This window comes from Borreliella bavariensis PBi (assembly GCF_000196215.1).
GTDB classification, from domain to species: domain Bacteria; phylum Spirochaetota; class Spirochaetia; order Borreliales; family Borreliaceae; genus Borreliella; species Borreliella garinii.
In genome coordinates this window covers 173,014-230,684 of the sequence record NC_006156.1, presented here as the reverse complement: position 1 = coordinate 230,684, position 57,671 = coordinate 173,014, and the positions used below count along the sequence as shown (strand labels likewise).

Here is a 57,671-nt window from a genome sequence, read left to right as displayed (position 1 = left end):
GGCTATTTGAGCTAATATCTTTAAAATTGATCTTGGTTAATTTTTTTGTACATCCGTTAAAAATCATTAATGTAGATATTAACACAAAAGTTGATTTTATTGTTCTTGGGTTTAGCATATGATGGTTTCTCCCTGCAATATTTATTCTAATCCTGCTATAAGATATTATATAATAACCTTGATATGAATTAATATTATTTATAATTTTGTTTAAAAATTTTACTTAAGACATACCTTAGGAGATGAGATGCTTGATCTTAAATTTATTAGAGATAATCTTGATCTTGTTAAGAAAAGTATTAAAGCAAGAGGCCTTGTTTTAGATATTGATAAATTAGTTTATCTTGATGATAAGAGAAAAAAAATAATTACCCAAATTGGTGAGCTTAATGCAAAAAGAAATGAAAATTCCTCTAAAATGCGAGAAAATCTTGATAATGTTTTTAAAAGCTCTTTAATGGAAACCGGGAAAATTTTAAAAAAACAGCTTATTGATTTAGAAGAAGAGCTTAAAAAAATATCTTTTGATTTTGATCTTGAAAATAAGCGAGTGCCTAATATTTTGTCACCCGATGTGCCTATTGGCAATAGTGAGGAAGACAATTTTGAGATAAAAAAAGTGGGTGTTGTTCCAAAATTTGACTTTAAGCCAAAAGACCATTTAGAGCTTGGCAGAGATTTAGATCTTTTAGATTTTGACAGAGCACGTGAGGTTAGTGGGAGTAAATTTTATTATCTTAAAAATGAAGCAGTTTTTTTAGAAATTGCTCTAATTAATTTTTCTTTAAATAAATTAAGAGAAAAAGGTTTTGATGTTTTTATTACCCCTGATGTTGCAAGAGAGTTTATAGTTGATGGGATTGGTTTCAATCCTCGTGGGGACGAAAGCAATATTTACAAGATTGAAAGTACAGATAAATACCTTGTAGGCACTTCTGAAATTACGCTTGGTGGTTATTATTATAATAAAATAATAGATCTCACTTTGCCAATAAAAATGGCAGGATTTTCACATTGTTTCCGAAAAGAAGCTGGAGCATATGGGCAGCTTTCAAAAGGTCTTTATAGAGTTCATCAGTTTAGTAAGGTGGAGATGTTTTGTTTTTGTAAGGCAGAAGAATCTCAGGTTATTCATGACGAATTTTTAAGTATTCAAGAGCAAATTTTTACTGAGCTTGAGATTCCTTACAGAGTTTTGAATATTTGTTCTTTTGATCTTGGCTCGCCAGCTTATAAAAAATATGATATTGAAGCATGGATGCCTGGAAGAGATGGTAAGGGTAGCTATGGAGAGGTTACCTCAACGTCAAATTGTACAGATTATCAGTCAAGAAGACTTAAGATTAGATATAAAGATCAAGATGGGCAAAATAAATTTGCGCACATGGTAAATGGAACAGCAATAGCTACAACTAGAGTTATTATTTCTATACTTGAAAATTTTCAAGATGAAAAGGGAGGAGTTAGAATTCCTAAAAGTTTGGTTAAGTATACAGGTTTTGGTTACATTCCTTTTAAGAATTAGAATTTAGTATTTTTTCTGGCAATGTTTCCATAGCTTTTAGCAATATTTCATGTTTTTTTAAGTTTTTTGGAAATGGTGCTGTTAAATTTTGTCTAAATTTTCTAGCTCCTTCTTTAGAAAATGTTATTCCCATAAGATGTTTACATAATATATTTATTGACAAATAATTTTCGTATTCTTTAATGTATTCTACCATTTTCATCAATATATCTTTTCTTGTGGGAATTTTATCAGTTTCGCCTAGGAATTCTCTTGAGGCGTTTGCAATAAAGTATGGATTTTCAAAAGCACTTCTTCCTATCATGACAGAATCAACAAAAGATAAGTGTTTTTTTATTTGCTCTGAGTTATTGATTCCTCCGTTTGTCTCAATAAACAAATTTTTATTCTCTTTTTTTAGATTATATACAAATTCATGTCTTAATTTTGGGATATTTCTATTATTTTTAGGAGAAAATCCTTTTAATATTGCAACTCTCGCATGTACAATAAAATTTTTGATACCAAAATCTGAGATTATTTTAATAAAGTTTTTTACCTCAGAGTAACTTTCATTTTTGTAATCACTATTTAAAAGCCTTATGCCTAATCTATGTTTAATTGAAATAGGCTTATTTGTGTTTTCTTTCATTGTTTTTAAAATTTCACCCACTTGATTTGCATTGCTCATTAGACAAGCCCCACAATTTGCATTTTGAATTTTTAGAGATGGACATCCAACATTAAGGTTGTATTCATCAAAATTGAAATGTTTTTCAAGGATTTGAATGGCTTTAAGAGCGTCAAATTTACAGTTTGTTGCTATTTGAATTGCAATTGGAGATTCTAAGGGTGTTTGTTTTACAACTTTTTTTACATCACCCATAATTATTGATTTTGCAGAAATCATTGGGGTATATAATGTAACTTTTTTTGATAAAAGTCTTATTAAATATCTGAAATGCTCGTCTGTAATGTTTACCATTGGAGCTATTGATATTTTCCGATTCATTAACATTACATAATATGTTAGAATAAACGAGCTAATTTAACAATTATTTGTTCTTATTTTTAGGAGGAATTGTTATATGGTTGGAAGAAAAGATTTATTTTGTTTACACCTTTTCCTAGCATTGTCAATTATAATTTCTTATAGAATAAAAAATGTTAGCACTAAGAATGGTAGTTATATTACATTTAAGGGTATAAGCAAAAAAGAAATCCTTTTAACATCTTCGAGTTGGAATTTACAATATGATTTGAATGGTGATATGGGTAATGGCAGCATCAAAGTGAATAATTTTTATCTAAGATAAAAATTATCTTAGATAAAAAACTTTTTTATTAAATGTTGATTTGATGAAGATCATATGAAAATAGGATTTATGAATTTTGATGAGTAGAGTTATAAAAACTCTAATTATAGGTACAATATGTATGTTTCTTTAATTGCCAATACAATCGATTTTGATAAAATCAATTATATAAATTCCAAAATGCTATTAGATTTAATCAGAAATGTAGAATTATTAGTTTTGGAATTTGCAAAATATTCTGATTTTAAATTAGGTAAAATTTAAAATGCAAATCAAGAATACTTTGAATTTTTTTTTAGTTGATGGAAGCTTTGGCAACCAAAAGCTTTACCCTCAAAAAATATTAAGGATTGTTGCAACCATTTCTTATTATTTAGATTAATATGTATTAAAGGAAATTAAATGGAGTTTTTATATTCTGATGAAGAGAATTATTTAAAAAATAGATTTTTTGATTTTTTTAATATGAATATAGATAAAGATAAATATACAAGTATTGGAATTTGTGGTGGTAGAAGTATAGGCACCTTTTTAAGTGTTTTTCTTGAACAAAATTCTTCTTTTAGAAGATCACATTTCTTTTTAGTTGATGAACGGTGTGTTCCATTGAATAACGAAAATAGCAATTATAATCTTTTAAATAAAATTTTTTTTTCTAAAATGGTTGATAAAAATTTAATAAGCATTTCCAAATTTCATGCTTTTGTTTATAACGAAATAGACGAAACCACAGCTATTTATGACTATAATATTGAATTTAATTCTAGGTTTAATATTTTTGATTTTATTTTAGTTTCTGTTGGAGAGGATGGCCACATTGCATCGCTTTTTCCTTCAAGAAAACTTTTGTTTTCAGATTTAGAAGGTTATCAGTATGAATACAATTCTCCCAAATTTCCTAGTAAAAGAATAAGCTTGACGCCAAAATCTTTGTTTAATGCAAAAGCTATTGTTTTGTTATTTATGGGCGTTGACAAAAAGCGTGCTTTAGAAAATTTTTTAGGTTTTAATAGTTCTATTAATGAATGTCCAGCTAGACTTCTAAAAGAGCATCCCAATTTATTAGTTCTTACAAACATTAAAAGAGATGAAAATTATGCAGGATCCTAGGCTGTCCAAGTATAAAAATACTAAAAATTTAAGTAAAAAAACTGTTGAAGAAATTGATACTTTGAGTTTAAATAAAAACTTTTCCGATTCAGAGATTCAAGGTTCTATGCTTAGATCTTGGATAAGTCTTATTAAGGGTAATAAAAATAAAGCACCTGTTGAGTCTAAATCCGATAATATTAATAATTTAAAGCCAGGGTTTATTCGCAAAGAGAGTAAGGTTATAAAGATTGCAAAATATTTTTTGGCTATTGGGCTTGAAAAATCTGCAAAGATTATGTCTGAGCTTGATGATTCGGACATAATCTTAATTACCAGAGAAATTTCAAAGATTAGCTATATTGCTCCAGAAGAAAAAGATCACATTATTAAAGAATTTGAAGAGTTGATAAGAAATGAAAAAAGATATGTTAAGGTTGATGATAACTTTGCTTATGAATTATTAAATAAAACTTTAGGAAAATCTAAAGCAAAATTAATTTATAAAAAAGTTACTGGCAATGATATTTTTATTCCTTTTGATTATTTATCTCAAATTGAGCATGAACAACTTTGGGCATTAGTTAAAGATGAGAATATTAAAACGCTTGTCATATTGTATAATTATTTAAATAAAGATCAAAAAAAGTATGTTTTTTCAATGCTAGAAGAAGAAGGTAGAAGAGAGTTTGTAAAAGATCTTGCTAAACCAAGGCAATTGAGCATGGAGACAATAGAGGCAATTTCGAATAAGCTTAAGGACAGATTTAAGATGCAAGGGAGGCTTAAGACAGATAAACTTGATGGATCTAAGATACTTGTTGATATTTTAAGCTATATGGATTCTAATGAAGAGAAAAGTCTGCTTAATAAGATTAATATGCGAGATTTAAATCCTGTTGTGGATAGTGAAATTCGAGAAAAAATATTTGATATCAATGTAATATTGAGAATCATGGATAATGATTTGCATAATATTTTAAGAGAGTTTACAGATAAAGAGATTGCAATTATTATTAAAGATAAAACCGATGAGGTTAGAGATAAAATGCTTTCAAATGTTTCAAAAAGGCGTAAAGAAATTATTTTAGACGAAGAAGCTTTTTTAGGGAAAATAAGTAAAAAGGATTTAAAAGCTATGACATCATCTTTTGTTAATTATATTAAAAGTTTAACTTTAAAAGGTGATTTAGTAATATATAGAAAAAATGAGGAATTTATTTAATGACACTTGATAAGTTGCGTAAAAAATATATTGATTTTTTTAAATCAAAAAAACATTTTGAAATAATGGGTAAATCATTGGTTCCTGAAAATGATCCTACAGTTCTTTTCAATACAGCCGGCATGCAGCCTCTTATTCCTTATCTTCTTGGAGAAGTACATCCATCAGGAGACATGCTTGTTAATGTTCAAAAATGTTTGAGAACAGGCGACATTGATGAGGTTGGAGATTTAAGTCATTTAACTTTTTTTGAAATGCTTGGGAATTGGTCTCTTGGAGCTTATTTTAAAGAGTATTCTGTAAAGTGTAGTTTTGAATTTTTGACGTCTTCTGATTATTTAAATATTCCAAAAGACAGTCTTTATGTGAGCGTCTTTGAAGGCGATCAAAAGATTCCTTGTGATACAGAGACCGCTAAAGTTTGGGAAAGCTTAGGCATTCCTAAAGATAGAATATATTATCTTTCTAAGGCCCATAATTTTTGGGGGCCTGTTGGATCCAAAGGACCTTGTGGACCAGATACTGAAATATATGTGGATACTGGAAAGATTAAGTGTTCTCTTGATTGCAATATTACGTGTTCTTGTGGCAAGTATTTTGAAATTTGGAACAATGTTTTTATGCAATACAATAAAGATGAAAATGGTAATTACATAGAATTGGATCGAAAATGTGTTGATACGGGAATGGGGCTTGAGAGGACAATTGCTTTTTTGCAAGGCAAATCTTCAGTTTATGATACAGATGCATTTATACCTATAATAAAGAGAATAGAGGTTATTTCTGGTAAAATTTATGGACAAAAAGAAGACGATGATAGATGTATTAGAATAATTTCTGATCATGTTAAAGCGGCTTGCTTTATTCTTGCTGACAGCTCTGTTGTTTCCCCCTCCAATTTGGGTCAAGGATATGTTTTAAGAAGACTAATAAGACGATCGATTAGATATGCAAAAAAGCTTGGAATAAAATCCCATTTTTTAGCTGATCTTGTTGATTCTATAGAGACTATTTATGGATCTTTTTATAATGAGTTAACAGAAAAAAAAGATTTTATCAAAAAGGAATTGAGCACAGAAGAAGAAAAGTTTTTTAAAACTTTATTTCAAGGTGAGCAAGAATTTATTAAAATAACGAGGAATTTACCTTCTAAGACTATTCCTGGTGACATTGCTTTTAAACTCTACGATACTTATGGTTTTCCATATGAAGTAACAGAAGAGCTTGCTTTTGAATATGGCTTTAATATTGATAAGGTGGGTTTTGATGAATATTTTAAAAAGCATCAAAAGACTTCAAAGAAAGGGGGTGACAAAGTCTTTAAAGGGGGGCTTGCTGATTATACTTATGAGACTACTAGGTTACATACAGCTACCCATTTGCTTCACAAGGCACTTCAATTAGTGCTAGGTGATCATGTTAGGCAAAAAGGAAGCAATATTACTGCTGAGCGATTAAGGTTTGATTTTGTTCATTCTGAAAAGATGACAGATGATGAGATAAAAAAAGTTGAAGAGATTGTTAATTTGCAGATAAAAAATTCTTTATCTGTAAAAAAATCTATAATGGAATTAAGCGAAGCTCAAAAAAAAGGCGCTATGGCTCTTTTTGGAGAAAAATATGACAATTTGGTGAGCGTTTATGAGATAGATGGATTTTCACTTGAAGTTTGTGGAGGTCCTCATGTAGAGAATACCAATGAACTTGGTACTTTTAAAATACAAAAAGAACAATCCTCATCTTCGGGTATAAGAAGAATAAAAGCTATTTTGATTGATAAGTAAAATTATTTGTTGATTTATTTTAATAGGAGGCTTTATGATAAAATCAATTTTGGATTATTTGTTGACTTTACATCCTGTATTATTAGGACTTTTAGGTTCTACTTTCACCTGGTTTACTACAGCTTTTGGAGCAGGGGCAGTTTTTTTCTTTAGAAAGGTAGATAATAAAATAATGGATGCTATGCTTGGTTTCTCAGCAGGTATTATGATAGCGGCTAGTTTTTTTTCGCTTATTCAGCCAGCTATAGAAAGAGCTGAAGAGCTCGGATACATTACTTGGATACCAGCGGTTTTTGGATTTCTTGTTGGAGCATTTTTTATATATATTGTAGATGTATTTGTTCCAGATCTTGACAAGCTTACTTTTATTGATGAAGATTTAACTAAACATGGAAAAAAAGATTTTTTACTATTTACTGCTGTTACTTTGCACAATTTTCCAGAAGGATTAGCTGTTGGAGTTGCTTTTGGAGCCTTGGCGTCTAATCCAGATATTCAAACTTTAGTTGGAGCTATGCTTCTTACGCTTGGTATTGGTATTCAAAATATTCCTGAAGGAGCAGCTATTTCTCTTCCCTTAAGAAGAGGTAATGTTGCTTTGATAAAATGCTTTAATTATGGTCAAATGTCAGGATTGGTGGAAATTGTAGGAGGTCTTATGGGTGCTTATGCGGTGTATTCTTTTACTCGAATTTTACCCTTTGCTTTGGCTTTTTCAGCAGGAGCTATGATTTATGTGTCCATTGAGCAATTAATACCTGAAGCTAAGAGAAAAGATATTGACAATAAAGTGCCAAGTATATTTGGTGTTATTGGTTTTACATTAATGATGTTTCTTGATGTTTCATTAGGTTAAAATTATCCAAATTTACCACTGATATATTCTTCAGTTTTAGTATTTTTAGGATTAAAGAATAGTTCATCAGTTGGACTTTCTTCTTCAATGCATCCATTAAGGAAAAATGCGGTTTTATCAGATATTCTTCCTGCTTGTTGCATGTTGTGAGTTACAATGATTATTGTGTAACTTTCTTTTAAGTTTATTATAAGCTCTTCAATTTTGCCTGTTGATATTGGATCGAGTGCGGAGGTAGGCTCATCCATTAGTATTACATTTGGCTCTATTGCAAGAGTTCTTGCAATGCAGAGTCTTTGTTGTTGACCTCCTGACAGACTTAAGGCATTTGTATTAAGTTTGTCTTTGACCTCGTCCCAGAGTGCAGATTTTTTTAGTGATTGTTCTACTATTTCATCTAGCTTTTTTTTATCTTTTGTTCCGTGAATTTTAGGGCCATAGCTTATATTGTCGTAAATAGACATTAAAAATGGGTTAGGAGTTTGGAATACCATTCCTATTTTTCTTCTAAGCTCTAGGATATCGAAATTATTTGAATAAATGTTCTTCCCCTCATATATTACATTACCTTCTATTTTAATGCCTTCAACAAGGTCATTCATTCTGTTGAGAGTTCTTAAGAATGTTGATTTGCCACAGCCAGATGGGCCTATTAAAGCGGTAATACTATTTTTTAGTATTTTAATATTTATTTCGTTCAAAGCCTTAAAGTCTGTATAAAATAGACTTAGATTTTCTGTTTCTATTATAATTTCATTTTTTGGTTTTTCTTTTTCTTTTACCACTTATTTAATCCTATATAATTTGTTTATTAAAAATTTTGATGTTAAATTTATTATGAGCACCATTATTACAAGTATTGAAGCTGTTCCAAATCCTTTGTCCAGGTGTCCTTCTTGAAATAACATCAGTAAGTGCACAGTTAATGTTCTTGATGGTTCATTTAAATTTGTTGCAAGCCCCAAGTTTGTTCCCATTGTAAAAAGCAATACAGCTGTTTCTCCTAAAGCTCTTCCTATTGCAAGAACTATTCCTGTTAGTATGCCAGGAATAGCTGCTGGAACCATAATTTTAATTATAGTTTCTGTTTTGTTTGCCCCTAAGGCAAATGAAGCATATTTGTATGATTTTGGGATTGTTTTAAATGTTTCTTCGGTTGTTTTAACAATCATTGGTAATATCATTAGGGAGCTTGTTATTGCTCCTGAAAGTATTCCCATTCCAAAAATTGGCACAAAAAATATTAGTCCAAAAAGTCCAAAAATTATTGCAGGAATTGAAGACAGAATGTCAACACTCATAGATAGTATTTTGTAAAATATTTTGTTAGAAGTGTATTCTGCAAGCATTATGCCAGTTCCTATTCCAATGCATATTGAAATAGCAGTTGTTAGTAATATTACATAAAAAGTATTTAATATTAAGTAAGAAATTCCACCATATGCACCAGAATCTCTTGGAATAGATAATATGAAATTTAAATTTAAAGGACTACTTTTGTCAAAGTAGTGCATCTTAATAAAGGGCGCTTTAATATTTTGAAAATAATGCCAAGGGACAATTGCTAGTGCGCCTTCTATTTTTTCTATAGTTTGTATTATTTTTTCTTTTTGATCAAGATATTTTATTATTTTTAATTTAATATCCTTTGATATTAAATTAACCCATGTTTCTTTACCTTTAATAAGTTTTTCAACCTCATCAACACCTAGTGTATTGATTATTTCATTTTCATTTTTTGTTAAAGTTTTTTTACTTATTAGGACAGACATAATTTTTATTTTTAAAGCTTTAATATTGGGATATAACTTAAAATCTAGAGATTCGAATTCTTCTTTTGTTAAATAACTTATAGAGCCTATTGTGCTGTTTATGGTTTTAATTACTTTCTTGATAGATGGTTCGATTTTTATGTATCTTTTATTAAATTCATTGTTTTTGATTAGTGTTCTTAGAATAGCTTTGTTAGATGGACTGTTAAGTGAATTGGCAATAGGTATAATATCTATTCCTTGATCTGAAATGCTTCCCCAGTGTGAAATTTTATTATTATATATGTTGTAAATGTCTTCTGTTGAGATTTTATCTATATTGATATTTTTGTTAATAATAAAAGCAATTTGTATTTCTTTGTTGTCTTCTGTTTTAAATGGCACAAATCTTTGAGTTTTGTTTAAAAATAAAGTTTGTTTTTTTTTGAAATAAAACAAAGAGTTGTACAATATATACGCTATTAGAAAAATTAATAGTGCTGTTAAAAAATATGCAATAAAATTGATTATAAAGAAATAGAACTTGTTAATCAATTTGTTTATTTGAGTTTTGGTCACTTTTTCTTTAACCCTTTATTTGAAGATAGTATAAAATTTTTGAGTAAATTTGTAATTATTGAAAATAGCAATAATACTAGAGCTGTAGAGAAGAGAGCTTCTCTGTGGGTACCTGAGGCGTATCCCATGTCCATAGCAATATTTACAGTTAGCGTTCTAATGGGCGAAAATACATTTTTTATAAAAAGAGGAGAGCCTCCTCCAACCATTAATACTGCTACTGTTTCTCCAATAGCTCTTCCTATTGATAATATTGTTCCTGCTAAAATGCCTCGACTAGCTGATGGTATTATTATCTTATATATTGTTTGCCAGTCTGTTGCTGCTAATGCAAGAGATGCAAATTTATAAGATTTGGGAACAGCTTTAAGTGATGAATAGCAAACGCTAATTATTGTGGGAACTATCATTATGCTTAATATGAGTGATGAGCTTATTAAATTGTATCCCAGATTGTCTTCTCTTTGAAAAATGTTTTTTATTAAAGTAGCAATAAATGTGCTTCCAAAAAATCCATAAACTACACTAGGGATTCCTGCTAAAAGCTCTATTACTGTTTGTAAAAATTGTCGATAAAATCCTTTTGCTTTTTCAAGTAAATATATTGCAAATCCCAATCCAATTGGTAAAGCTATTAAAATAGAAAAAAGTGTAGTTAAAAAGGAATTAATAATGAATGCTAAGATACCATAAGATTTTTGTAGATTATTGGTAGGATCCCAATTCGTGCTAAATAAAAAGTTGAAAATTTTAATTTTGCTATTAATAAACGGCGCTATTCCGGTTTTTAATATAAACACACCTAAAAAAAATATTGATAGGGAGCTTATTATTGCGGATATAAGAATAAAAGATTTGAAAATAATTCCAACTATCTTTCTTTTTGCCTTTAAGCTTAGATGCATTTTTTAAAAGAATCCCTTAAAGCTCATGTTAGTGTTAAATTGTATTACTTGACTTAATATTAAGTCAAGTAATTTCCCCTTTAATTTAATTATGTTTTTATCCCTAAAAAACCTTGTTCTTCAACGATATCTTGTCCGGTTGAGCTTGTCATAAAATCAATAAATTGAGTTATGCTTTTATCCTCGTATTTGTTATTTGTAACTATTATTAAATTCCTTTTAATGGTGTATTTATTATTATTTATTGTTTCTTTTGTAGGGTATGTGCTGTTGACAGAAAGTATATTTAAGCCCTTTTCTATTGAATTTTTCGCATATCCAAGACCTATATACCCTATTGAGTATGGAGTAAGGCTTGTTTTTTCAATTACTTCTCCATTAGATTTTACCACTATTCCGTCTTGTCTAAATTGAGATTCTTCGTGAGTTTTAAATATTTTATTAAGAAGTAGATCTTTTATAGACGAATAAGAACCAGAGGAAGAGTCTCGATTAATAAAGTTGATTTTAGCATCAGGGCCTCCCACTTGTTTCCAATTTTGAATTTTTCCATTTAGTATTTTAGCTAGATTTTCTTCTGTAATGTTTGTAATTTTTATTTCAGGGCTTGTGATAAAAATTAAAGCATCATAAGCAAATACAGTTTCTTTTGCTCCTTGTTCAATTTCCTCTTTTGTTAAATCCCTTGATGATATTGCTATTTTATATATTTTGTTAAATAGCCCATTTATGCCAACACTACTTCCTTGTGCATCGTATGTTACTTTAGTATTATTTATTTTATTATATTTTAAAATCATTTCGTCTAGTATCGGACTTACAGTTGTAGATCCCCCAATTGATACAATTTTTTCATTGTCTTGATTTTTACAGTTGCATAATAAACTTACTGATAACATAAAAATTAAGATAACAAATTTTTTCATCAAGTAAACTCCTTTGTTTAAGTATATAATAGCATTAATTTAAAATAAGTCAATTATAAATTAACTTTATTGATTAAGTTATAATTGGGGAATAATAGCAAATATTTTAATTTTTTGGTATAAATTACTACTAGATTTATATGTTAAGTTTTGAGAGGTATTTAAATGGCGGTAGTAAAATCTAGTGAGATTGAAAAAGGTTCCTTTTTACTTATTAAAGGAACTCCTCATATTGTTCTTGAAAGAGAATTTTCAAAAACAGGTAGAGGAGGGGCAATAGTAAGGCTAAAGCTTAAGAACTTAAAAAACAAATTTGTCATTAGAGAAACTTTAAAAGGGGCAGATACCGCAGAAGCGATTGAAATTTATGAGGTTAGTGCCCAGTATTTATACAAAGATAAAGATGTTTTGGTTTTTATGGATTTAGAAACTTATGATCAAGTCAGTTTGGACTTAAAGGAAAGTGCCAATTTCCAAGATAAGGTGCCTTTTTTGCAGGAGTCGGAAACCTATGCTCTTATAATGTTTGACAATGTGGTTATTGATATTAAGTTAGCTCCAAAGATTGCTTTTGAAGTTGTAGAGGTTGAGGCGGCTGTTAAAGGTGATACTGTAACAAATGCAATGAAAAATATTACTCTTAATACAGGGCTTGTAGTAAAAGCGCCGCTTTTTATTAACGTTGGAGATAAAGTTTTAGTTAATTCTGAAACTAAAGAGTATGCAGAGCGGATTAAAAGTTAAATTAATATTGGTTTTTTGTTGGGTTGGTTGGTCTTGTGAAATAAATTATCCAGAGATAAAAGAAGTTGATTATAAGGTAAATTATTATTTTACCGAGAATCGGTTAGATTATTCTATGAGTTTTGATTTTGCAATTAAAGTTCTAAAATCAAAAGATGTTTTTAAATTATCAATAGAGAATAAGAACACCCGTGAGTTTATTCAGGTAATTAATAGCAATCATAGCTCTTTTTTTATTGACTCTATTCTTGGCAAGGATATTCTATATTGTAGGGATTTGAGGTTTATTTTTTTTGATGAAACTTTTGAAGATTTTACCTCATGTATTCGTCTTTTTGATAAGGGCATGAGGGTGTACAGTAGAGAGCTTGTCATTTCTTTAGGTATGTCAAAATATGATTTAGATGATGTTCCCAATTATGTATATAAGTTTAAAGATATGGCAATGTTAAATAAGTTAACCAATTCTAAGGTATTTTTTGTTAAAACTTTTAAAGATAAGGTATATTCTGTTTCTTCAGTTGTTAGAATTGATTCAATAGATGCTTTAGAGGTTGATAAAACATTGGATAATTACATAAGTTTTTATTATGTAGAAAAAAATTCAAATCTTTTTTTTAAGGTCAATTTGAAAGATCAAATTGGGCCCACCAGGACTTGAACCTGGGACCTACCGATTATGAGTCGGGTGCTCTAACCAACTGAGCTATGGGCCCTAAGCTTTAATTTATTATATTTATTTTTTATTCATTGTCAAGTTCATTTTGAATAACTTCTATTTTAGAAGTTAATACATCTAATTTATTGTTAATTTTATCTTTTTCTTTTGTTAGGACTTGCATTTTTTTTTGAATGTTTTTTATTTCTTCCTGTTTTGTTATTTTAATTAAATCATTACTTAAGTTTAATATTTTTTGGTTTGTTTTTTCTATTTTTTGGATTGCTGTGCTGATTGTATTGGTTTTGGCTTGAATTTTTTCTTTTTTTGTGGTTTCAATAAATTCTTCAGCTATTTTTTTTAAAATATTTTCTTTGTTTTTTACAATAGCATTGATTTCGTTTTTTATTTGATTCTTTTTGTATATTTTTTCTTTTTTACTTCTATATATTATTTGTTTTATTTCTTCTTTTATGTTTTTTATATTTGTTTTGATTTCATTTATTATTTTAAATTCTTTAATAATTACATTGTTTAATTTTTTATTTAATGAAAATTCATTTATTATGCTTTCAAAGTTTTCAGAAAGGTAATATTTTATGAATACTTGTTTTTCAAATTCTTTTGATATTTTACATACATTTATCATATTTATAATATTGTTTATTGCTGAGTTGATTTTAAGTATTATCCTTTTTAAAGGATTTTTTGTTTTATCACTTACTAATTCTATTTTTTTATATTTTTCAAGTTTCAATTTAGAAAAATCCATATTGTATTTTGATATTAATTCTAGATTTTGAGGATAAATTTCGATTATTGTTTTAACAATTTCTTTAAGTTTTTTTTTATATGATTTGTTAAAAGATTTATATTCTGTTTTAAGAATATAAATCTTTTTGTTTAAATTTTTTAATATGTTTTCATTTTCTTCCGATTTGCTTAAATTGCTTTTCATTTGGCACAATTCTTTTTCTGCTAATTTTAGATTAGGATAGTGGTTTAAGTTTTTTAATTCTACTATATTATTATTTTTTAATATTTTTCCAAGTTCAATTAAACTTTTTTCTTTTTCTACCTTTATCAAGCTGATTTCGGATTTGATTTTTTTTATCATGGGAACTCTGATTTCATTTTATGCTCTGGCAACTTTTTTTTCAAGCTCAAATTTAGATATTTTGTAATAAATTTTTCGTCCGTGAGGACAATGTTTTATTTCTAGTTTGAAAAACTCATCTATTAAAAATTTGCTAAATTCAAGGCTTAATATGTCATTTGTTTTAACAGCCTTTCTACAGGCAATATTTGCATATAAATCAGATTCAAGAGAATTTATTGTTCTACTTTTTCTTGATTGAAAAAAATTAATAAGAGTATTTTCATATTGATTGCAAATATTAGGAATAGATTCAAGTTGATATTTTTTAGGGCCTATTTTAGAGATTATAATGTCCATTTTTTTGTATTCTTCGATTTCACTATCTATAATTTCTTCTATGTTTTTATCAACTATTGTGAATTCAATTGGTATTAGAAGCTTTTGAACAGTTTTTTTTGAATTTCTAAGTTTTTCATATATTATTTTTTCATGAACTGCGTGTTGGTCTATGAAGTAAATTTCATTTACTTTTTCAACGATCAAAAATTCAGAGAATATTTGCCCGATATAGTTAAATTTTATTTCTTCTTTTTCATTTTTGTTTGGTGGTTCTTCAAATTCTAAAAATTTGTCAGAGAAAATGTTTGTAATATTTTCCTTAAATGATGGTCTGTTTTGTATAATTGAATTATATCTTCTAAGGCCAATATCGTTTTGTATTATGTTTTTGCTTAGATCGTTTACAGTATGTTCTGTTTCTAAATTTTTGTTTTGTATTATATCATATGTGTTAGTTTTATTAAGGTTTTTTGGTTGGTTTATCATTTCTATTAAATTATCATCATCTGTTAATTGTCTTTTTATTACTATTTCGTTGTAGCTATTTATGTCTTTATCAAAAAAATTATTAATATTGTCAGAGATTAACTTAAATAAAAATGGAAGATTAAAAAATCTTACTTCTTTTTTTTGAGGATGGACATTAAAGTCAATATATTCAGGGTTTATTTCTAAAAATAAATAACATATTGGGAAGTTGCCAGGAGAAATTATTCTACTGTGTCCATTAGTTATTGCTTCTAAGAGATCTTTTTGATCAATAGGTCTTCTGTTAACAAATGTTTTAATATGTCTTTTACTTTTTTTAGAAAAATTAGCTGGTGCTAAAAATAATTCTATTTTTATATTTTCATGTTCTTTTTTTAAGACCTTAAATTTATTATTTTCTATTACATTTCCATATACATTTTGCACTCTATCAATTAACGATTCTTTAAAGTAAATTTTTCTTAGTTTTTGATTCAAATTAATTTCGAAATTGATTTCGGGATGGGTTATTATTTTTTCTTCTAAAACTTTTAGACACATTTTTGTTTCAATTGGTTCTTGCTTTAAAAATCTTTTTCTTGCCGGAAAGTTGTGAAATATTTTTGTAACATTAACTATTGTTCCGTTTATGGCAGGTTGTTTTTTAAAGCATTTTTCAATTCCATTTTCTACTTCTATTTGATAGCTTTCATTACCAGTTGTTGAGCTTGTTATTGAAATGTTGGAGCAAATTGCAATACTAGAGAGAGCTTCTCCTCTAAATCCTAGAGTTTCTATTTTTCTCAAATCTTCTTCTGAGGAGATCTTTGAAGTAGTGTGTGGTAAATAGCATATTTTTAAATCTTCTTTACCTATTCCGATTCCATTGTCTATTATTAAGATTTTATGAATTCCCCCTTCTTCAAGAAAGACTTCAATTTTAGTAGCTCCAGAATCTATTGAATTGTCTAGCAATTCTCTTAATATTGAACATGGTCTATCTATTGATTCTCCCGCTGCTATTTTTTGAACCAAGTATTTATCTAAGAATCTTATTTTGTTCATTGAAGTTTATATTCCTATTATTTTTCTAATATTTTCATTTTTTTTGTAATTTGGAAATTTTTTGACAAGTTCTCTTAATATTTGATCATTATTATTTTCATTATATTCTATTATTCCTAGTGCATGTAAGGCTTCTGGATTGTTTGGTTTTAATTTTGTATATTCCTTTAGAAGGTCTTTAGCTCTTATGTTATCATTAATTTCAATTAGAGTGGTTGCAAGATTATATTTTGCTTCAATATCTGAATTTTTTATTGCTTTTTCAAAAATTTCAATTGCTTTTTGATAATTTTTTTGTTTTTTGTAAAGTATTCCAAGATTGTTTAAGGCCAATTTATTGTTTTTGTTTATTATCTTTTCAAGAGTTGAGATTGCTTGAGCCTTATTCCCCAATTTTTCATATGCTTTTGCTAGGTTTATGTAGGCTGAAGTATTTTCAGGGTTTTTTTCAATTACTGAGCTGTAAAGTGATATAGCATTTTGGTAATTTTCGTTTTTAAGATTTATAGATGCTTTTAAATATAAATATTCGCTTTTTTCTGGATTTAAATTGAGGGCCTTGTTTATTATTTCAAGAGATTCTTCAAGTTTATTGTTTTCAAATTTTGCTATTGATAGGTTGTAAATAGCAATTTCGTTAGGTTTTTTTGCATTGTCATTAAAAAAACTTAAATACTCTTCACTTTTTTTGAAGTTGCCTAAGTTGTTTGATACTATTCCAGCTTTTAATGCGTAATTGAGTTTTTTGTCGATATTGTAGGCATTTTTAAAACTTGTAAATGCTTGTTGCATGTCGCCATTTTTTTCTTCTGCTATTCCTTTTTGGTAGTAGGCAGTATCATAATTTTTATCAATTTGTATTGCTTTCTCAAAAGATTCTACTGCTTTTTTGTTTTTATTTAGCATCATTAAAGCTATTCCTTTGTTATTATGTGCTTTTTTATGCTTTGGGTCGAGCCTTATTGTTTGATCAAATGACCCTATTGAGTGTTCATATTTTTTGAGCTTGAATCTAATGATTCCAAGTTTATAGTAATCTTCTTGGGCATTTGTGAGCTTAGCAATTTTTTCATATACATTTTCTGCTTTTAGTAAATCTCCATTGTTTTCATAAGTTTGAGCCAAAGTTTTATAGGCGTAAGTGTCATTAGGATTTATTTTCAAGAATTCGTTTAGATCTTTAATGGCTTGTTGCCTGTTTTTTGGGTTTTCAAGATCAGTAGGTTTTATTGAATAGATCTTAGATTTAAGGTTTTCTGATTGCTGTATTTTATTAGCTTGAGCCAAAGTTTTAGAGGCGTAAGTGTCATTAGGATTTATTTTCAAGAATTCGTTTAGATCTTTAATGGCTTGTTGCCTGTTTTTTGGGTTTTCAAGATCAGTAGGTTTTATTGAATAGATCTTAGATTTAAGGTTTTCTGATTGCTGTATTTTATTAGCTTGAGCCAAAGTTTTAGAGGCATAAGTGTCATTAGGATTTATTTTTAAGAATTCGTTTAGATCTTTAATGGCTTGTTGCCTGTTTTTTGGGTTTTCAAGATCAGTAGGTTTTATTGAATAGATCTTAGATTTAAGGTCTTCCGATTGTTGGGTTTTCTTGTCTTCTTTATTTAATTGAAAAATGTCTTTTTTGTAAGGATCTTTTGGTATATTTGGTACATTGATTAAATTTGGCTCAATATCTTTTTTTATTAAGGTTAATAGTAAATTGGAGGCGTCTTTATTCTTTAAACTTTCAATCAGCTCATTTACTTTTTGAAATTTATTGCTTAACCCTTTTTTAATTAATTTTTTTAATCTGTTTTTTCCAAGTGCGACTCTACCGGTATTAATATCGTCTAATATTTCATAGAGCTCTTTTTTTATTAAGTAGCTATATGGTCTATGAATTTTTCCTATTATTGTTTGACTGGGCAGAGAAAAATCACTTTCTTTTTTAGAATTTAAAGGAACATCTTTTAAAAATGTGGCATTATCATTTTTTGAATATTTACTATTGTCTGGGTTTCTTAAAATATGCTCTGAATTTTTTTCTTTGGAGAAATTTGAGCTTTGCTTATCATTTTCTATATTTTGAGGGTTTTTTAAAATATTTTCACTATTTGATTTTTCGCTTAATTTTTTTTTTAGTTTTTCCAAATTAAATGAATTTTTTTGATCATTAACGTTTAATTTGGGATTTGGAGATTGTATTGCCTGATCTTCTTCTTTTTGTTTTGCATTTTGGTTTACTTTTTCTGGGATTTTGCTTTTTTTAAATTCAGATATGTCTTCATCTTCAATGCCAATGTCATCGTTTCTGTCAGCGTAGTTTTCTGTTATTGCGCTGTCTTTAATATATCTATTATTAAATGCGATATCAAAATTTTCGTTTATATTTGTTTTTGCATTTTCTTGACCTTTAATCTTATCGAGGATTTGATTTGCAGAATCTCTTTGTAATTCGTTTGATTCAAAAGGACTGCTGTTGGCAATTTCTGCTAGTGTGTTTGTAAGCATTGCAATGTCTTCATTTTTTGGATATTTGTCTTGCAGAAGTTTTGCAACAGAATATGCTTTTTTATAGTTTCGATCTATTATGCTATTTTTAACTTCGTTTAGCATTATTTCTCGATTTTTGTCATTTAATTTGCTTTGATATATATAGTAACCAAAGCCTCCAAATGATAAAATAAGTAAGAAAATTAAAAGCAATAATACCGAAAAATTTGTACGTTTTTTATTCATCTATGTATAACTCCTCTTGCCAATTAAGTTTTTCTAGCTCAATTAAAGAATTTGTTTCTAGGTTATCTTTAAGTATTTGATTTTTATCTTCTTTTGCGTATACAATATGCTCGGTTCGCCCCTTTAAACTTTTGTCAAGTTTTTCAAGGTTAATTTTTTCATTTCTTAAATAGCTTATTATAAGTAAAATGCTGTCTTTTTTTTCTGTTTTTGACCTAAGGGTAATAAATTGCGAGTAATCGTGGATAGCCATAGTATATGAGTCCCAAGCCTTTTGGTATTCTTTTTCTTTAGATGTTATTTTGCCTTGTTGAACATAGGCATTAGCTCTGTTTAGCAGTGCGCTGTCATAATTGGGTTTGCTTTTAATAGAATTAGAATAATATTTTATTGCTAGAGGATAGTATCCCTCTCCTCTATTAAACATTATGTTACCTAATTCATAATATAATATGTAATCAATCTCACCCCCCACTGCAATTCCATCGAGCAAAGCCCCTTCTGCTTCTGTTAGCTGGTTATTTTCTCTGTATGCTATTGATAAAAAATAATATCCAAGTTGTACTTTTGGATATTTTTTAATAGCATCGCTTAGTGTTTCGATTGCTTGAATGTAATTTTTGTTTTTCATTTCTTCTTTGCCGATTCTAATTAGCCTTTGAGAATATGCCAATTTTGAATTAAATATTAAAATTAAAAATAAAATAAAAATTTTACAATTTTTATTTAATAATAAATAAATCTTCATTTTTTTCCCATTATACTTAATTTAGATTAAATGCCTTTAGATTTCATAAGCTCTTTTTTAAAATTTATTTTTTGCTTCAATTTTGTTTTGAAAAAAGAAATAAATTCTAATAAACTACTTTTTTCATTAGATTTTATTTTTCTATTATTTTTTAATTTTACCAAATTCTCACAATATATTAAATAGCATATTGCAGGTAATAATTTTTTCTCATTTTCATCTTCTAGTTTTTCAATAAGGTTAAATCTTATATTTTTGAGAATAATTTTTAAAATTCTAGATCTTGTTTTTAGTGATTTTATTAAAAGATATGATTTTTGATAATCTAGTTGATTGGGATTTATTTTTTGCATTTTTATTATTTTTTTAGGTATTGTAATTTTATTTTCGTCAAGGTAAAGTAGTATATCTGATATAAATTTGAAATGTTTGTTTTCAATATTAGGATAAAAAGATAGAAAATATATAAATATTTGATTTTGTATTTCAAAGGGTTTGGTTTTAAAAAATTCTTTCATGTTTTGACAAAAAAATTTTTTATCCTCATTGTCAGCATAAATGTAGAATGCAATCCATCCATAAGTTTCTATATTTTGAGAATTTTTTTCGACATAGTTAATAATACTTTTTATGAATGCATTTTTAATGTATTTTTCTTTAAATATGATTGAGCCTTCATAAGGGTTAAAATTTGTTTTATCAAAAGATATGAAAAAATCTTCTGTTTGAAATTTTGCAGTTATAATTTCTTTGATTTTTTCTTTTATGTTAATTAACTTATGTTTTTGAATGTATTCAAGTGCATATATGAAAGATTCCCAATTATTTGATATTTTGTCTTTGAAAAACCAAGTTAAATATTTTTTTGTTATTGTTTTTCCAACTACATATAAATAACGCTTTAATGTGTCTTGAAAATCCTTTGGGTTGTATTGTGTAAAATCACTAAAAAAATAATTAAAGTTAATATTTTTACTCGAACCTTTGTAGAAAATTTCATTAAGACTTAAAGTTTTTATTGCACGTAAATAGTTTAAAATTTCATTATATTTTAGTGCTAAAATTTCTTCTTCCAAGTATTTGTAATATTTTATTAGAATTTTGATAAAAATGTTTTTACTTAAACATCCAACTGGCCAATATGTAAGTATTAGCATCCTTTTTAGTTTTATTAGTCTGTTTTCTTTATTAATTAAGCTTGATTTAAAAACTTTTTGATTTTCTGATTGATTTTTTAAATTTTTATTTAATATATTTAATATTTTAATTTTATTTTTGTTTCTTACAGCTACTAGAATGTCTATTGTTTGCTCTAAGCTATCAATGTTAATATTGCTAGAAAAATTTAATATAATTTGTTTGTAAATATCTTTTTTTTCTTGAGAATAATAAGGGTTATTTTGTATTTCAATTAGTTTTAAAAAGATGTTAGATTTTAGTTTATATGTTATTCCTAATTTTTTGGTAATGAAGTTAGCTTCTTCGCTTATTTGAGTGAAGTTTTTGTTTTTTACTATTTCTAGTATCCATTTTTTAATTATTTCATTTTTAGTTTTTTTGTAGTAGTATTCTTCAAGCGAAATATTTAATACATTTTTTTCTTTTTCATAATCATTGCTAATTTTTATAAGTTCAATTATTTCAGGCTTTTCTAATTTGTAAAGTTGGGAAGAAATACTGTATTTTAAAACCTTTGCTTCTATATATTTGATTATGTACTTTTTTAATTTAGCAAGGGAATCATAAAATTCTGGATCCTTTTTAATCGTTTTCATTTATTCCTTTTTTTATAATTTCCATTAAATTTTTATTTTTTTTTGCAAAATTTATTATTGCGTCTAAATAGCCCTCAAGAGTTCCTATATCAATTCTTTTCCCCTTAATATTTTTATATAATACTTTTTTTTGATCCATAAGTTTTTTTAAAGCATAAATGTGATAGTATTCACCCTTTTGATGCAGTTTAAATCCTTCTTCTAAATGTTCAAAAAACTCATAGTTATACAAAAATCTTCCAATAGATGCTTTATTGCTAGGCTCACTTCCAATTTTTGGTTTTTCAACAATGTTTTTTACATGGATTTTATCTTCATATAGATCTATTACTCCGTATCTGTTTATATTTTCTGGATTTTCAATAATAGATATTATGTTCTTTCCAGTTTTTTCATAAAGTTTGATTAATTGTAAGCTTAATGCTGGATTTCCAATGTGAAGATCGTCAGGGTAAGCTACAATTACAGGCTCTCTATTTATCCAGGGTTTTGCATAAAGCAGAGCATTTCCTGTGCCCAGCATTTCTTTTTGTCTTATGAAGCTTATGTTAATTTTTTTGTTTTTGATTTTTTCTAATTCATTTTTTTTATTTTCTTTTAAAAAAATATTTTCAAGTTCAATTTCTCTATCAAAATAATCTTCAAGAACTTTTTTTCGTCTTGAGCTTATTAATAAAATGTCTTTTATTCCTGAATCGATAAATTCTTGGATAATATAATCTATGGCCGGCTTGTTTAAAATTGGCAACATTTCTTTTGGAATTGTTTTTGTTATTGGTAAAAATCTTGTTCCATACCCAGCTGCTAGAATAATGCCTTTCATACTTTTCTCTCTTGAAATAAGATTATAGCAAAAATTTAATTTTATATATTCAATGTTTTTAAAAATTGTTTTAAAATTTTTATTCATGTATGTAAGTTCTGGTAAATATAAAGGTAGAAAAATTTTATTTCCCAACAAGACCGGCGCTGTTCGTCCTGTGATGTCTCTTGTCAGAGAAGCCTTTTTTTCTATTATTTTTAAAGATATTATTAACTCAAAATTTTTGGATGTTTTTGCAGGGACTGGCATAATGTCCGTTGAAGCTCTTAGCAGGGGAGCTAGTCTTGCTCATCTTGTTGAATGTAATAAAAAAACTAAAATTACATTAGTGAAAAATTTTAGTTTTGTTGAGGAATTTTATAAATTTTTTTTTCAAAGAGCAGAGGATTTTTTAGGCAAAAAAGATCTTTTTTATGATTTTATTTATCTTGATCCTCCTTTTAATTATAAAAATAAGATTAATTTGCTTGAGATTATTTCAAAAGGTAAAATTTTAAATGATAAAGTTAATATCATTATGCATTGTCCTTTTGGGGAAGATTTGGACATAAATACATCCAAATTTTCAGTTTATAATTTGAAAAGGTATGGGGGATCAAAACTTATTTTTTTGAGAATGTTGTAGGCTTTGATTTTCTGTCATAGCTAAAGAGAATGAGTTGAATTTCATTTTTATTTAATTCTGGAATGTTGTTTTTTATTATAAAATCGTCCACATTTTTTAATGGATTTTTTTTATAATTTCCATCTGTATCTTTTATTAAAATTTCTTTATTTTCAAGATCTAATATTATTTCTTCTAGTTTGTAAGTCTGGTTTTTTTTGTTTATTATAGATATATTTGGCATAATGCTCATTTTGTATTCAATAACAGCAGCTTCAAAAAGATTTTCATCATTATTTTTTTTGTTTACACTTACTATTTGTCCATAATCAAAAGGTGCAAGTATTGTTAAAAAATTTTCTAGCATATTAATGTCAAATTTTTTGTTTTTTGCTTGCTCGTTAGGCTCTTTTCTGTTCCAATAGTATTTTCCACTATTTTCTATTAGGAATTTAATAGTCTCTAAAGGGTTGGCGCTTTCTTTTATTATTATTGGATTTACCAATTCATCGTAAGTATCTATTATGCAAAAAATTCTAACAAGTTCATGAATAAATTTGTTGATTTTTAGTTGTGGATATCCAGTAGCATCAAGATAGTCTTTTTGCCCATTGATTATCATTTTTGTAATAGCTGAAATATCTTCCCTTATTCTGAACAAATTTTTAGCAATGTTAATATTTTTTTCCAAGTATTCTATTTTTAATTTATGCTGTTCTTTTAAATTTTTATCTTTAAGGCTTATTTTATTTCCTATATTTTCTAGTATTGTTATATGCATTAATCCTATTGAGTGTAGTAATGACCCTAGTGCGGCTTGTAGTATCATGTCTTCTGCGTAGAAAAATTCTGTAAATTCAGTATATTCAGTTTTATCAAGAAAAAATTTCATTGTTGAACGGGGTGCATTTTTCAAAGACCTTATTTTATTCAAATTTGCAATCGTAATTAGAAAATAAATTGTTGTGTCGACTGAATGCAGCAGTATTGAATCGCCTTCTGTTTTGACCTTTCCTTTAAAAAATTCATAATCTCTTCTAGCAGAATATAAATATAATTTTTTTAAAGTTTTTTTATCTTTAAGGTTTTCTTTTGTTCTAAGCTTTTGAACATCAAAATAATGATATATTTCTAATAAAATTTTTTGCAAAGATGTTATTTTATGCCTTGGAAGTATTTTAAAGCTTCCTTCTAATATTTCTTTCCAATAAATTTGATTGGGTTCAACCTCCATTAATGTATTTATTTTCATGAGTGGTTTTTTCCCTTTGGTAAAAAATATTGGGTCGTCTTCCTTAAAGGGTTTATATACGTCTTTTAGATTATCTATTAGCTTTTCTCTTAAATAGCTAAGATCATCATTCAAAATTTCTTCATTTATTTTTTTTATCAGGTCTTCATATGACATATCTTCTTCTTTTTTAAGTACAGGAATGTAAGGTGTATTACCTTTATCAAGTATTTTAATAATTTTTTCATTTACTCTTGTGCCAAGTTTTGATAAATTTCCTATTCTTGCAAAAATTACGTCTTGTTGATTTAGATCTTTTATTTGCTTTATTTTTTTAAGTATCACTTTGAGATCCTTTTAATCTTTAAATAAATGTCGCCGAGGAGAATCGAACTCCTGACACAAGGATTTTCAGTCCTATGCTCTACCAACTGAGCTACAGCGACAACTGTAATTTTAATTAACATGCTGCCGAGGAGAATCGAACTCCTGACACAAGGATTTTCAGTCCTATGCTCTACCAACTGAGCTACAGCAGCGTTTTTATTCTAATACCTTAATTTTTTCATAAGTATATATGTTTGTCAACTCTTTTCAAATTTTAGCTTTTGAGTGTAGTGCTAAAAAAAGATTTATAGCTTTTTTGGGCTTTTAAATAAGCAATTTTAAGAATTTAATTAATCTTTTAAAGTTAGAGACAATATTTTCTTGGAGATTTTTAAATGGTTTTATTTGTTTTTTAAACTTAAATAAAGGCCTAAATTGCTATTTTATTTATAATAACAGTAATTTAGGATTTTGATTTTACAATTTTTTAAAGAAAAAATTTATACAAAATAGATTTTTAATTTCTTTTGTGAAGATATTTAAAGAAATCCATGTCTGTTGAGAAAATTTTTCTTTTATCTTTTAATACTGCTTTATAGCTTTCTAATGCTTGCCAAAATTTGTAAAATTCAATATTTTTACCATATGTATTTGAATAAATTTTTGCAGCTTCCCGGTCTCCTTCAGCTTTTATTTTTGCAGCAGTGGCTTTTGCCTCACTTAATAGGCTCAGCTTTTCTTTTTCTATGCTTCCAAGAATTTCTGTTTTTTCAGCTAATCCTATGCTTCTTTGTTCTTCTGCTATTTGTTGTCTTTCTGAAATCATTCTGTTGTTTACGGATTCAATAAGGCTTGGATCATAAGTAACTTTTCTTATTAGTACGTCTACAATTTCAATCCCAATATCTTTGGTATTGTTGTTTGCTATATTAATTATTTCTTTTTCGATTATCTTTCGCCCTTTTGTTATTTTGTAAATCCCATTAATTTTTGTTTCTTGTGGAGTGAGTACTCCATTAGACAAACGTTGAATTGGATCGTTTGAGCTTCTTATAATTTCAAGCAAAGGATATTTTGCAATAACTCCTCTAACAGCGGGTTCAATTGCTGCATCAATTCTAACGTAAGCTCTATTCATTGTTTTTATTGTTGTATAAAATTTATTTATGTCTGCAATTTTCCATCTGGCCGTTGTATCAATCCATATTAATTGCTTTTCTTCTCCTCCTGTTGGGATTCTTTGAGGTTCTCCATCCCATCTAAGAATTATTTTGGGGAATATTTGTACATTTTCAATTAATGGGATTTTATATTTAAGCCCAGCTAAGCTTTCGGTTCTTTGAATTTTTCCAAGTCGAGTAGTTATTGAAATTTCATTTTCTTTCAAAATATAAATTGGTTGGAAAATAGACAAAATAGTCAAACAAACTATTATTGCAAAGGTTGTAATTTTTACAGTAGATAATAAAAGATTTATTATAAATTTCATTTATTTTACCTCTTTAAATGGTAGAAAATTTTTTAAGTTTTTGTCAATTAATTCAATATTATCTTTGTTTTCAAGTATTTCCTTCATAGTTTCATTGTAAAGCCTTTCTTTTGTAATATCTGGATTTTTTAAGTAAGCGTCTAGTATGGCATTAAAAATTTCTGTGTCTGCTAATGCATTGTTTATTCTGCTTTCTTTGTATCCTCTGGCTTCTTCAATAACCTTTAATGCTTCACCTTTAATTTTGGGAACTATTTGATTAAATTCTTTTTTTCCCTCGTTTATGTATTTATTTTTGTCTTGAATGGCAATGTTTACATCTTCAAAAGCTTCGTAAACTTTTCCTTTTGGCGGCAGGGCATTTCTAATTTGTACTTGCACTACATCAATTCCTAAATTATAATTATCTATTATTTCATTCATAGAAGATTTCACACCTTCTGTAACTCCCACTCTGTTATCATTGATTATTTCAAAAATAGTATTGTCCCCAATTAATCTATTCATTGATGATTTTGCAATATCCTTGATTGTTGTCTCGGGATCTTCTACTTTAAATTTAAATGAGTAAGGATCTCTTATTTTGTATTGCACTAACCATTCAATATTTATGATATTTAAATCTCCAGTGATAATCATACCCTCATTGTCTGAATTATCATTTTTTCTAAAATCGTTTGGAGACATTAGAAATCCAAATTTAATTTCTTGGACTATTTTTACAGGTACGATAAATTTTTCTTCAATTAACGGAATTTTAACATGTATTCCTGAATCAAGAGTTCTGTTAAGCTTGCCAAGGCGAAGTACAATTGCTTCTTCTGATGGCCCGACTATGAATATGTTTGCAATAATTATTATTAATATTAGTAATAAAGTAATAATAATTACTAAATATTCATAAGTTTTATTAAAAATTTGTTTTATGTCAAACATTTGTTTCTCCCAATATTTTTAATTATTTTAATTTTGTAAGCGAATTTTATCGCTAATTTTTAGATTTAATAAAGGTTATTATTTCAATTTTATTATTCTGAATTTTATTAATAAAATATTCTCCATCAGCTGTTTTTACAGTTTCGTCTTTTGTTGGTATTTTATCAAGCAGATCTATTAAGTATCCTCCAATTGTATTTGTATATTCTTTATGTTCAATAGATATTCCAATTATCTCTTCGATCTCGTCAAAAGTAGTTTCTCCAAGTATTGAGTAAGTATTGTTATTGATTTGTGTAATAAGAGGTTTTTCCTCTTTAATGTCGTATTCGTCAGATATTGCTCCAAAAATTTTTTCTACTATGTCTTCTATTGTAAGTATTCCTGAAAAACCACCATACTCGTCAATTACGATTGCCATTATTTTTTGCTTTTTTCTCATAATATCTAATATGTCTTTTATTCTTTTGTTTTGTTGCACAAATACAGCCGGTTTAATAAATTGAGAAACATTTTTATTCATGTCTTTTTTATTGACTTCTATAAGGTCTTTAGCTATTAAAATTCCAATTATCTGTTCTCTGCTTTGACCTTTGTATATAGGAATTCTATAGTATCCTTCCTCTTTGATCAATTTAATTACATCTTTTAGCTTTGATGAGCTTGAGAGTGAAAAAACCTCTGTTCTGTGAGTCATGATCTCAGAAGCTCTTACTTGATCTATGTCTAGCATTTTTTGCATAAATATTCTAGAGTCGTTTTTTAAAATTCCCAAATTTCCTGCTAAAGAGAGTATATTTTTTATGCTCTCTTTAGTCATTTTATAGCTTGTCTTAATTTTAAGGAGATTTAATATTTTTTTTATTATTTTATTTATTATATATATTAGCGGAGTGAATATAAAAATTAATGGTTTTAAAAAAAATGAAGTAGATAGAGCAATGATTTCATTGTTTAGGATTGCAATTTGTTTTGGAAGTATTTCTGCAAAAATTAGAACGATTATTGTTATTAGGCCTGTTGATATTGCAAGTGCGCTGTTTCCGTATTTTTCAAGTACAAATTTTGTTGTAAGTGTACTTGCAATAATATTTGATATATTGTTACCGATAAGAATAGTAGTGATTAATTTTGAAGGGGATTGAACCAAGTTGTAAACCGATATTCCTGATTTTCCTTTTTTTCTTATATCTTGTATCTGAATCATGCTTAAAGAAGTGTAAGCTGTTTCAGATGCTGAAAAAATAGCAGACAATATTATAAATAGTAATATCACGATTAATTCTAACATATATGTATTATTTTAATTTATCTTTAATAAAAATGCTTTAAATTATACTCTTAAGCAATAAAAATATTTTTGACTTGACTTTAGAAGGCGCTGACCGGAATCGAACCGGCGAATCAAAGTTTTGCAGACTTCTCCCTTAGCCACTTGGGTACAGCGCCTTGTAACATTGCTTAGTTTATTAAAAAAATAGAAAATTGTAAATATATTTTCTATTGAAGCATAATTTTAAATTTCTTAGCTATTTTTATTAGTTGTATGTAAACTTTTAATGTATGAATAAAAAACTTAAAGACGTTTTATTAAAATTAGATCAAGATTTAATAAAACATGTAAAAGGTTCTCTTGATTTAGAAATATCAGGAGTTACTTATAGTTCTAAATTAGTTCTGCCCAGGTATGTGTTTTTTGCTCTTCCAGGAATTCGTTTTGATGGGCATGATTTTATTGAAACTGCAATTCAAAAAGGCAGCAATGTTATTGTGTGTTCAAGAGATATGGATTTTTACAGTCCCAATGTTACTTATATTAAGGTAGATGATTTTAACATAAGAAAGTTTATGTCTAATTTTTCAAATATTTTTTATGATGAGCCTTCAAAAAAATTAAAAGTCATTGGAGTCACTGGTACTGATGGTAAAAGTTCTGTTTGTTACTATATATACCTGCTTTTAAAGAAAAAAGGGGTTAAAGTAGGTTTTATATCGACGGTATTTTTTGATGATGGGAATGGGAGTTTGATTAAAAATCCTTACAGACAATCAACTCCTGAGTCTACAGAAATACATTTATTTTTAAGCAATATGGTTAAAAATAATGTTCAATATGCAATTCTTGAATCTACTTCCCATGGACTTGACCTTAAAACAGCAAGGCTTATTGATGTTAATTATTTTGCCGTTGTTTTTACTAATATTGGACACGAACATCTTGAATTTCATGGTACAATTCAAAATTATTTGAATGCAAAGTTAGGTCTTTTTCGATCTGTTAGTGATGATGCTGGTTTTGGCGTTATTAATTTTGACGATCCTTATTATTCTGACTTTAAGAATGCTGTTAAAAAATCTTTTACTTATAGTTTAAAAAGCAGTAAAGCGGATTTTTTTGTAAGTTTTATTGATGAAAAAATAGATTCTACTAGGTTCGAATTTTATCACAAAGGTGTTAAATATTTTGCTAATGTTAGCCTGTTAGGGAGCTTTAATGTTGAGAATATAATGGCTGCTCTTATTTTAGTTTCTCAAATTTTAAATAGTGATATTCAAGACATTGTTGACAAGCTAATTTGCATTAAAAGTCTTGATGGGCGTATGGACAGTGTTAATTTGGGGCAAAATTTTTCTGTAATAATTGATTATGCTCATACCCCTGGTGCTTTTTCTAAGCTTTTCCCTATTTTTAAAAGATTTGCTACAAATAGGTTGATTTCTGTTTTTGGCTCCGCAGGAGAAAGAGATGTTGCAAAAAGATTTTTGCAAGGACAAATTGCAGATATTTATTCTGATTTAATAGTCCTTTGTGACGAAGATCCAAGAGGCGAAAATAGTATGTATATAATTAAAGATATTGCAAAAGGAATTGTGAATAAAGTTGTAAATCAGGATTTATTTTTTATTCCCGATAGAAGACTGGCTATTGAAAAAGCAATAAGTCTTGCAAGGGCAGGAGATCTGGTTGTAGCTTTGGGAAAAGGCCATGAAAATTCAATAATTTATAAAAATAAAGAACTTTTTTGGAATGAGCAAGAGGCAGTTAAAAATGCTATTTTAAGTTTAGAAGAATCAGAAAAGGATAGGTGATGTGAAAAAAAATCTTATGTTAATATTTGGTGGAGTTTCTTTTGAACATGAAATTTCTTGCAAATCTGCTTATAGCATTTATTTAGCCCTTTTGGATCTAAATAAATACAATATTTATCCTGTTTATATTGATAAGTGTACAGGTATTTGGTATTTATTAGATTCTGTTTCAGATCCTCCAAAGCTTATCGATATAGATGTTTTACCTATTGTAAGCTTATTGCCTGGTATTGGAATTTTTTCAAATAACAAAAATCTTGATATTGATGTTGTTTTTCCTGTTGTTCATGGAAGAACCGGTGAGGATGGTGCTATTCAAGGGGTTTTAAAAGTTATGGACATTCCTTGTATTGGTGCTGGCATTATAGGGAGCGCTATTTCTAGCAATAAGTATTTTTGCAAACTTTTGCTTAAAAGTTTTAATATCCCTTTAGTGCCTTTTATTGGATTTAGGCAATATGATTATTTTTTAGATAAAGAGGAGGTAAAAAGAAATGTAAGGGAGGCTTTAGGCTATCCTGTTATTGTTAAGCCTGCAGTATTAGGGTCTTCAATTGGAATAAATGTAGCTTACAGTGAAAATCAGATTGAATTTTTTATTGAGGAAGCTTTAAAGTATGACCTTACTATTTTAATAGAGAAATTTATTGAAGCTAGAGAGATCGAATGTTCTATTATTGGGAATGAAAAGATAAAAATATTTTCTCCTGGGGAAGTTATTGTTCAAGATTTTATATTTTATGACTATGATGCTAAATATTCTGTTATTCCTGGAAATTCTATTATTTTTAATATTCCTGCACAGCTTGAGACAAATCAGTTGTTAAGCATTAAGGAATATGCTTTTCTTGTTTATAAGAATTTAGAACTCAGGGGTATGGCAAGAGTTGATTTTTTTGTTGAAAAAAAATCAGGAAAAATTTATCTTAATGAAATAAATACTATTCCGGGATTTACCGATATATCTATGTTTGCTAAAATGTGTAGTCATGATGGTCTTCAGTTTAAAGACTTGGTGGATAATTTAATTAATTATGCTTTTCAAAGTTACATTAATAGAAAAAAAAGAATTAATTTTGAAGATTAATTTAATTTTAAAGTTTTTAAATTTTCAATCTCTTTATCATTTTTTAGTTTGAAGTATTCAAGGTTTTTATATTTTTCTGCTTTAGGCAATATTCCCGAATATTTTATCTTGTAAGAATAATTTATTTTTATCTTTTTTTCTTCTTTATTATTGATTTTATTGTAAATTTTAACTTGATTTTTTTTAACATGTAGATTTGCAAATGCTTCATATGCTATGTCATCTTGAGATTTAAGAGTAAATGCAATTGTTGTTTTTTTAGAGTTAATGTTTTTAAGTGAAAAGATAATATTATTAGCCAATATTTTATAAGGAGTATTGCTTTGATAAATTATTAGTTTAGATGCGTTTTTAAAGTGTAGCTCGATTTGATTTGCAATTTTTTGAGTAACCAAATCGATGCTATAAACGGCTCTTTCTGCTATATCTATTTTTTTAAAATCAATATTCATTAACTCATCATTGACTTTAATGCTAGTTTCTAATGTTTTTTCGTTTGCTTGTAAAGTTAGGTTAAAGTCATTTGAAATTATTTGGATAGGATTTTTATTGCTTTTTAGGTATTCGATTTTTATTTTATTTATTTTTTCTGGAAAGCTAACTGTTTGGTTTATTTGTATTACATGCTCTTTTTTATCGATATTGCTAGATATTATGATTGTAGTTATTAAAAAAAAAGTTGCAAGACCAAGTTTTTCAGCTTTTTTAAAATTTTGTTTAATTTGTGAGAGCTTAGATTTTAAATATTCTGAGATATTAATAAATATGGTAGAAAAAAGACAAATTGAGATTAGATAGCTCAGTGTAAGTGTATTTGTGATTGATGTAGTATTTTGTATTAATGTTATTAATATAAAATTGATTATCCAAATAATTATTACTATTATTTTTTGAATAGTAGTAATTTTATTTGGTTTTATTAAGAGTAGAATGCTTTTTATAATAACTATTAAGATAAATTCTATTTTAATAAACATTAATATTATTAGCTCAATAATAGAGGTTGATATTGCCAAGTATTTAAGTTGCCTGTAATTTAAATATATTGTGAAATTATATGTAAAAAGAGACAAAAGATTATGTATGATTAAAATTGTAAAAAAAGTTACTAGATATTTGGAATTTGTTATGCTGTAAGCTGTTATGTTTTCATAGCCCACAAATATTTTATTTGTAATTAATAAGGATAGATATGTGCTTAAAAATAAAGTAAAAAACAATCTTACTAATTTGTAGTAATTATTTTTTACTTTCTTCATAACTAATCCAGCTTCTTTGAATTTTCTAATGAATACAATTATAATTAAGTTATAACAAATGTAGATTAATGCTATTAAAGCAATTTCATTGATTATTATTTTTTTAAAAGGCGTATTAATGACAATATAGTGTATTTCATTGGTATTTTTACCTTTGTACTGATTAGTTAATGTTTCTTCGATTGATCTGTAAATTTCAAAAATAGTATTTTTATTTTGAGTTAATATAGAATTTAAATTGTTATTTATTATTAAAAAAGGTATAGATTCGTCCCAATATAGATTATATAAATTGTTTGATTTTTTTTCAGTTATTTTTGTTGTATTAAAATCAAGTTTATTCTTTTCAAAGGTTTTTATAATAGCTTTTAAAAATTCTAAATTTGTTTTTGAATTTGTTATAAAAGATTCATTTTCTAAGTAAATTTTATTTTTTATTCTATTTTCGTTTAGCATTAAGTATATTGTATTTGTATTTTTTCCTAAATAATTATTGCTAAGTAAAATTCTGCTGCTAATTATTGTATTTTCTTCTAAAGAATCATTCTCAATAAAAAAAAAATTTATATTGTTTTCAGGGTTAGTATTTTTAAGTTTACTCAAGAGTTCAATAGCAATTCCAATTGCTAAATTATTTTTTAAATTATTTTGTATTTCAATTGGAATGATTATATTATAAATAGCTAAGCCTTTACCTTTGATTTTGGAATGTAGTATTTTTTGAGAATACCCAATAAATCCAATTTCTTGTAAAGAATATTCCATATATTTAATTTCATTTGTATTAAAATATTTTTTTATATAATTAAAAGTGTTTATTATTTTTTCTTGTTTGTTGCTTAGTTGATGAATTTTTTCAATATGCGCTTTTATGTTCTTTTCAGTCTCTATGTTTGCAATTTTATTGTTTAAATTGGATACATTTTTTTTCATTTTCTTTGGTACAAGAGGGATGCTTGTCAAGTTAATGAATAATAATGCTAATAATATCTTAATTATCATAATTTTTAATATCTTCTTCTACTTGCATTATTTGTAAGATATTTGGGTTTTCTTTTAAAGAGGAAATAATTTTTGCTATATTTTTAGCATTTGATGACACTATTATGTTTGTTATTCCATGACCATTCCCGCAGTCTTCTATTTTTTCGCTAATAAGTCTTACGTCATTGATTGTGAAAATGTTTTCAAGATAACTAAATATTCCTTTCAATTCTTTTAAAAGTAAAATAATGTGATGCACTTTTCTAGTTGGTGTTGCTTCCCACTCAACTTCAATTAATTGATTTTTTTTATAGTACTTGAGCTTTTGACAATTTTCATTATGCACTATTATCTCATCTTTATGTATTATTCCAACAATGTCTTCACCTGTTGTAGGATTGCATTCAGAGTCTATTGCAATTCTTTTTATTTTGGTTTTAGTATAAGCTTTGAATAAGCTAAAAAGCTTTCTTTGTTCTTTGTTTGCTCCAACAAGATACGCAATAATATTGTTGTCTACAAAAATTGTATTGTCATTTTTATTAAGCCATGATCTAATTTTTGATCGAGCTTTTTTTGTTCTTACGCTGTTTAGCCATATTACATCTGGTTTTGAATCTTTTGATGTAAATATTTCAACAATTTGTTCGTTTTTAAGTGGTTTTGTGATTGAGCTTATTTTTCCATTTATTTTTGCATAAAGAGCTTGGTCTCCAATATCTGTGTGTATTATGTATGCAAAATCAATTGAATTTGATCCAAAAGGAAGTTCTACAACTTCTCCTTCTGGGGTGTAAACATATATGAATGTATTTAAAAGCTCTTTATGTATATCATTCATTGAATATTGACTTTTGTTGGCCGATTCTTGTTGCCATTTTTTTATTCGGTTTATAAATGAAAGATCATCAGCCTTAAGTGCAATTTGTTCTTTGTATATCCAGTGAGCTGCAACCCCATAATTAGCAATTCTGTCCATTTCTTCTGTTCGAATTTGTATTTCAATAAGCTGATTATCTTCAGGTATTCTTACGGTAGTGTGTAGTGATTGATATTTATTTTCTTTTGGACTTGCAATATAATCTTTAAGTCTTCCTGGGATTGGTTTCCACACTCTGTGAACAATTTCTAATATTTCATAACATTCTTTTTGTTTTTTGCAAATTATTCTTATTCCCAAAGTATCAAAAATTTGAGTAAGCTTGTTTGTTCTTGTTTGCATTTTTCTAAATATTGAATAAAAATGTTTTGACCTTACTGTGATTTCTGCTTCAATTCCGCTTTTTTGAAGTTCTTTTTCTATTGATAATTTACCTTTGTATAATTTTTTTTCTCTTTCTATCTTTGTTTCAGATAAAAAATTTTTTATCTCTTTATAATCTTTAGGATAAAGATGTTTAAATGAAAGATCTTCAAGATATGTTTTAAGAGATGAGATTCCAAGGCGTTCTGCTATTGGAACATAAGTTGAAAGGCAATCTTTTGCAATTCTATCTTGTCTATTTTTAGGCAAATAAGAGAGAGTTGTCATATTATGAAGTTTGTCTGCAAGTTTTATTATTATTATTCTAATGTCATGTGTCATTGCAAAAAACATTTTTGAAATAGTATTAGCTTCTTTTATGCTTCTTGTTTTATTATGCAAATCATGAATTTTAGTTACACCGTCTATTAAACTTAAAATTTCTTCGTCGAATTCTTTTACTATTTCTTCTTTTTCAATATTTGTATCTTCAAGTACGTCATGGAGTAGTCCGGCAATAGTTGCTTTAAAATCTAGTTGAAATTTAGCAAGGAATAATGAAACCATTATTGGATGAATAATGTAAGGCTCTCCACTTTCTCTGTATTGGCCATAGTGAAGCTGTTCTGCTATTTCTAGAGCTTTGAATATGCTTTTCCGTTCAAATTCATCTTTATAAGTATTCTCAACAGTTTTTTTGAAAATATTTTTAGCTTTTTCAAGATCATTTATTTTTATTAAGTGTGCAATTTCATATGCTTGTATCATGTTATTTGTCCTAATACCAGCGCTCTTGCTCTTTTTTCAAGATCATAAATGGTTTTTAAATGTGAAAATCCTTTTTTGATTGCAAAATCTTTTAAACTTTTTATTTGCCAAGGAGCTGATTCTATTATTATGAGTCCATTTGGGTTAAGCTTTTCTTTTGCTTGGCTTAATATTTTTCTAGAAATATTAAGCCCATCTTTTCCGAATCCTAAAAGAGCTTTTGCAGGTTCTTTTTTTATTTTATTTTTTATTTCTAATTCTTCTTTGTTTAAATAAGGAGGATTTGTAATAATTATATCAAACCTTTCCTTTATGAATTTTAGCAAATTAGAGTGGATTATTTCTATAAATTTTTCAAGTTTAAGCTTTTTTGTATTTTTTTCGACTATTTTTAAAGCTTTTATTGAAATATCTGAGAGTGTTACTTTTTTTTTAGTGTAATAGGCAATAGAAAGCCCTATGCATCCGCTGCCGCAGCATAAGTCTAATATTTTTTTAAATCCATTTTGTTGAATTTGAATTAAGGCTTCTTCTACCAAACATTCTGTGTCAAATCTTGGGATTAAGACATGCTTGTTTAAGCTGAACTCAATACCCATAAATTCTTTTTTTTGTAGTATGTAGTGAATAGGAGTTCCTTTTTTCATTTTATCTATTTGATCAAAAAAAAGTTTTTTTTCTCTTTTTGTTAAACTTTTTTTTATATTTGCAATTATTAATTCTTTTCTGGTTTTTAAAATCAATTCAAGTATTAGTAGTGCTTCTATTGTATCTAAATTTTTACTTTTAGCATAATTTATAATTTCGGCTACATTCATTACTATATGTTGTTGCTTTTAAATTTTTGTTCTTGAAGCTCTATTGTTAGAGGATCAAGAAGTGGATCAAGCTCTCCTTGCATAAATTCTTCTAATTTATAAAGAGTGATGTTTGCTCTATGATCTGTTATTCTATTTTGAGGGAAATTATATGTTCTAATTCTTTCAGATCTATCTCCTGAGCCGACTTGTTGCTTTCTATTGCTTGATCTTTGCTCTTGTTTTTTAGAATCTTCAAATTCATAAAGTCTTGCTCTTAGTATTTTCATTGCTTGATCTTTGTTTTTATGTTGACTTCTTTCGTTTTGGCATTGTACAACAATTCCTGTTGGCAGGTGTGTTATTCTTACTGCAGAATCGGTTGTATTGACGTGTTGTCCACCAGCTCCAGATGATCTGTAAACATCAATTCTTAAATCTTTTTCATTGATATCAATTTCAGTTTCTTCAATATTAGGTAGTACTGCTACAGTAGCAGCTGAGGTTTGAAGCCTTCCGTTAGACTCTGTTATGGGGATTCTTTGCACTCTATGAACTCCACTTTCGTATTTTAATTTTTTAAATACATCTTTTCCTTTAATTTCAAAGACTATTTCTTTAAACCCCCCAAGCTCTGTTTCATTGAAGTTTATGATTTCTGTTTTCCATTTTTTTCTTTCCGAATATTTTATATACATACTGTAAAGATTGTTTGCAAAAAGAGCAGCTTCTTCTCCCCCTGTTCCAGCTCTAATTTCAATTATTATATTTTTACTATCATTTTCATCTTGAGGTAAAAGCAGTATTTTTATTTGATGTTCAAGATCTTCCTTTTTTTTATCTAGATCAATTAGTTCTTGTTTTATTAGCTCTTTCATTTCTTGTTGATCTTCTTTTTCTAAAATGGTTTTGTTATCATTTATTTGACTTAGTATTTTTTCGTATTCAATTTTTTTAGTATTTATTTTTTCTAAATATGTATATTCTTTTATTATTTTTGAATATTTTTTTTGATTTTTAATTAGATTTATATCTTGCAATTTTTCTTCTATTAACTTAATCTTACTTGTTGCTGAATTTAATTTTTCTAAAAACATTATGATTTCTCCTGAAAGATAGTAATAGTTTATATTAATTTTAGATTTTTTTGTTAGACTTTTTAGCAAGTTTCTTGATAGGATGCATATTTTTATGCTTTATTTAAATATTCTTTTTAAACCGATTTCATAGAACAAATAGAATAAGCTTAAGTAAAAAGATCAATTATATTTTTTTATGTTTTTTTATATAATAAATGTTATTAAGTTGGATATTAAAGTTAGATTAAGTTTTGTTGTATTTCTAAAAATTGAGCTTTGTGTATTATTATTTGTGGTGTGTTCAAGGTAGTTAAAAGTTATATCTTTGATAAACCGATTTAAAAGGGGTATTTATGTTGAATGAAAAAATTTTGGATGCTTTAGAGGATCTCTCAAGCATTGCTGATGATCAACTTCTTGATGTCACTGAGAAATCAAAAAGAGGGTACCAGCTGATCAAAGAAGAAAGACTTTCTGAAGCAGAAAGCTTGTTTTCCGATATCCTTGAAAAGGATAATGAGAATAATTATGCTCTTGTTGGGCTTGGAGATATTGAAAGGAAGAAAAATAATTACGATAAAGCAATAGTTTATTATCAAAGATGTCTTGTAAAGCATCCTAACAATAATTATGCTCTTTTTGGACTTGGAGATTGTTACAGAAATTTGGATGATTATAAAAAAGCCACAGACATATGGGAAGAATATTTAAAATATGATCCTGAGAATATAACGGTTTTAACAAGAGTTGCAGCATCTTACAGGAAGCTAAAAAATTTTCAAAAATCCAAGCAAACGTACCTTAAAGTAATGGAATTAATTCCTGAGAATGATTATGCGCTTGTAGGGATTGGCCATTTATATTACGACTTTAAAGAATATAAAGAAGCTTTAAAGTATTGGCTTAAAATGTATGAATTAAATCAATCCAAGGTTGATGTAAGAGTATTAACCTCAATTGGTAATTGTTATCGTAAGCTAAGGGAATTTACCAGGGGAATTTATTTTTTTAAAAAAGCTTTAGAAATTTCACCTAGCAATTTTTATGCTGTTTTTGGACTTGCTGATTGTTACAGAGGTAATAAGGATTATAAAGAGGCTTTAAAATATTGGCTTGATATTGTAGAAAAAGATCCGAAAAATAATTTGGTTCTTACAAGGGTAGGAGATGCTTATCGTTATTTAAATGATTATGAAAATTCTCAAATTTATTATAAAAAGGCTCTTGATGTTGATTTTGATATGTTTGCTATACTTGGACTTGCTCTTCTTCAAAAGGAACAAGGCAGGTATGAAGAAGCATTAATAGCTATTAAAAGTTTAATAAAAAATAATCCTAAAAATTCAGCATTATATGTCAGTGCTGCTGAATGTTATGAAGCATTGGGCCAGATTGAAAGTGCTGTTGATATTTTATCAAGTTTTTTACATCTTGGTATGAAGAACATTGTTGTTATTGATTACCTTGCCGCTCTTAGGAAAAAAATGGAATGATGGACTGCTTATTTGAAACTAAAAAATCTATTTTTTTTGATAAATTAATAGATACCCATGTTCACTTTTATGAATTAAAGAAAAGATCTTTGGATGTCAACTATATTATTAATGAATGTTTTAAAAACGGCTTTTCTTATTTTCTTGATGTTGGTTTGCATCCTAGTGATTTTAATGATAGAAAAAATCTCTTAACCCCTTATTCTAATGTGTTTTTAACAGTAGGTATTCACCCTTTAAATTTAGGTGATAATTTTAAAGATGACATTAAACAGCTTGAAAAAATTTTGATTAGTGAAAATGTTGTTGCTGTTGGCGAGATGGGTCTTGATTATTTTAAGGCAGATAACAAGAGATCCCAAATTAAAGCTTTTGAAGAGCAATTGTATTTGGCTAGCAGATACAAAAAGCCAGTTATTTTACACATAAGAGATGCCTATGATGATGCCTATGATATTATAAGGTCTTTAAATTTTTTAAATAGGGGTATACTACATTGTTATTCAGGAAATTATGAGCATGCTAAAAAATTTATTGATTTGGGCTTCAAAGTTTCTTTTTCAGGTAATATAACCTTTAAAAATGCAGAACCTTTAAGGATTGTTGTTAGTAAATTAAATTCTAATGATCTTTTAATAGAAACGGACAGTCCCTTTTTAGCTCCAGTGCCATTAAGAGGTAAAATAAATTCACCCTTGTTTTTAGGATATGTGTGCCTTGAGATTGCAAGGATTAAAAATTGCTCTGTTGATGACATTGCTATTGCCACATACAACAGCTTTAAAGATCTTTTATTGTTGCATTAAATTGTTTATTTATAATTATTTGTTTTATTATTATTTGCAAATTTAATCATTTTTATTGTTTATAGATGTTAAATTCATATTGAAAATCTGTTTCAATGTCTTTTACTATTTCCATCAAATCAGATTCTTTAAGAGTGATTACATATTTTAACTTAATAATTTTTAAGTCTTTTCTTGTATTGCCAATTAATACAAATTGTATATTTTTGAAAAAAGGCGAATTTGATATCTTTTTTAAAATAATATTATTATCTCTAAAAGAAAATAATATTATTGTTTTTATTTGGGGAGTAATAAATGTTTTTATATAGGATATGTTTTTCTCGTTTATTAGGGTAATATTAACGTTTTTTTCTTTACCTTTTTTTTCTAAGTATTCAAGGTCTTCGTTATTTAGAGATTTATCTCTAAATAATAATGTTTTTTGGAAGTCTATTGATTTTCCGTTAAGCAGAAAATCAATAGACTTTTTTAGAGAAAATTTTATTTTTGATAGATTAAAAATTTTCTCTTTTAAAATTTCGTTATTTAATATTTCATTATTGGATTTATGGGTTAATAGTATTTTTTTTATTGTTTTAAGCTTATCTTTTATAATTTCTAAACTTTTGTCATTTATAAATAGTATTTTGTTTTTTATGAATGGAGTTTTTTGAATTTGAAAAAAATATTCGGTTGCATCTGAAAAAACTATTGTATAATTAAATTGTTTTTCAATAATGGAAGGTTCTTTGCATCCTTGTGCTAAAATTGCCAAGAGCACTATTATGGTAAGTATTTTTGGGCTAGACATTTTATTTCCTAGCATACTTATTGTTAGTTGCTATAAATATTAAAACTAATGCAACAAGCATTATTAACGCATATATACTTATATTGGTTAGAATTAATGTTTTTAAGGTTGCAATAAATAATCCTAAAAATAGAATAGGAGAAAGAATGATTTTGTATTCTTTTAGCGAGTATTTTTGGCATTTTTTAATTTTCTTTTCAAAGATTATTGCTGAAAATATTAACTCTATTGCATTAAGTATTGGCAATTCAATATATTCATAGATTCCAAAAATTTTGCTATTTAGGATTACTATTTCTAGGTTTTTAGAAAATATTATTCCAAATGCGAAGTATATAAGAATTGTTGAATTTTTGTTAAATGAAGAAGTTTCATTTAGGGTAAAAAAAAATATAAATATTAATAATGGTAATATATAGTAGTATAAATGCTCTTTTATAAATATTGAAATTCCCAAATTTATTCTTGATGTGTAATTTAATTCAAATGATCTATATAAAATAAATTCTTGAGTTAAATAAAGAAAAGAAAAAATTGTTATTGCAAAAAATATTGTTAAAATATGGGCTTGGGTATTTTTTGTTTTGCTTTGTTTTAATTGAGTATTCATATAAATTTTTAATATTAATGGTAGACTCGTTAATAAAAATAAACTCATTGTAAGTACAATTCTACTTTGAAACGTTTTTTAAATCAATCGATTGACTGAAAACTTGTATGATTTGGATATTTATTTTTTTATTAATGTTATTTTATTAATTTTATTACTTTTTGCAAACATTATTCTTAGAATTTACTTTTTAGTGAATGTATATTAAAATTAATAATTAATTAATTAATTGATTTAGGAGTATATATTTTTTAGATGATAAATAGAAATGCCAATAGAGATAGGGATAGGTCTAGATCAAATGATAAGGAATTGAAAATTAATTACAGAATTAAGGCCCGTGAGGTAAGAGTTATTTTTGAAAATGGAATACAAGAGGTTTTGTCAATTGAAGATGCTATTAAAAAAGCAAAAGAAGCTGGACTTGATTTAGTTGAGGTTTCTCCCAATGTATCTCCCCCGGTTTGTAAGATTATTGATTATGGGAAATATAAATTCCATCAAGAAAAGCGTCAAAAAGAGCAAAAAAAGAATCAAAAAGTAATTAAACTTAAGGAAGTTAGAATGCAACCCAAGATAGATACCCATGACCTTGATTTTAAATCAAAAAACATTTTAAGTTTTCTCAAAGACGGCAATAAGGTTAAAGTTACAATAAGATTTAGAGGTCGTGAGCTTGCTCATACATATTTAGGATATGATATTTTGAATAGTATTCTTGAAAAAGTAGGGGAGGTGAATTATGTTTTGGAGTCTGCAGCCAAAATGGAAGGCAAGACAATGTTTTTGATTGTAGCGCCTAAGTTTAAAAAATAAATATTAAATTAAAGGGGATAAAATGGCAAGTAAGATGAAAACACGCAAAAGTGCAAAAAAAAGGTATTCTTTTACTGTAAATGGCAAAGTTAAGTATAAAAAACAAAATTTAAGACATATTTTGACAAAAAAATCTTCTAAGCGTAAGAGAAATTTAAGGAAATCGGGAAATCTTTCTTGTTTTGAAGTTAAAAGAATTAAAACTTTATTGCCTTATGGTTAAAATAATTTTAGGAGATAGATATGGCTAGGGCTAAAAACGGCACAGTTCACGTTGCAAGGCGTAAGCGAATTTTAAAAAAGACAAAAGGGTTTTGGGGTACAAAAAAGAGTAACTATAAAAAAGCTAAGGATACCTTGAGAAAGGGTATGATGTATGCTACAAGAGATAGAAAGGCTAGAAAAAGAGATTTTAGGCGCTTATGGATTTCAAGAATTTCGGCTGCTTTAAGTGATACTGGGATTAGTTATTCAAGGTTCATTGAGGGTTTGTTGAAGTCTAATATAAAAATTAATAGAAAAATTTTGTCTAATTTAGCGATTGAAGATGCTGAAGCTTTTAAAAAAATTGTTTTAGAAATAAGAAGATGAAAAATTAAAACTCCTGGGAGGTTTAATTTTAAGGATTAGAGTTATTTTTTTGCGACATCTCATTAACTTTAGGAATTTGAAGATTTTTAGTCAATGATAGCTAAAAGCAATTCAGAGGTTAAGAATAAAAGTTCCGCCTTGAAAAATAGCGCTAAATAAAAATATTCTTATGTTGGCTTTTTGGGAGTTTAATTTATTTTAAGGATTATTATTGTGCAGCTTATTTCTCTTAATAATATTGAAAAGCAAGAGAGTTATATTTATTATAGAAATGTATATTTTGCTGATGTTGTTTATAAGTATAATGACACTTTAGAAGTCAAAAAAGTTAAGTTTGTAATTGAGGCTACGCCCTTAGGTGAAAAACATGTCACCATTGATTTTGTAGATCTTTTGAATTATCCTGTTTTAAAGTTAATGGTTGCAATTAAAAGATGTGTAATTGATTTGGAATTTAAAGGTATGCTTCCTTGATTTTAGAATTTAAATCAGAAAAAAAAATGATAAATTTTTCCAAATCTTTTTTTTATCCTTTGCCAATTGGCAAAATATTTGTTTTAAGTGGTGATATGGGATCTGGAAAAACTAGTTTTTTAAAGGGACTTGCCCTTAACCTTGGAATTTCTTATTTTACAAGTCCAACTTATAACATTGTTAATGTTTATGATTTTATAGATTTTAAGTTTTATCATATTGATTTATATCGGGTTTTTTCTTTGGAAGAATTTGAACTTATTGGAGGATTGGAAATGCTTTTGGATCTTGACTCAATTATTGCTATTGAATGGCCACAAATTGCTTTAAGTATTGTTCCAAAAGACAGGCTATTTTCTTTGACTTTTAAAATAGTTGGTTCAGGCAGGGCTATAGAACTTAATGGTTAATGCACTTTCATTTGAATATTCATATAAAGCATTAATAGTTTATTGTAGAATTAACAATAAGGATTTTTCATTATTTAAACTTAAATCAAATTTCAATTTTAGTATTCCAAAAATTTTCAATGATTTTGTAATTACAAATAACATTGATCTTAATCAAATTAAATTAATTGTAAATTCTTGTGGACCCGGTTCTTTTACTGGTCTTAGGATTAGTTTAAGTTTTGTCAAAGGGCTTGCTTTAGGTCTTTCTATTCCTTTTGTAAATATTTCTACATTTGATGTTTTTGCAAATTTAGTTAAAAACAGTTCCAGTGTAATTGTATTAGCTTTTACTGCTGGTAAATATTTTCTTGGGCATTATAAAAATTGCGAATTGATAGGGAAGATTTTATGTTTTTCTAAGGAAGATTTGTTTGAATATCTAAATCAGATTGATCCAAATTCAGTGCTTATTGGTAACAATCTTGAGAATATTTCTGAAAAATTTAATTATAAATTTGAAATCATCGAAAATTTAAGCTCGTTTGGAAGAATTTTAACAGAACTTGGGATAGCTAAATATTTAAAAAATCGGAAAAGTGATGATATTTTATCAGGGCCTCTTTACATAAGGCAAAGTGATGCAGAGATTAATTTTCATTCTTAAAATAATGATTGAATAAACTTTTAATTTTACTTATATTGTGTTTATCTTTTAGTATTGATTTTTTATTTTCTTCTATAATAAATTTATAAATTTCAGATCTAAATATTTTAATGTTTTCAGGAGCCTTAATTGCTATTTTAACAGTATCCTTTTTTATTTCTAATATTAAAACTTCAATATCAGAGTTTATTTTAATACTTTCATTTACTTTTCTTGATAATACTAGCATCTTTATTCCTTGAAAACTTTATGGTGTAGGGAGTATTTTTCATTTGTGCATATAGCTTGTTTTCCAAGTAATTTTTTTTTGTTTATTATGATTGGTGCTTTCAGATTAGCTGTAATGTCTTTATAATCATTAACATGCATATTGATTATACATAGGATAACTCTTTCATCCTCTTCTTTTGCTTTAATGTCTGACCAATCTTTTTCCTGGATATTTGGCAAGTATTCGCTTAAAAAATTAAAAGGAGATGTTACTAAAAAGCTTACTTCTTTATTGATGGATTGCATAATGGAAAAAGGCTTATATTTAGAGTCTTTTATTATAAATTTTTTAATGTTTTCAAATCCAAGTATACCTTCAGGGAAATCAAATCCTATACTTTTTTCATTTATCATTCTATTTTATAAAATCCAATAAAGTTGTCTGCATTATTTTAGCAGAGATTCCTAAAGATACTTGATAGGCTAAGCTTGCCATATTTAAATTAGTTATTGCCTTTGTTACGTCAAGATCGGTGTATTGGACCATATCTTCTTTCATGTCCGCAGCCTCTTTGCTTATTCTTTCATAACTTCTATCAAGTCTATTTTCTTTTGCTCCAAGATCCGCAACAGATATAAGTAATCTTTTTAAGCTTTCATCAATTTCTGCTAGACTTCTACTTCCAACAAGCTCTTCTTTATTATTGTAAAGCGTGTCTCTGAGTTCAATAAGCGCATCGAAAATAGATCTGCTTCTAACTTCTGTACTGCTAGAAAGGTTGTAAGGAGGTAGTTTAGTATCATTGTTTTTAGTAAGTATTCCAAGTGTTTGTAAAACATTTGATTCTTTTGCTTCTGTTATCCAAATTTGGTGTGGAGTTGTAGTTTTAATAGACAATGAGTTTAAAACGGGATCAATGCTTGCTTCAACAGGCGCTGAAGACTCATTGATTTTAGCAACAATATCAAGAGCAGTATCTCCTGTTGTTAGTCCTATTTCAACATTGTCAATATAAATTTTTGTATTTTCTTTTACGGTAAACCCATTAGTGTTTATTGATGATATAATATTTTGGTTTTGCAAGAAAAATATTTTATTCCCAGAATAATTATTTGATATATGCACATCATTGTATACTTCTGTTTTCTTTTCAGCTTGGTTTCCGGTGTATTCTACTTTGATTATTTGAGGACCTTCACCGTCTTTGCTTATTTTGCTTATTTTGTTCTCTCTAGTCACTTTAAATGCTTCGCTATCAATTTTTGTCCCTGAGAATATACTGTACCCATCAGGCCCTTTAGCGTTTGCTATTGCAATAGCATCTTCTAGTAAAGCATTCACTTCTTTTGATATCATTTTTTTGTCATCTGCTTCGTAAGTTCCGCTTGCTCCTTGAATGGCAATTTCTTTAGCTCGTGTTAAAATATTTGTAAGAGATTGTAAGTATCCTTCTGTATATCGTAGGTTGCCTTTAGAAGTGCCAATATTTTTTATGTATACATTAAGTTTAAATATGTCGCTATCTAGCCTGATTGCGTGAGTAACGCCTGTTGGATCGTTTCTTAGTTTTACAATCCTTTTACCGCCTTTGTATAAGTTTTCTAAAAGTTTTGTAATTTTAGATTCTTGCTCTGCTGCAGAGGTTTTTAAATTTTCATATGTTAATGGATGACTTACTCTATTTATCATGCTTATACTCCCATTTTATTTATTATTGTGTCTATTAGTTCGGCAGAAACAGTGATAAATTTACTTGCTGCAATAAAGGCTTGTTGAAATTCGATCATGTTTGCAAGTTCTTCATCTTTATTTACTCCAGAAATAGACATTCTTAGATCTGTTAAATCTTTTAATATTTGAGATTGGCTTTCTTTTGTGATTTCTGATATTTGTCCTTTTATTGCTATATTTGATGCTGTATTTGCAAAGTAATCATTTAGTGTTAAATTTTTACCAATCATAATCTGAGAATTTCCAAAAGAGGAGATTCTCAATGCTGCTTGGTTATCTCCAATAGATATTTCATTTGTTGGGCTATTAATTCCCGCTGCTATTTTTGAAGGATCTAAGTCTATTATGTCTGCAACTTTTATCCATGCCGCAGGATTTTTTAGAGGCGAGATTGAATAAGTGGACTTAGGGGTTAATTTGTCTATTGTGTCAATATTTCTATAATCATAAGCTCCCTCAGGTCCAGATTCATTTAATATTCCTGTATATTTTGTAAGAAATAATCCAGAATCTTCTATATGTTTAATTCTAAATGTTATGTTTTCATTTTCTTGTTCTTTAACTGCTTTGATTTCAAACTTACCTTCTGAGTTAATTCTTGCTGTAACTTGTGCATTTGAATTGTTTATTCTAGTTATCAGATCTTGAACTGTATCTGGAGCATTGTAAGGTATTTCTATAATCTCATTGCTATTAGTAGCCTCAAATTTAAGAATTCCATAAAATCCTAATTTCTCTTCTGGGAATATTTCATTTGTGCTATTAATTTTGAAAATATGAACGGAGTCAAATTGGCCATTTCCGTTAGTATCATATCGACCGCGCTCATCAGTTAGTTTTAGCTCTTGAGAAAAAAAGCTTCTTCCACTTTTTTTGTCCATCCCATGTCCTGTTTCATGTATTTCGTTAACAAGCTCTATAATGTTGGCAGCTAAATTATTTAGTTCATTGATTTCATTTTTAATCTCTTCATCTCTTATGTTAAGCAAAGATCCAAGCTTTCCCGTTTCAAGGTTAGCTTTATCATTATTTGCCCAAAAAATGTTCCATTTGGTTCTGGTAGGTCCGTTTGTAGCTTCTAGTTTAAACTCATTAGCAATTGAACCTTGCACAAGGTGTCTTCCTTCTGAGTGAATTAAAAATTCATTGGGATCCTGTTTGTTTTCAATTGATACACTTATTAAATTGCCCAATTTTTCAACCATTAAATCTCTTGCATCCATTAAGTCATTTGGATTGTCTTTCATTGCTTGAGATTTTGAAATTTGTTTATTAAGATTTGCAATGTTTTTAATGTAATTGTTTGCCTCATCTGTTGTAATTTTTATTTCATCGTTTGCCATTATGTAAATTCTTTCTAGTGAATGGAATCTACTTCTTATTAATTCGCAAAAAGACTTGCCTCTTTCTAGAATTATTTTTCTTTCTGCTAAACCTTGTGGTTGATTTGCTAGATCTTGCCAACTTTCCCAAAAATCATTTAATCTTTTTCTTATTGATTGATCTTCAGGCTCATTATAAACATCTTCTAACATTGATATAAATTTGTCTTGCGAAGTCCAGTACCCTAGTCGGTGTGATTCTTCAACGATTCTTGTATTAAGCAGTTCATCTTTTACTCTGTCTATAGATTGAACCACTATTCCCTGACCCAATTGTCCTTGCTTTTTAGCTCTGTTTAGTTGCGGAGCATAAAGAGGAATTTCGGTTTTCATTGTTACTCTTTGCCTTGAATATCCAGGTTTTGTAGCATTAGATAAATTATGACCAACTGTATTCATAGCATCTTTATGTGCAAATAAACTTCTTTTGCCAATTTCTATTCCTGAGAATGTTGAATCCACTCTAAACTCCTTTAAAGTTTTTTATTTATTAAAACGGAAGCTTCTTTTGAGCCTCCAATTTTTGGCCCGTAAGGGTTTTTGTAAGTTACATTTTCTACACTTTCTTGGATATCTTGAAATATTATTGCTAACATGTCAAGGGATGTGTTTACATAGTTTTGTATCATGTAGTTTAAATTTTTGATATTAAGTATTCCAATTTTCAATTTGTGTAGATAGTCGTATATTTCTTTTTTGTGAATTGTAGTCAATTTTTCTACAGCTTCGTAAGTTGACTCAAAGTTTTTATTTTGGGTAAATTTTTTCCAAATTTCGTCTCTTTTGCTTTCAATTTCTTGAAAATTTTCAAGTAATATTTTTGTTTTATTTGCAATCTCTTTAAGTCCGATTTCATTTTTATTGTCGACATTTTCTTTTATTTTTAGGTATGACTTATATATTTCTTCTACTAAAAGAAGCTCTTCTTTTAAAACTTCTTTTAGTTCAATTTCAAGTTTTGCCTTCATTTTTATGAAATTAATTATAAGCCATTATAAATATATTTACAAATCAATTTTGTCTTTTTATTGTGTTATAATGCATTAAGGTATGAGTAATCTTTTTCAAAGAGATGATGACATTGTAGCTCTTGCAACCCCTTTTTTAAGTAGTGCTTTATGCGTGATTCGTAGTAGCGGTGCTTCTTCTATTCCTAAATTTTCTAAAATCTTTTCAAATCATTCAGCTCTTAATTCAGCGCCTGGGAATACAATTCATTATGGTTATATATTAGATAATGAGAATAATTGCAAGGTAGATGAAGTTGTTGTGTGTTTGTATCGAGCGCCAAAGAGTTTTACGGGGCAAGATTCCATTGAAGTTATAGCTCATGGTTCTGTGATTGGGATTAAAAAAATTATAGATTTGTTCTTAAAAAGTGGGTTTAGGATGGCTGAGCCTGGTGAATTTACTTTACGCTCATTTCTTGCTAAAAAAATTGCTCTTACAAAAGCAGAAGCCCTTCATGAGATTATTTTTGCCACGACTAATAAAACTTATTCTCTTGCAGTTACTCCCCTCTCTGGAGCTTTATTTGCTAACCTAGATGCAATACAGAGATGTCTTCTAAACATTCTCTCCGCTGTTAGTGCTTATCTTGATTATGAGGTTGATGACCATGAGATTAGCATTCCCTTTGACTTGATTTTAAATAGCAAGGCTGAGCTTAAGAAATTAATTAATTCTTATAAGGTTTATGAAAAAATTGATCATGGTGTTACTTTGGTGTTAGCAGGCTCTGTTAATGCTGGAAAGTCTTCGTTATTTAATATGTTTCTCAAAAAAGATAGATCAATTGTCTCTTCATACCCTGGTACCACAAGGGATTATATTGAAGCAACTTTTGAGCTTGATGGCATTTTATTTAATCTTTTTGATACAGCAGGTCTTAAAGATGCTGATAATTTTGTTGAGAGGTTAGGAATTGAGAAAAGTAATTCTTTAATAAAGGAAGCATCTTTAGTAATTTATGTGATTGACGTTAGTTCAAATTTACCAAGAGAGGATTTCTTGTTTATTGATTCAAATAAATCTAATAGTAAAATATTATTCGTTTTAAACAAGATAGATTTAAATATAAATAAATCTACTGAGGAATTTGTTCGTTCAAGCGTCTTAAATTCTTCAAATTTAATAATGATTAGTACTAAAAATTTAGAAGGAATAGATATCCTTTATGACAAGATAAAGACGCTAATCTCTTATGAGAGAGTAGAGATTGGGCTTGATGATATAATAATATCTTCAAGTCGTCAGATGCAACTTTTAGAGAAAGCTTATGCTTTGGTTTTAGATTTATTAAATAAAATTGATCGTCAAGTAAGTTATGATATGTTAGCATTTGATGCTTATGAGATTATTAATTGTTTAGGTGAAATAACGGGAGAAGTTAGCAGTGAAGACGTTCTTGATAATATGTTTAAGAATTTTTGTTTGGGGAAATAAATATGGATTTTGACGCAATTGTTATTGGAGGAGGTCATGCGGGGATTGAAGCCGCGCTTGCTCTTTCAAGGTTGGATTTTAAGACTTTAATGATTACTCAAAATTTAGATACAATCGGTAAGCTTTCTTGCAATCCTGCTATTGGCGGACTTGCTAAGGGCAATATGGTTAGAGAGATTGATGCTCTTGGTGGTGAAATGGGTCGTATTATTGACTTTAGTATGATTCAGTTTAGAGTTTTAAATAAAAGTCGTGGTCCTGCAGTTCAAGCTCCACGTGCTCAAGCTGATAAATTAATGTACCAAACCAAGGCTAAAGAAACTTTAGAGCGTCAAGACAATCTTGATCTTTTTCAAGATACAGTTGTTGACTTTCTTCTTAATTCCATGAGAAATGAAATTAAAGGAGTTGTTACAGAGAGAGGCAATAAGTTTAGATCAAATGTTGTGGTGCTTACAACAGGGACTTTTCTTCGAGGAAAAATATTTATTGGTGAGTATAGAGCTAATATGGGTAGACTTGCTGAATTTTCTGCTTATGGACTTGATAAAACTTTGCTTAGCCTTGGATTTGAAATGGGTAGGCTTAAAACGGGCACTCCAGCAAGAATTCATAAAAAAAGTGTAGACTTTTCAAAGACTGAAGTTCAATTTGGAGATTCAGACATCATTCCCTTCTCTTTTTCAAATGGCAATTTAGACAAATCTCAACTTTCATGTTATGTGACCTATACTAATAAAAGAACCCACGAAATAATTAGTGAAAATATGCACTTGTCACCCCTTTATTCTGGTGAGATTGTAGGCAATGGCCCAAGATATTGTCCTTCTATTGAGGATAAGATAGTAAAGTTTAAAGATAAAGATAGACATCAAATCTTTATTGAGCCTGAAGGGTTTAATACGGAAGAAATGTATCTTAATGGTCTTAGCTCTTCTTTACCTGAAAATATTCAGCAGAAATTTATTAACAGCATTGAAGGCCTTGAGCATGCTATTATTACAAGGCCTGGTTATGCAGTTGAGTATGATTATATAAATCCAATTGAACTTTATCCAAATCTTGAGAGCAAAAGAGTTAAAGGGCTTTTTGTAGCAGGTCAGACCAACGGCTCTTCAGGATATGAAGAGGCAGCAGCTCAAGGGTTAATGGCTGGAATTAATGCTGCTCTTAGACTTCAAAATAAAAAGCCAATGATTTTAACAAGAACCAGTTCTTATATTGGAGTTCTTATTGACGATCTTGTTACTAAAGGCACTAAAGAGCCTTACAGAATGTTTACTTCAAGAGCTGAGCACAGGCTTAATTTAAGACACGATACTAGTGATAAGCGTTTAATTAAGATTGGATATGATCTTGGGCTTGTTGATGAGGAGAGATATTCAAAATATCTTTTTAAGAAGAGAAGAGTTGAAGAGATAAAGGAGCTTTTAAAGCAAAGGCGGCTTAGCTTAAAAGATGTTGCTGATGAACAATTAAAAAAACATGTTAGTAAAGATTTTTACCATATTTTAAAAGATCCTTCTATTAGTTTAGATAATTTGATAAAGATTGATCCAAGTTTAAGTGATTCAAAAGTAATTTTAGAGCAAGTTGAATTAGATGTTAAATATGAAGGTTATATTAATAGACAGAAAGATTTAATTAAAAAACTTAATAATCTAGAGCTTGTCAAGCTTCCATTTGATTTTAATTACGAGATTATTGAAGGCCTCTCAAGAGAAGCTAGAGAGAAATTTTCCAAGGTTCAACCAGCTACTCTTGCTCAAGCAAGTCGAATTCCTGGAATAAGAAATACAGATATTACTGTTTTGTTTATATATTTTTCAAATCCTAAAAATAAGGTAGTTTTAAATTTTTCTTTATGATAAGTGATATTGAATTTGCTTTTTCAGAATGTAATTTCCAGTTTGCTTACAAAGATCTTCAGAAAATAAATTTATATATAAAGAGAATTTTACTTTTAAATACCAGATTTAATTTAATTTCAAATAGCAATAGCAACTTTAATTCTATTCTTAATCTACATGTTATAGATTCTCTTTTGGGATTACCAACTATTAAAGAGATTAATCCTTCTGAAATTCTTGATGTTGGTAGTGGTTCTGGATTCCCAGGTATTGTTTTGGCTATTTTTGACACTTCTAGAAAATATTATCTTTTAGAGAGAAGTAAAAAAAAGTCTACTTTTTTGAAAATGATAAAATTAGAACTTGATTTAGAAAATGTAAAAATTTTAGAATATGAGATTGAAAGAGAAAAAAAGAAGTATGAATTTATTACAATTAGAGCTTTTAGAAGTATGAATGAATATGCGTTAGTTTTAAAAAATCTTTTAAAGAATGGAGGTTTAATTATGGCATATAAGGGCAAATTTGATAAAATTAATCTTGAGGTCAATCAAATTAAAGATCTGTTTAGTAAAATAGAAGTAAAGTCTTTAAATTCAAAATTAAGCCTAGATAGAAATTTGGTTTTACTTTACAGATAATATTATTATAGCTTAGGTTCAATTTATAGTTTAAAGTGATTTTGACTAGGAGTATTATGAAGAGTAGTTTTCAGATAGATTCAGAAGTAGAGAATGCATTACATTTGATAAATAAATTTAGAAGAGAGGTTGCAAGCAGGATTCTTGGTCAAAAAGAAATGATAGATGCTATTTTAATGGGACTTTTAACAGAGGGGCATGTTTTACTTGAAGGGGTTCCAGGTCTTGCTAAGACCCTTGCAATTCAAACTGTATCTGATGTTCTTGATCTTGAGTTTAAGCGTATACAGTTTACTCCAGATCTTTTGCCGTCAGACCTTACAGGTAATATGGTTTATAAAAGTGCTACAGGGACTTTTAAGGTTAGAAAAGGCCCAGTATTTTCAAATGTTATTTTAGCAGATGAAATCAATAGAGCTCCCGCAAAAGTTCAGTCCGCTCTTCTTGAGGCTATGGGAGAAAGGCAAGTAACTCTTGGAGACGAAACTCATAGGCTTCCAGATCCGTTTTTTGTTCTTGCTACTCAAAATCCAATAGAGCAAGAAGGGACTTACAATTTGCCAGAATCCCAACTTGATAGATTTTTATTAAAAGTTAATGTTAATTATCCATCAGTGCAGGATGAAGTAAGGCTTTTAAAAATATTTTCAGTGGATGGACGTCTTGAAAATATTAAAGTTGCAAAGGTGATGAATGCTTATTCTTTGGCTGATATTAAAAGAACGGTTGGCAGGGTAAAAGTTGATGACAAAATAATGCTTTATATTGTTACTTTAATCTCTGCATCTCGAGAGAGAGATAAGAAAACTTATCCGTTTGCCAAATATATTGAATTTGGTGCATCTCCTAGGGCTTCTCTTAGTTTATTAAAGTGTGCTCGTGTTAATGCTCTTTATGAGGGACGAATATTTGTTCTACCAGAAGATGTTAAAGCTGTGGCTTATAGTGTGTTAAGGCACAGGATTACACCATCTTATGAGGCAGAAGTAGAGGAAATGAGTATTGATGATATTATTAGAATGCTTCTTTCTGCTGTAGCGCTTCCTTAGGAAATAATTTTTAAAAAATGATACAAGATAACGAAATAAGTAGTAGTACTAAGACTAGGATAAAAGCTTTAAAGTTCTTTTCAAGAAAAATGCTTTCAGAGCTTAATTTTGGTGGCTATCGTTCAATTTTTAAAGGACTTGGTCTTGAATTTCATGAATTTAGACCCTATGAAGATTCTGATGATGCTAGATTTATTGATTGGAATGTGAGTTCAAAAGCTGATAGCATTTTTTCAAAGGTTTTCAAAGAAGATAGGGGAATGAATCTTCATCTTCTAGTAGATAATTCACTTTCCATGAGCCTGGGGGACAAAGTAAATAAAAAGGATGTTCAGGATTTGTTGGTTTCTATTTTTGCACATATGGCATTTTTTAATAATGATAAAATAGGTGTTACCTTTTTTTCAAGTGGAACAGACAAGTTTATACCCTCTAGCAAGGGTCATTCACACTTAGGATTGATTTTAAGTGAAACAATCAATAGAAATCTTAAGCCGGGTAGCAGCTTAGCTTATATTTTTAAAAATACAGCAGAATATTATAAAAAAAGATCTTTAGTTATAATTATTTCTGATTTTAAGGCAAATGCTTATTTTAAATCCTTAAATGTTTTGAGTAAGAGACATAATGGTATTGCTATAAGAATTTCAGATTTTTTTGATGAAAATTTTCCTAAAATTGGAACTTTGATTTGCGAAGATATTGAAACTGGAGAAAATTTTTTAGTTTCAGGGTTTAGCAAGTTAACATTAAGTGATTATAAAAACTATTGGACGCTTGATAAAATAAAATGGAAAAAAGAGTGTATTAAAAAAAATATTAGTTTTATTGAAATTGATACTAAAGAAGATGTTTTTAAGAAACTTAAAATTCTTCTTAAAAAGGGATAATAGATTTTGAAGGGAGTTGTTTCAAGTCTTTTTCTTTTTTTAGCCTTATTTTCACATTCTTATGAAATAAAGAATGAAATATTTATGCCAACTCGTTACTATGTGGGTGATTCTGTTGATTTTAAAGTTTCATTAATTTTAAATGATGATGAGGAGTTTTTTCCTGCAGATTTTAAAGAGATTAAAGATGAATTTGTTGAAGTAAATTCGATTAGCTTTAATGACGTAACAAATGAAATAATAGTTAATTTTGTTTCTTTTTATATTGGAAGTAGTTCTCTTCCTTCTATTTATATTGGGGATGTAATTAACAATGGTAAGAAAAGCAAGGTTTTTCTAGAAAATATAAAAATCAATACAGATAAACTAGTATCTAATAATTCTGATTTTAAAATTAAAAATATAGAAGGCGTTTTATTTATTCCTGGAACAAGTGCCTATTTATTTTTATTCATTCTTGCTTTATTTTTGATTCCTTATTTAATTCTTAAGCTTTTAAAGCTTTTAAATCGACTTTTAATTTACTTGATAGTTAAGCATGGGCTTAAAAAGCCTTATAAAGTATTGCAGAGACAGTTTGTTATTTTGTCTAAATATGTTAGAGAAGGTGGAGACCAAAGCACATTTTATAATTTAATAAATTCTTCTTTAAGAGTTTATTTATCTAAAAAAACAGGTTTTGATTTTAATGCGATTACCACAACAGAAATTTCTATAATTTTGCAAGATCTTAAGGTTCCTTACGAAATTCGTTCAACCTTTATTAATACGTTAAGGCTTTCTGATTTTAGTAAATTTAGTGGTGTTGATTTAGTATTTGAGAGTTTGTCGTTTGTTTTAGAGGATTTAAGAACTGCAGCATCGAATTTTGAAGATTTTAATAGAGGTGCTAATGTTAACATTTAATGAGCCCTTGTATTTATTTTTATTAGTAATTTTTCCTTTAATAATTTATTTTAATCATTTTTTTAAAAATAGAGGAGGCAAGATAAAGTTTCCAATATCGCTTTATGGCAATTTTAATTCTTTAAAGCTTAAGGATTATAGATTAAATTTGATTTATTTTTTTACTTATTCTTTTTTGTATTTAGCTGCAATGGTTATGGTGTTTGCTTTAGCAGGTCCTTCGGTTTCAAAAAAGAAGATGATACATCTTAGTGCTGGCGCTGACATTGTCATTGTTCTTGACATATCGCCTAGTATGGGGGCTGTTGAGTTTTCTTCTAAAAATAGACTTGAGTTTTCAAAAGAATTGATTAGACGTTTTATTTCTCAACGTGAAAATGATAATATTGGCTTGGTAGCTTTTGCAAAAGATGCTTCAATAGTGGTGCCTATAACAACAGATAGGGATTTTTTTAATAAAAAGTTAGATGATATTTATATTATGGATCTTGGCAATGGGTCTGCTTTAGGATTAGGTATTTCTATTGCGCTGTCTCATTTAAAGCATTCCGAAGCTCTTAAAAGATCGATAGTGGTTTTAACAGATGGGGTTGTTAATTCAGATGAAATTTATAAAGATCAAGTGATTAACCTTGCTCAAGGTTTAAATGTTAAGATTTATTCTATTGGCATTGGAAGTTCTGAGGAATTTAGTGTTGAGTTTAAATTAAGATCTGGAAAATTTTATCAAGGAAGCCTTAAAGAGATTTATGATCCTAGCATGCTTGTTGAGATTTCACATAAAACAGGAGGGCTTTTTTATTCAGTTAATGATGATTTTTCTTTTCAATTTGCAATTCAAGATTTTTCAAAAAAAGAAAATTTGGAGAGAAAAATTAAAATAGCCGTGGACAATAAAGATATTTATAAAGAATTTTTAGTTTTAGCGTTTTTCTTATTATTTATTTATTTTATTTTTTCAAAAATTTTCTTAAAAGAGATACTATGAGTATAAATAATTATAGTGCTTTATACTTTTTTTTAATTTTAATATGTATTTTTTTTGTGTGTGTGCTTGATTTTAGACGAAATATTCCGTTTTTTAAAACTTTAAGCTTTATGTATGGAGATAATTCCTACATTCAAAATTACTACATTAAAAAAGTTCTAATGACAATGTTTTTTATTTTCAGCTTGATTTTTCTAATTTTATCCATCTTGGATATTTCTTGGGGACAAAGAGCTGTTGAGGATGAGAGAAATAAATTGAGAATTTCTTTTATTTTTGACATTTCTCGTAGCATGTTAAGTGTGGATGAAGGTAAGATTATTAATAGACTTGAGAGTGCTAAAAATATGATTAGTTTAATTTTAAGCAATTTTGAGAATGCGGAATATTCTCTTACTATTTTTAAAGGGAAGTCTATATTGGTTTTACCTTTTTCTAAGGATAAAAACAGTTTAAACAAGATGCTAAATTATATAGAGCCTAATTTAATAAGCTCTCCCGGGAGTTTTTTAGGAGATGCTGTTTTTAGTGTAATCTCTAGTTTACAGGATGACTCTTATTATAATTTTTTAGTTATTTTAACAGATGGCGATGATTGGGGAGAAAATAATTATTATAGGTTTTCTAAATTTGTCAATAATTTAAAGTTGGAAAGTTTTGTGGTTGGGATTGGAGGTAATAATCCTGTTTTATTTGATAATAATTCAATTATTAAAGATAAAGATGGGAATTTTGTTAAAGCTGTGATAAATGAAGAAAATTTACTTCTTCTTGCCTCTTCTCTTAAAGGGTCATATTATAACTTGTATTTAAAAGGGATTAACCTTGTTGTCAATGATATAAGAAATGGTATAATAAGAAGAACATCAAACGATATTATACTTGTTGATGTATCAAGGTATAAAATTTTTTTGGTTATTTCATTGTTGTTTATTTTTATGTATTTATTTGTCAGGATGGTAAAGTGGGACGAAACTTTTTAGCATTTTTATATGCTTGCTTTTTTTGTTTAGGTTTTTTGTCTTGCTCAAATGTTAAGTCTATGTCTTTAATGGCTATTGGCAATTATGAATATGTTAGAGGAAATTATCAAAATGCAATTTCAAATTATTATAATCTTGTAGAGGATAAAAAATATTCTGCTTGGGGATATTATAATCTTGGTATTGTATATTATTCTTTAGGTGAGTATGAAAGTTCTCTTAGAATATTCTCTTATGCAAAGAAAACCAATGATATTTTTTTAAATTTTAATGTCAATTATAACGAGGGGATAATATACTATAATCAAGGACTTTATCATAAGGCCGAAATGGCTTTTAAGGAGGCTTTGAAAATTAATCCTAGCAGCTATAATGCTAAATATAATCTTGAACTTGCAATAATAAAAAAACGAACAGTGCGTGATAGTTTAAATTCTTTAAGTGTAGAAAAAAGTAAAAATTTTGTTGAAAGTAATGAAAATTTTTTAAGGTACATTGAAAATCTTGAGAGGGTTGTATGGTTGAGAAAAATAGACGAGAGTTTGGTTGCTCCAAAAGAAGATTGGTAATATTTTTTATTTATTTTTTTTCAATCGCAAGGCTTTATTCGCTTACAGGTATTGATTTTGTTAAAAATATTAAAGTTTTAAAGGGCGACAAGTTTATTCAGATCGTAAGGCT

57 protein-coding genes and 4 tRNA genes (2 of these 61 only partly in view) are annotated in these 57,671 nt (G+C 27.8%); 30 read left to right on the top strand and 31 right to left on the bottom strand.

What is annotated here, in order from left to right; all coding sequences use genetic code 11:
* A protein-coding gene (locus BG_RS01105; protein WP_011193572.1) for a hypothetical protein crosses the window boundary here: on the bottom strand, positions 1-118 show its start. Its footprint begins 584 nt before the window's first position; 118 of the gene's 702 nt are visible here — the first part of the coding sequence; it begins with the start codon at positions 116-118; its stop codon lies off the left edge, out of view.
* A 129-nt stretch (positions 119-247) separates the two neighbouring features.
* Between BG_RS01105 and serS the strand changes: the two genes are divergently transcribed.
* Positions 248-1,525, top strand: a complete 1,278-nt coding sequence (gene serS / locus BG_RS01100) for a serine--tRNA ligase (protein WP_011193571.1) — start codon at positions 248-250, stop codon at positions 1,523-1,525.
* Here the strand turns inward: serS and dusA are convergent.
* Positions 1,515-2,522, bottom strand: a complete 1,008-nt coding sequence (gene dusA / locus BG_RS01095; RefSeq protein WP_044007876.1) for a tRNA dihydrouridine(20/20a) synthase DusA — start codon at positions 2,520-2,522, stop codon at positions 1,515-1,517. The two genes, serS and dusA, sit on opposite strands and share 11 nt — an antisense overlap.
* A 70-nt stretch (positions 2,523-2,592) precedes the next feature.
* On the opposite strand from dusA, the gene BG_RS01090 reads away from it, so the two are divergent.
* The 6 genes from BG_RS01090 (at position 2,593) to BG_RS01070 (ending at position 7,774) form a co-directional block, all read left to right on the top strand.
* Positions 2,593-2,820, top strand: a complete 228-nt coding sequence (locus tag BG_RS01090) for a hypothetical protein (protein WP_011193569.1) — start codon at positions 2,593-2,595, stop codon at positions 2,818-2,820.
* A gap of 117 nt (positions 2,821-2,937) precedes the next feature.
* Positions 2,938-3,084, top strand: a complete 147-nt coding sequence (locus tag BG_RS04810) for a hypothetical protein (RefSeq protein WP_011193568.1) — start codon at positions 2,938-2,940, stop codon at positions 3,082-3,084.
* A gap of 138 nt (positions 3,085-3,222) precedes the next feature.
* Positions 3,223-3,930 carry a 6-phosphogluconolactonase gene (locus tag BG_RS01085; RefSeq protein ID WP_011193567.1) on the top strand — a complete coding sequence of 236 codons (708 nt, stop codon included), beginning with the start codon at positions 3,223-3,225 and terminating at the stop codon, positions 3,928-3,930.
* Positions 3,917-5,134 (top strand): flagellar motor switch protein FliG, encoded by a 1,218-nt coding sequence (locus BG_RS01080; protein ID WP_011193566.1) that lies wholly within the window; start codon positions 3,917-3,919, stop codon positions 5,132-5,134. The genes BG_RS01085 and BG_RS01080 overlap by 14 nt, the downstream gene beginning before the upstream one ends.
* Complete coding sequence (locus tag BG_RS01075) at positions 5,134-6,918, top strand: alanine--tRNA ligase (protein ID WP_011193565.1); 1,785 nt, start codon at positions 5,134-5,136, stop codon at positions 6,916-6,918. The genes BG_RS01080 and BG_RS01075 overlap by 1 nt, the downstream gene beginning before the upstream one ends.
* A 34-nt stretch (positions 6,919-6,952) precedes the next feature.
* On the top strand, positions 6,953-7,774 hold the full coding sequence (locus BG_RS01070) for a ZIP family metal transporter (protein WP_011193564.1): 822 nt from the start codon (positions 6,953-6,955) through the stop codon (positions 7,772-7,774).
* 2 nt (positions 7,775-7,776) lie between these two features.
* Here the strand turns inward: BG_RS01070 and pstB are convergent, their stop codons facing one another.
* The 4 genes from pstB to BG_RS01050 form a co-directional block, all read right to left on the bottom strand.
* The gene (pstB, locus tag BG_RS01065; RefSeq protein WP_011193563.1) at positions 7,777-8,559 is read right to left on the bottom strand and encodes a phosphate ABC transporter ATP-binding protein PstB; all 783 of its coding nucleotides are present in this window, start codon (positions 8,557-8,559) and stop codon (positions 7,777-7,779) included.
* Positions 8,560-9,996, bottom strand: a complete 1,437-nt coding sequence (gene pstA / locus BG_RS01060) for a phosphate ABC transporter permease PstA (protein ID WP_095205650.1) — start codon at positions 9,994-9,996, stop codon at positions 8,560-8,562.
* 104 nt (positions 9,997-10,100) lie between these two features.
* Positions 10,101-11,009 carry a phosphate ABC transporter permease subunit PstC gene (gene pstC / locus BG_RS01055; RefSeq protein WP_011193561.1) on the bottom strand — a complete coding sequence of 303 codons (909 nt, stop codon included), beginning with the start codon at positions 11,007-11,009 and terminating at the stop codon, positions 10,101-10,103.
* A gap of 89 nt (positions 11,010-11,098) precedes the next feature.
* Positions 11,099-11,935, bottom strand: a complete 837-nt coding sequence (locus tag BG_RS01050) for an extracellular solute-binding protein (RefSeq protein ID WP_011193560.1) — start codon at positions 11,933-11,935, stop codon at positions 11,099-11,101.
* Between the two features lie 165 nt (positions 11,936-12,100).
* Here BG_RS01050 and efp point away from each other — a divergent pair, with 165 nt between their 5' ends.
* Positions 12,101-12,679 (top strand): elongation factor P, encoded by a 579-nt coding sequence (gene efp / locus BG_RS01045; RefSeq protein ID WP_011193559.1) that lies wholly within the window; start codon positions 12,101-12,103, stop codon positions 12,677-12,679.
* The gene (locus BG_RS04700) at positions 12,657-13,340 is read left to right on the top strand and encodes a hypothetical protein (protein WP_049770789.1); all 684 of its coding nucleotides are present in this window, start codon (positions 12,657-12,659) and stop codon (positions 13,338-13,340) included. The genes efp and BG_RS04700 overlap by 23 nt, the downstream gene beginning before the upstream one ends.
* Here BG_RS04700 and BG_RS01040 read toward each other — a convergent pair.
* The 7 genes from BG_RS01040 to BG_RS01010 all read right to left on the bottom strand — a co-directional run bounded on the left by BG_RS01040 (position 13,322) and on the right by BG_RS01010 (position 22,381).
* Positions 13,322-13,395 (bottom strand) — tRNA-Ile (locus BG_RS01040). The two genes, BG_RS04700 and BG_RS01040, sit on opposite strands and share 19 nt — an antisense overlap.
* A 27-nt stretch (positions 13,396-13,422) precedes the next feature.
* Positions 13,423-14,454, bottom strand: a complete 1,032-nt coding sequence (locus tag BG_RS01035; protein WP_011193557.1) for a coiled-coil domain-containing protein — start codon at positions 14,452-14,454, stop codon at positions 13,423-13,425.
* Between the two features lie 18 nt (positions 14,455-14,472).
* A complete protein-coding gene (mutL, locus tag BG_RS01030; RefSeq protein WP_011193556.1) occupies positions 14,473-16,308 on the bottom strand; it encodes a DNA mismatch repair endonuclease MutL in 1,836 nt (611 codons plus the stop codon).
* Between the two features lie 6 nt (positions 16,309-16,314).
* On the bottom strand, positions 16,315-19,035 hold the full coding sequence (locus tag BG_RS01025) for a tetratricopeptide repeat protein (RefSeq protein WP_011193555.1): 2,721 nt from the start codon (positions 19,033-19,035) through the stop codon (positions 16,315-16,317).
* Positions 19,028-19,783: a tetratricopeptide repeat protein gene (locus BG_RS01020; protein ID WP_011193554.1), complete on the bottom strand. Its 756-nt coding sequence runs from the start codon at positions 19,781-19,783 to the stop codon at positions 19,028-19,030. Before BG_RS01020 ends, BG_RS01025 begins: the two co-directional genes overlap by 8 nt.
* 26 nt (positions 19,784-19,809) lie before the next feature.
* Complete coding sequence (locus tag BG_RS01015; protein ID WP_011193553.1) at positions 19,810-21,558, bottom strand: BB_0208 family protein; 1,749 nt, start codon at positions 21,556-21,558, stop codon at positions 19,810-19,812.
* The gene (locus tag BG_RS01010; RefSeq protein WP_011193552.1) at positions 21,545-22,381 is read right to left on the bottom strand and encodes a UTP--glucose-1-phosphate uridylyltransferase; all 837 of its coding nucleotides are present in this window, start codon (positions 22,379-22,381) and stop codon (positions 21,545-21,547) included. The genes BG_RS01015 and BG_RS01010 overlap by 14 nt, the downstream gene beginning before the upstream one ends.
* A 52-nt stretch (positions 22,382-22,433) precedes the next feature.
* Here BG_RS01010 and rsmD point away from each other — a divergent pair, with 52 nt between their 5' ends.
* Positions 22,434-23,006: a 16S rRNA (guanine(966)-N(2))-methyltransferase RsmD gene (rsmD, locus tag BG_RS01005; RefSeq protein WP_044007874.1), complete on the top strand. Its 573-nt coding sequence runs from the start codon at positions 22,434-22,436 to the stop codon at positions 23,004-23,006.
* Here the strand turns inward: rsmD and BG_RS01000 are convergent.
* The 7 genes from BG_RS01000 to BG_RS00970 form a co-directional block, all read right to left on the bottom strand.
* Positions 22,984-24,561, bottom strand: coding sequence for an HD-GYP domain-containing protein (locus BG_RS01000; protein WP_011193550.1), 1,578 nt, complete (start codon positions 24,559-24,561; stop codon positions 22,984-22,986). The two genes, rsmD and BG_RS01000, sit on opposite strands and share 23 nt — an antisense overlap.
* Positions 24,562-24,589: 28 nt before the next feature.
* Positions 24,590-24,662: transfer RNA gene (locus BG_RS00995), tRNA-Phe, on the bottom strand.
* A gap of 20 nt (positions 24,663-24,682) precedes the next feature.
* Positions 24,683-24,755, bottom strand: a tRNA-Phe gene (locus BG_RS00990).
* Between the two features lie 305 nt (positions 24,756-25,060).
* A complete protein-coding gene (gene hflC / locus BG_RS00985; RefSeq protein ID WP_011193549.1) occupies positions 25,061-26,032 on the bottom strand; it encodes a protease modulator HflC in 972 nt (323 codons plus the stop codon).
* Positions 26,033-26,968, bottom strand: a complete 936-nt coding sequence (gene hflK / locus BG_RS00980) for an FtsH protease activity modulator HflK (RefSeq protein ID WP_011193548.1) — start codon at positions 26,966-26,968, stop codon at positions 26,033-26,035.
* A gap of 52 nt (positions 26,969-27,020) precedes the next feature.
* Positions 27,021-28,259: a hemolysin family protein gene (locus tag BG_RS00975; RefSeq protein WP_011193547.1), complete on the bottom strand. Its 1,239-nt coding sequence runs from the start codon at positions 28,257-28,259 to the stop codon at positions 27,021-27,023.
* 85 nt (positions 28,260-28,344) lie between these two features.
* Positions 28,345-28,417: transfer RNA gene (locus tag BG_RS00970), tRNA-Cys, on the bottom strand.
* Positions 28,418-28,531: 114 nt separating this feature from the next.
* Between BG_RS00970 and BG_RS00965 the strand changes: the two genes are divergently transcribed.
* Together BG_RS00965 and BG_RS00960 are read left to right on the top strand one after the other, a co-directional pair.
* Positions 28,532-30,058 carry a UDP-N-acetylmuramoyl-L-alanyl-D-glutamate--2,6-diaminopimelate ligase gene (locus tag BG_RS00965; RefSeq protein ID WP_011193546.1) on the top strand — a complete coding sequence of 509 codons (1,527 nt, stop codon included), beginning with the start codon at positions 28,532-28,534 and terminating at the stop codon, positions 30,056-30,058.
* A gap of 1 nt (position 30,059) precedes the next feature.
* The gene (locus tag BG_RS00960) at positions 30,060-31,145 is read left to right on the top strand and encodes a D-alanine--D-alanine ligase (protein WP_011193545.1); all 1,086 of its coding nucleotides are present in this window, start codon (positions 30,060-30,062) and stop codon (positions 31,143-31,145) included.
* Here the strand turns inward: BG_RS00960 and BG_RS00955 are convergent.
* The 4 genes from BG_RS00955 to prfA are packed head-to-tail and all read right to left on the bottom strand — an operon-like array spanning position 31,142 to position 37,293.
* Positions 31,142-33,406, bottom strand: a complete 2,265-nt coding sequence (locus tag BG_RS00955) for a ligand-binding sensor domain-containing protein (protein WP_011193543.1) — start codon at positions 33,404-33,406, stop codon at positions 31,142-31,144. The genes BG_RS00960 and BG_RS00955 overlap by 4 nt on opposite strands.
* Entirely contained in the window at positions 33,396-35,399 is a 2,004-nt protein-coding gene (gene spoT / locus BG_RS00950) for a guanosine-3',5'-bis(diphosphate) 3'-pyrophosphohydrolase (RefSeq protein WP_011193542.1), read from the bottom strand. Before spoT ends, BG_RS00955 begins: the two co-directional genes overlap by 11 nt.
* Positions 35,396-36,217, bottom strand: a complete 822-nt coding sequence (gene prmC / locus BG_RS00945; RefSeq protein ID WP_011193541.1) for a peptide chain release factor N(5)-glutamine methyltransferase — start codon at positions 36,215-36,217, stop codon at positions 35,396-35,398. The genes spoT and prmC overlap by 4 nt, the downstream gene beginning before the upstream one ends.
* Positions 36,218-36,219: 2 nt before the next feature.
* Entirely contained in the window at positions 36,220-37,293 is a 1,074-nt protein-coding gene (gene prfA, locus BG_RS00940) for a peptide chain release factor 1 (protein ID WP_011193540.1), read from the bottom strand.
* A 335-nt stretch (positions 37,294-37,628) separates the two neighbouring features.
* On the opposite strand from prfA, the gene BG_RS00935 reads away from it, so the two are divergent.
* Together BG_RS00935 and BG_RS00930 are read left to right on the top strand one after the other, a co-directional pair.
* A complete protein-coding gene (locus tag BG_RS00935) occupies positions 37,629-38,768 on the top strand; it encodes a tetratricopeptide repeat protein (RefSeq protein ID WP_011193539.1) in 1,140 nt (379 codons plus the stop codon).
* On the top strand, positions 38,765-39,574 hold the full coding sequence (locus BG_RS00930) for a TatD family hydrolase (RefSeq protein ID WP_011193538.1): 810 nt from the start codon (positions 38,765-38,767) through the stop codon (positions 39,572-39,574). The genes BG_RS00935 and BG_RS00930 overlap by 4 nt, the downstream gene beginning before the upstream one ends.
* A gap of 52 nt (positions 39,575-39,626) precedes the next feature.
* Here BG_RS00930 and BG_RS00925 read toward each other — a convergent pair whose 3' ends face one another.
* A complete protein-coding gene (locus BG_RS00925; protein WP_011193537.1) occupies positions 39,627-40,367 on the bottom strand; it encodes a hypothetical protein in 741 nt (246 codons plus the stop codon).
* Between the two features lies 1 nt (position 40,368).
* A complete protein-coding gene (locus BG_RS00920; protein ID WP_044007873.1) occupies positions 40,369-41,025 on the bottom strand; it encodes a hypothetical protein in 657 nt (218 codons plus the stop codon).
* A 207-nt stretch (positions 41,026-41,232) separates the two neighbouring features.
* On the opposite strand from BG_RS00920, the gene infC reads away from it, so the two are divergent.
* The 6 genes from infC (at position 41,233) to tsaB (ending at position 43,914) form a co-directional block, all read left to right on the top strand.
* Positions 41,233-41,793: a translation initiation factor IF-3 gene (infC, locus tag BG_RS00915; protein WP_011193535.1), complete on the top strand. Its 561-nt coding sequence runs from the start codon at positions 41,233-41,235 to the stop codon at positions 41,791-41,793.
* Positions 41,794-41,815: 22 nt separating this feature from the next.
* Positions 41,816-42,016: a 50S ribosomal protein L35 gene (gene rpmI, locus BG_RS00910; protein ID WP_004792027.1), complete on the top strand. Its 201-nt coding sequence runs from the start codon at positions 41,816-41,818 to the stop codon at positions 42,014-42,016.
* Positions 42,017-42,036: 20 nt separating this feature from the next.
* Positions 42,037-42,384, top strand: coding sequence for a 50S ribosomal protein L20 (gene rplT, locus BG_RS00905; protein ID WP_004791564.1), 348 nt, complete (start codon positions 42,037-42,039; stop codon positions 42,382-42,384).
* Between the two features lie 213 nt (positions 42,385-42,597).
* Positions 42,598-42,858 (top strand): hypothetical protein, encoded by a 261-nt coding sequence (locus BG_RS00900; protein ID WP_004793735.1) that lies wholly within the window; start codon positions 42,598-42,600, stop codon positions 42,856-42,858.
* Positions 42,855-43,268, top strand: coding sequence for a tRNA (adenosine(37)-N6)-threonylcarbamoyltransferase complex ATPase subunit type 1 TsaE (gene tsaE / locus BG_RS00895; RefSeq protein WP_011193534.1), 414 nt, complete (start codon positions 42,855-42,857; stop codon positions 43,266-43,268). The genes BG_RS00900 and tsaE overlap by 4 nt, the downstream gene beginning before the upstream one ends.
* Complete coding sequence (gene tsaB, locus BG_RS00890) at positions 43,261-43,914, top strand: tRNA (adenosine(37)-N6)-threonylcarbamoyltransferase complex dimerization subunit type 1 TsaB (protein WP_011193533.1); 654 nt, start codon at positions 43,261-43,263, stop codon at positions 43,912-43,914. The genes tsaE and tsaB overlap by 8 nt, the downstream gene beginning before the upstream one ends.
* On the opposite strand, the gene csrA is transcribed toward tsaB, so the two are convergent.
* From csrA to BG_RS00865, 5 genes are read right to left on the bottom strand one after another with little or no spacing between them, the layout of a single operon-like run.
* The gene (gene csrA / locus BG_RS00885; RefSeq protein WP_011193532.1) at positions 43,898-44,143 is read right to left on the bottom strand and encodes a carbon storage regulator CsrA; all 246 of its coding nucleotides are present in this window, start codon (positions 44,141-44,143) and stop codon (positions 43,898-43,900) included. The genes tsaB and csrA overlap by 17 nt on opposite strands.
* A 2-nt stretch (positions 44,144-44,145) precedes the next feature.
* Positions 44,146-44,538 carry a flagellar assembly protein FliW gene (gene fliW, locus BG_RS00880; protein WP_011193531.1) on the bottom strand — a complete coding sequence of 131 codons (393 nt, stop codon included), beginning with the start codon at positions 44,536-44,538 and terminating at the stop codon, positions 44,146-44,148.
* A 1-nt stretch (position 44,539) separates the two neighbouring features.
* A complete protein-coding gene (locus BG_RS00875) occupies positions 44,540-45,814 on the bottom strand; it encodes a flagellar hook-associated protein 3 (RefSeq protein WP_011193530.1) in 1,275 nt (424 codons plus the stop codon).
* Between the two features lie 2 nt (positions 45,815-45,816).
* Positions 45,817-47,700 (bottom strand): flagellar hook-associated protein FlgK, encoded by a 1,884-nt coding sequence (flgK, locus tag BG_RS00870; RefSeq protein WP_011193529.1) that lies wholly within the window; start codon positions 47,698-47,700, stop codon positions 45,817-45,819.
* A gap of 11 nt (positions 47,701-47,711) precedes the next feature.
* Positions 47,712-48,206, bottom strand: coding sequence for a hypothetical protein (locus BG_RS00865; protein WP_011193528.1), 495 nt, complete (start codon positions 48,204-48,206; stop codon positions 47,712-47,714).
* A gap of 82 nt (positions 48,207-48,288) precedes the next feature.
* Between BG_RS00865 and mnmE the strand changes: the two genes are divergently transcribed.
* The 10 genes in view from mnmE to BG_RS00815 are tightly spaced (at most 56 nt apart) and all read left to right on the top strand, a layout consistent with a single transcriptional unit that may run on beyond the window.
* Positions 48,289-49,683 (top strand): tRNA uridine-5-carboxymethylaminomethyl(34) synthesis GTPase MnmE, encoded by a 1,395-nt coding sequence (mnmE, locus tag BG_RS00860; protein WP_011193527.1) that lies wholly within the window; start codon positions 48,289-48,291, stop codon positions 49,681-49,683.
* 2 nt (positions 49,684-49,685) lie between these two features.
* A complete protein-coding gene (gene mnmG, locus BG_RS00855; RefSeq protein ID WP_011193526.1) occupies positions 49,686-51,551 on the top strand; it encodes a tRNA uridine-5-carboxymethylaminomethyl(34) synthesis enzyme MnmG in 1,866 nt (621 codons plus the stop codon).
* Entirely contained in the window at positions 51,548-52,174 is a 627-nt protein-coding gene (gene rsmG, locus BG_RS00850) for a 16S rRNA (guanine(527)-N(7))-methyltransferase RsmG (RefSeq protein WP_011193525.1), read from the top strand. The genes mnmG and rsmG overlap by 4 nt, the downstream gene beginning before the upstream one ends.
* Before the next feature lie 56 nt (positions 52,175-52,230).
* Positions 52,231-53,223 (top strand): AAA family ATPase, encoded by a 993-nt coding sequence (locus tag BG_RS00845; protein ID WP_004791899.1) that lies wholly within the window; start codon positions 52,231-52,233, stop codon positions 53,221-53,223.
* A 17-nt stretch (positions 53,224-53,240) separates the two neighbouring features.
* The gene (locus BG_RS00840) at positions 53,241-54,113 is read left to right on the top strand and encodes a DUF58 domain-containing protein (RefSeq protein WP_011193524.1); all 873 of its coding nucleotides are present in this window, start codon (positions 53,241-53,243) and stop codon (positions 54,111-54,113) included.
* A gap of 6 nt (positions 54,114-54,119) precedes the next feature.
* Entirely contained in the window at positions 54,120-55,019 is a 900-nt protein-coding gene (locus BG_RS00835) for a hypothetical protein (RefSeq protein ID WP_011193523.1), read from the top strand.
* Positions 55,006-56,007, top strand: coding sequence for a vWA domain-containing protein (locus BG_RS00830; protein WP_011193522.1), 1,002 nt, complete (start codon positions 55,006-55,008; stop codon positions 56,005-56,007). Before BG_RS00835 ends, BG_RS00830 begins: the two co-directional genes overlap by 14 nt.
* Entirely contained in the window at positions 56,004-56,990 is a 987-nt protein-coding gene (locus BG_RS00825) for a vWA domain-containing protein (RefSeq protein ID WP_011193521.1), read from the top strand. Before BG_RS00830 ends, BG_RS00825 begins: the two co-directional genes overlap by 4 nt.
* Positions 56,972-57,559 carry a tetratricopeptide repeat protein gene (locus BG_RS00820; protein WP_011193520.1) on the top strand — a complete coding sequence of 196 codons (588 nt, stop codon included), beginning with the start codon at positions 56,972-56,974 and terminating at the stop codon, positions 57,557-57,559. Before BG_RS00825 ends, BG_RS00820 begins: the two co-directional genes overlap by 19 nt.
* A protein-coding gene (locus BG_RS00815; protein ID WP_044007951.1) for an SH3 domain-containing protein crosses the window boundary here: on the top strand, positions 57,553-57,671 show its 5' portion. It continues 1,888 nt past the right edge of the window; 119 of the gene's 2,007 nt are visible here — the first part of the coding sequence; it begins with the start codon at positions 57,553-57,555; its stop codon lies off the right edge, out of view. The genes BG_RS00820 and BG_RS00815 overlap by 7 nt, the downstream gene beginning before the upstream one ends.

Excerpts from the sequence above, each read along its gene's own strand:
- prmC (WP_011193541.1), bottom strand. The coding sequence starts at position 36,217 with ATGAATGTAGCCGAAATTATAAATTATGCTAAAAGTAAAAATTTAGAT.
- BG_RS01050 (WP_011193560.1), bottom strand. The coding sequence starts at position 11,935 with ATGAAAAAATTTGTTATCTTAATTTTTATGTTATCAGTAAGTTTATTA.
- BG_RS00975 (WP_011193547.1), bottom strand. The coding sequence starts at position 28,259 with ATGTTAGAATTAATCGTGATATTACTATTTATAATATTGTCTGCTATT.
- hflC (WP_011193549.1), bottom strand. The coding sequence starts at position 26,032 with ATGAAATTTATAATAAATCTTTTATTATCTACTGTAAAAATTACAACC.
- BG_RS00955 (WP_011193543.1), bottom strand. The coding sequence starts at position 33,406 with ATGATAATTAAGATATTATTAGCATTATTATTCATTAACTTGACAAGC.
- BG_RS01090 (WP_011193569.1), top strand. The coding sequence starts at position 2,593 with ATGGTTGGAAGAAAAGATTTATTTTGTTTACACCTTTTCCTAGCATTG.
- BG_RS01070 (WP_011193564.1), top strand. The coding sequence starts at position 6,953 with ATGATAAAATCAATTTTGGATTATTTGTTGACTTTACATCCTGTATTA.
- BG_RS00920 (WP_044007873.1), bottom strand. The coding sequence starts at position 41,025 with ATGAGTTTATTTTTATTAACGAGTCTACCATTAATATTAAAAATTTAT.
- BG_RS00825 (WP_011193521.1), top strand. The coding sequence starts at position 56,004 with ATGAGTATAAATAATTATAGTGCTTTATACTTTTTTTTAATTTTAATA.
- mnmG (WP_011193526.1), top strand. The coding sequence starts at position 49,686 with ATGGATTTTGACGCAATTGTTATTGGAGGAGGTCATGCGGGGATTGAA.
- BG_RS04810 (WP_011193568.1), top strand. The coding sequence starts at position 2,938 with ATGTATGTTTCTTTAATTGCCAATACAATCGATTTTGATAAAATCAAT.
- pstC (WP_011193561.1), bottom strand. The coding sequence starts at position 11,009 with ATGCATCTAAGCTTAAAGGCAAAAAGAAAGATAGTTGGAATTATTTTC.
- mnmE (WP_011193527.1), top strand. The coding sequence starts at position 48,289 with ATGAGTAATCTTTTTCAAAGAGATGATGACATTGTAGCTCTTGCAACC.
- spoT (WP_011193542.1), bottom strand. The coding sequence starts at position 35,399 with ATGATACAAGCATATGAAATTGCACACTTAATAAAAATAAATGATCTT.
- infC (WP_011193535.1), top strand. The coding sequence starts at position 41,233 with ATGATAAATAGAAATGCCAATAGAGATAGGGATAGGTCTAGATCAAAT.
- csrA (WP_011193532.1), bottom strand. The coding sequence starts at position 44,143 with ATGCTAGTATTATCAAGAAAAGTAAATGAAAGTATTAAAATAAACTCT.
- rplT (WP_004791564.1), top strand. The coding sequence starts at position 42,037 with ATGGCTAGGGCTAAAAACGGCACAGTTCACGTTGCAAGGCGTAAGCGA.
- BG_RS00930 (WP_011193538.1), top strand. The coding sequence starts at position 38,765 with ATGATGGACTGCTTATTTGAAACTAAAAAATCTATTTTTTTTGATAAA.
- BG_RS04700 (WP_049770789.1), top strand. The coding sequence starts at position 12,657 with ATGCAGAGCGGATTAAAAGTTAAATTAATATTGGTTTTTTGTTGGGTT.
- BG_RS01085 (WP_011193567.1), top strand. The coding sequence starts at position 3,223 with ATGGAGTTTTTATATTCTGATGAAGAGAATTATTTAAAAAATAGATTT.
- hflK (WP_011193548.1), bottom strand. The coding sequence starts at position 26,968 with ATGTTTGACATAAAACAAATTTTTAATAAAACTTATGAATATTTAGTA.
- mutL (WP_011193556.1), bottom strand. The coding sequence starts at position 16,308 with ATGAACAAAATAAGATTCTTAGATAAATACTTGGTTCAAAAAATAGCA.
- BG_RS01080 (WP_011193566.1), top strand. The coding sequence starts at position 3,917 with ATGCAGGATCCTAGGCTGTCCAAGTATAAAAATACTAAAAATTTAAGT.
- BG_RS00830 (WP_011193522.1), top strand. The coding sequence starts at position 55,006 with ATGTTAACATTTAATGAGCCCTTGTATTTATTTTTATTAGTAATTTTT.
- BG_RS01025 (WP_011193555.1), bottom strand. The coding sequence starts at position 19,035 with ATGAATAAAAAACGTACAAATTTTTCGGTATTATTGCTTTTAATTTTC.
- dusA (WP_044007876.1), bottom strand. The coding sequence starts at position 2,522 with ATGTTAATGAATCGGAAAATATCAATAGCTCCAATGGTAAACATTACA.
- BG_RS01020 (WP_011193554.1), bottom strand. The coding sequence starts at position 19,783 with ATGAAGATTTATTTATTATTAAATAAAAATTGTAAAATTTTTATTTTA.
- BG_RS01015 (WP_011193553.1), bottom strand. The coding sequence starts at position 21,558 with ATGAAAACGATTAAAAAGGATCCAGAATTTTATGATTCCCTTGCTAAA.
- BG_RS00875 (WP_011193530.1), bottom strand. The coding sequence starts at position 45,814 with ATGATAAATAGAGTAAGTCATCCATTAACATATGAAAATTTAAAAACC.
- BG_RS00925 (WP_011193537.1), bottom strand. The coding sequence starts at position 40,367 with ATGTCTAGCCCAAAAATACTTACCATAATAGTGCTCTTGGCAATTTTA.
- BG_RS00840 (WP_011193524.1), top strand. The coding sequence starts at position 53,241 with ATGATACAAGATAACGAAATAAGTAGTAGTACTAAGACTAGGATAAAA.
- BG_RS00865 (WP_011193528.1), bottom strand. The coding sequence starts at position 48,206 with ATGAAGGCAAAACTTGAAATTGAACTAAAAGAAGTTTTAAAAGAAGAG.
- BG_RS01010 (WP_011193552.1), bottom strand. The coding sequence starts at position 22,381 with ATGAAAGGCATTATTCTAGCAGCTGGGTATGGAACAAGATTTTTACCA.
- tsaB (WP_011193533.1), top strand. The coding sequence starts at position 43,261 with ATGGTTAATGCACTTTCATTTGAATATTCATATAAAGCATTAATAGTT.
- rsmD (WP_044007874.1), top strand. The coding sequence starts at position 22,434 with ATGTTTTTAAAAATTGTTTTAAAATTTTTATTCATGTATGTAAGTTCT.
- rpmI (WP_004792027.1), top strand. The coding sequence starts at position 41,816 with ATGGCAAGTAAGATGAAAACACGCAAAAGTGCAAAAAAAAGGTATTCT.
- serS (WP_011193571.1), top strand. The coding sequence starts at position 248 with ATGCTTGATCTTAAATTTATTAGAGATAATCTTGATCTTGTTAAGAAA.
- rsmG (WP_011193525.1), top strand. The coding sequence starts at position 51,548 with ATGATAAGTGATATTGAATTTGCTTTTTCAGAATGTAATTTCCAGTTT.
- fliW (WP_011193531.1), bottom strand. The coding sequence starts at position 44,538 with ATGATAAATGAAAAAAGTATAGGATTTGATTTCCCTGAAGGTATACTT.
- BG_RS01075 (WP_011193565.1), top strand. The coding sequence starts at position 5,134 with ATGACACTTGATAAGTTGCGTAAAAAATATATTGATTTTTTTAAATCA.
- BG_RS00845 (WP_004791899.1), top strand. The coding sequence starts at position 52,231 with ATGAAGAGTAGTTTTCAGATAGATTCAGAAGTAGAGAATGCATTACAT.
- prfA (WP_011193540.1), bottom strand. The coding sequence starts at position 37,293 with ATGTTTTTAGAAAAATTAAATTCAGCAACAAGTAAGATTAAGTTAATA.
- BG_RS01035 (WP_011193557.1), bottom strand. The coding sequence starts at position 14,454 with ATGATAAAAAAAATCAAATCCGAAATCAGCTTGATAAAGGTAGAAAAA.
- BG_RS00965 (WP_011193546.1), top strand. The coding sequence starts at position 28,532 with ATGAATAAAAAACTTAAAGACGTTTTATTAAAATTAGATCAAGATTTA.
- BG_RS00935 (WP_011193539.1), top strand. The coding sequence starts at position 37,629 with ATGTTGAATGAAAAAATTTTGGATGCTTTAGAGGATCTCTCAAGCATT.
- efp (WP_011193559.1), top strand. The coding sequence starts at position 12,101 with ATGGCGGTAGTAAAATCTAGTGAGATTGAAAAAGGTTCCTTTTTACTT.